Annotated in this window: 54 protein-coding genes and 1 riboswitch (1 of these 55 cut by a window edge); of the genes, 18 read left to right on the top strand and 36 right to left on the bottom strand. The window is 69.5% G+C overall.

All coding sequences use genetic code 11. From position 1 onward, the window contains the following. A protein-coding gene (locus tag V5F61_RS18620) for a LysR family transcriptional regulator (protein WP_393990104.1) crosses the window boundary here: on the bottom strand, window positions 1-783 show its 5' portion. Its footprint begins 162 nt before the window's first position; the window shows 783 of its 945 coding nt (coding positions 1-783); its start codon is at window positions 781-783; its stop codon lies beyond the left edge, outside the window. A 132-nt stretch (window positions 784-915) separates the two neighbouring features. Between V5F61_RS18620 and V5F61_RS18615 the strand changes: the two genes are divergently transcribed. Then, a complete protein-coding gene (locus V5F61_RS18615) occupies window positions 916-1794 on the top strand; it encodes an NAD(P)-dependent oxidoreductase (protein ID WP_393990105.1) in 879 nt (292 codons plus the stop codon). 113 nt (window positions 1795-1907) lie between these two features. After that, window positions 1908-2906: an aldo/keto reductase gene (locus tag V5F61_RS18610; protein ID WP_393990106.1), complete on the top strand. Its 999-nt coding sequence runs from the start codon at window positions 1908-1910 to the stop codon at window positions 2904-2906. Window positions 2907-3263: 357 nt separating this feature from the next. Here the strand turns inward: V5F61_RS18610 and V5F61_RS18605 are convergent, their stop codons facing one another. Together V5F61_RS18605 and thiC are read right to left on the bottom strand one after the other, a co-directional pair. Beyond that, on the bottom strand, window positions 3264-5330 hold the full coding sequence (locus V5F61_RS18605; protein WP_393990107.1) for an FUSC family protein: 2067 nt from the start codon (window positions 5328-5330) through the stop codon (window positions 3264-3266). Between the two features lie 174 nt (window positions 5331-5504). After that, window positions 5505-7376, bottom strand: coding sequence for a phosphomethylpyrimidine synthase ThiC (thiC, locus tag V5F61_RS18600; protein ID WP_393990108.1), 1872 nt, complete (start codon window positions 7374-7376; stop codon window positions 5505-5507). A gap of 86 nt (window positions 7377-7462) precedes the next feature. Continuing rightward, a riboswitch (TPP riboswitch) is annotated at window positions 7463-7571 on the bottom strand. A 145-nt stretch (window positions 7572-7716) separates the two neighbouring features. Here thiC and rfbC point away from each other — a divergent pair. Beyond that, the gene (gene rfbC, locus V5F61_RS18595; RefSeq protein ID WP_393990109.1) at window positions 7717-8277 is read left to right on the top strand and encodes a dTDP-4-dehydrorhamnose 3,5-epimerase; all 561 of its coding nucleotides are present in this window, start codon (window positions 7717-7719) and stop codon (window positions 8275-8277) included. A gap of 54 nt (window positions 8278-8331) precedes the next feature. Here the strand turns inward: rfbC and V5F61_RS18590 are convergent, their stop codons facing one another. Together V5F61_RS18590 and V5F61_RS18585 are read right to left on the bottom strand one after the other, a co-directional pair. Then, window positions 8332-8679, bottom strand: a complete 348-nt coding sequence (locus tag V5F61_RS18590) for an AzlD domain-containing protein (protein ID WP_393990110.1) — start codon at window positions 8677-8679, stop codon at window positions 8332-8334. Beyond that, entirely contained in the window at window positions 8676-9428 is a 753-nt protein-coding gene (locus V5F61_RS18585; RefSeq protein ID WP_394104064.1) for an AzlC family ABC transporter permease, read from the bottom strand. The genes V5F61_RS18590 and V5F61_RS18585 overlap by 4 nt, the downstream gene beginning before the upstream one ends. A 216-nt stretch (window positions 9429-9644) precedes the next feature. Between V5F61_RS18585 and pabB the strand changes: the two genes are divergently transcribed. Genes pabB through V5F61_RS18570 form a run of 3 tightly spaced genes read left to right on the top strand, consistent with a single transcriptional unit; the run spans window position 9645 to window position 12405 of the window. Continuing rightward, window positions 9645-11051, top strand: a complete 1407-nt coding sequence (pabB, locus tag V5F61_RS18580) for an aminodeoxychorismate synthase component I (protein WP_393990112.1) — start codon at window positions 9645-9647, stop codon at window positions 11049-11051. Next, window positions 11048-11839 carry an aminotransferase class IV gene (locus V5F61_RS18575; protein WP_393990113.1) on the top strand — a complete coding sequence of 264 codons (792 nt, stop codon included), beginning with the start codon at window positions 11048-11050 and terminating at the stop codon, window positions 11837-11839. The genes pabB and V5F61_RS18575 overlap by 4 nt, the downstream gene beginning before the upstream one ends. Then, on the top strand, window positions 11839-12405 hold the full coding sequence (locus V5F61_RS18570) for a GNAT family N-acetyltransferase (protein ID WP_393990114.1): 567 nt from the start codon (window positions 11839-11841) through the stop codon (window positions 12403-12405). Before V5F61_RS18575 ends, V5F61_RS18570 begins: the two co-directional genes overlap by 1 nt. Before the next feature lie 15 nt (window positions 12406-12420). Here the strand turns inward: V5F61_RS18570 and V5F61_RS18565 are convergent, their stop codons facing one another. The 4 genes from V5F61_RS18565 to V5F61_RS18550 form a co-directional block, all read right to left on the bottom strand. Beyond that, window positions 12421-12789: a hypothetical protein gene (locus V5F61_RS18565; protein WP_393990115.1), complete on the bottom strand. Its 369-nt coding sequence runs from the start codon at window positions 12787-12789 to the stop codon at window positions 12421-12423. A gap of 257 nt (window positions 12790-13046) precedes the next feature. Beyond that, window positions 13047-15494 carry an ATP-dependent Clp protease ATP-binding subunit ClpA gene (clpA, locus tag V5F61_RS18560; protein WP_393990116.1) on the bottom strand — a complete coding sequence of 816 codons (2448 nt, stop codon included), beginning with the start codon at window positions 15492-15494 and terminating at the stop codon, window positions 13047-13049. 201 nt (window positions 15495-15695) lie between these two features. Further along, entirely contained in the window at window positions 15696-16022 is a 327-nt protein-coding gene (gene clpS / locus V5F61_RS18555) for an ATP-dependent Clp protease adapter ClpS (protein ID WP_393990117.1), read from the bottom strand. A gap of 410 nt (window positions 16023-16432) precedes the next feature. After that, window positions 16433-16765 carry a phasin family protein gene (locus V5F61_RS18550; protein WP_393990118.1) on the bottom strand — a complete coding sequence of 111 codons (333 nt, stop codon included), beginning with the start codon at window positions 16763-16765 and terminating at the stop codon, window positions 16433-16435. Window positions 16766-17079: 314 nt separating this feature from the next. On the opposite strand from V5F61_RS18550, the gene V5F61_RS18545 reads away from it, so the two are divergent. Next, window positions 17080-18912 (top strand): serine hydrolase, encoded by a 1833-nt coding sequence (locus tag V5F61_RS18545; protein WP_393990119.1) that lies wholly within the window; start codon window positions 17080-17082, stop codon window positions 18910-18912. A 19-nt stretch (window positions 18913-18931) separates the two neighbouring features. Here V5F61_RS18545 and V5F61_RS18540 read toward each other — a convergent pair whose 3' ends face one another. Both V5F61_RS18540 and V5F61_RS18535 read right to left on the bottom strand, forming a co-directional pair. Continuing rightward, window positions 18932-19651: a DnaJ domain-containing protein gene (locus V5F61_RS18540; RefSeq protein WP_393990120.1), complete on the bottom strand. Its 720-nt coding sequence runs from the start codon at window positions 19649-19651 to the stop codon at window positions 18932-18934. A gap of 176 nt (window positions 19652-19827) precedes the next feature. Next, window positions 19828-20571, bottom strand: coding sequence for a vWA domain-containing protein (locus tag V5F61_RS18535; RefSeq protein ID WP_393990121.1), 744 nt, complete (start codon window positions 20569-20571; stop codon window positions 19828-19830). A 224-nt stretch (window positions 20572-20795) separates the two neighbouring features. Here V5F61_RS18535 and panC point away from each other — a divergent pair, with 224 nt between their 5' ends. Beyond that, window positions 20796-21644 carry a pantoate--beta-alanine ligase gene (gene panC / locus V5F61_RS18530; protein WP_393990122.1) on the top strand — a complete coding sequence of 283 codons (849 nt, stop codon included), beginning with the start codon at window positions 20796-20798 and terminating at the stop codon, window positions 21642-21644. 91 nt (window positions 21645-21735) lie between these two features. On the opposite strand, the gene V5F61_RS18525 is transcribed toward panC, so the two are convergent. The 4 genes from V5F61_RS18525 to V5F61_RS18510 all read right to left on the bottom strand — a co-directional run bounded on the left by V5F61_RS18525 (window position 21736) and on the right by V5F61_RS18510 (window position 26381). Next, complete coding sequence (locus tag V5F61_RS18525) at window positions 21736-22497, bottom strand: amino acid ABC transporter ATP-binding protein (RefSeq protein WP_393990153.1); 762 nt, start codon at window positions 22495-22497, stop codon at window positions 21736-21738. A gap of 29 nt (window positions 22498-22526) precedes the next feature. Continuing rightward, complete coding sequence (locus V5F61_RS18520) at window positions 22527-23939, bottom strand: amino acid ABC transporter permease (protein ID WP_393990123.1); 1413 nt, start codon at window positions 23937-23939, stop codon at window positions 22527-22529. A gap of 4 nt (window positions 23940-23943) precedes the next feature. Continuing rightward, window positions 23944-25239, bottom strand: coding sequence for an amino acid ABC transporter permease (locus tag V5F61_RS18515; RefSeq protein ID WP_393990124.1), 1296 nt, complete (start codon window positions 25237-25239; stop codon window positions 23944-23946). 131 nt (window positions 25240-25370) lie between these two features. Beyond that, a complete protein-coding gene (locus V5F61_RS18510; protein ID WP_393990125.1) occupies window positions 25371-26381 on the bottom strand; it encodes an amino acid ABC transporter substrate-binding protein in 1011 nt (336 codons plus the stop codon). 151 nt (window positions 26382-26532) lie between these two features. Between V5F61_RS18510 and metC the strand changes: the two genes are divergently transcribed. Continuing rightward, a complete protein-coding gene (gene metC / locus V5F61_RS18505; RefSeq protein ID WP_393990126.1) occupies window positions 26533-27726 on the top strand; it encodes a cystathionine beta-lyase in 1194 nt (397 codons plus the stop codon). A gap of 199 nt (window positions 27727-27925) precedes the next feature. Then, window positions 27926-28849 (top strand): bestrophin family protein, encoded by a 924-nt coding sequence (locus tag V5F61_RS18500; protein WP_393990127.1) that lies wholly within the window; start codon window positions 27926-27928, stop codon window positions 28847-28849. 181 nt (window positions 28850-29030) lie between these two features. Here V5F61_RS18500 and V5F61_RS18495 read toward each other — a convergent pair whose 3' ends face one another. From V5F61_RS18495 to V5F61_RS18470, 6 genes are all read right to left on the bottom strand, one after another. Next, on the bottom strand, window positions 29031-29360 hold the full coding sequence (locus tag V5F61_RS18495; protein WP_393990128.1) for a lipid-A-disaccharide synthase N-terminal domain-containing protein: 330 nt from the start codon (window positions 29358-29360) through the stop codon (window positions 29031-29033). Between the two features lies 1 nt (window position 29361). Continuing rightward, window positions 29362-30111 (bottom strand): glycosyltransferase, encoded by a 750-nt coding sequence (locus tag V5F61_RS18490; RefSeq protein ID WP_393990154.1) that lies wholly within the window; start codon window positions 30109-30111, stop codon window positions 29362-29364. Continuing rightward, window positions 30105-31037 carry a phosphatase PAP2 family protein gene (locus tag V5F61_RS18485; protein WP_393990129.1) on the bottom strand — a complete coding sequence of 311 codons (933 nt, stop codon included), beginning with the start codon at window positions 31035-31037 and terminating at the stop codon, window positions 30105-30107. Before V5F61_RS18485 ends, V5F61_RS18490 begins: the two co-directional genes overlap by 7 nt. Next, the gene (locus tag V5F61_RS18480) at window positions 31034-32767 is read right to left on the bottom strand and encodes an ArnT family glycosyltransferase (RefSeq protein WP_393990130.1); all 1734 of its coding nucleotides are present in this window, start codon (window positions 32765-32767) and stop codon (window positions 31034-31036) included. The genes V5F61_RS18485 and V5F61_RS18480 overlap by 4 nt, the downstream gene beginning before the upstream one ends. 240 nt (window positions 32768-33007) lie before the next feature. Then, on the bottom strand, window positions 33008-33169 hold the full coding sequence (gene hemP, locus V5F61_RS18475) for a hemin uptake protein HemP (protein ID WP_393990155.1): 162 nt from the start codon (window positions 33167-33169) through the stop codon (window positions 33008-33010). Between the two features lie 373 nt (window positions 33170-33542). Continuing rightward, window positions 33543-34352 carry a histidine phosphatase family protein gene (locus V5F61_RS18470; protein WP_393990131.1) on the bottom strand — a complete coding sequence of 270 codons (810 nt, stop codon included), beginning with the start codon at window positions 34350-34352 and terminating at the stop codon, window positions 33543-33545. A gap of 223 nt (window positions 34353-34575) precedes the next feature. On the opposite strand from V5F61_RS18470, the gene V5F61_RS18465 reads away from it, so the two are divergent. Then, on the top strand, window positions 34576-34908 hold the full coding sequence (locus V5F61_RS18465) for a hypothetical protein (protein ID WP_393990132.1): 333 nt from the start codon (window positions 34576-34578) through the stop codon (window positions 34906-34908). 154 nt (window positions 34909-35062) lie between these two features. Here the strand turns inward: V5F61_RS18465 and rpsI are convergent, their stop codons facing one another. From rpsI to V5F61_RS18445, 4 genes are all read right to left on the bottom strand, one after another. Continuing rightward, window positions 35063-35545, bottom strand: a complete 483-nt coding sequence (rpsI, locus tag V5F61_RS18460) for a 30S ribosomal protein S9 (RefSeq protein WP_393990133.1) — start codon at window positions 35543-35545, stop codon at window positions 35063-35065. 1 nt (window position 35546) lies between these two features. After that, window positions 35547-36008, bottom strand: a complete 462-nt coding sequence (rplM, locus tag V5F61_RS18455) for a 50S ribosomal protein L13 (protein ID WP_393990134.1) — start codon at window positions 36006-36008, stop codon at window positions 35547-35549. A gap of 238 nt (window positions 36009-36246) precedes the next feature. Beyond that, window positions 36247-36825: an NAD(P)H-dependent oxidoreductase gene (locus tag V5F61_RS18450; protein ID WP_393990135.1), complete on the bottom strand. Its 579-nt coding sequence runs from the start codon at window positions 36823-36825 to the stop codon at window positions 36247-36249. A 67-nt stretch (window positions 36826-36892) separates the two neighbouring features. After that, complete coding sequence (locus V5F61_RS18445; RefSeq protein ID WP_393990136.1) at window positions 36893-37342, bottom strand: PaaI family thioesterase; 450 nt, start codon at window positions 37340-37342, stop codon at window positions 36893-36895. Between the two features lie 133 nt (window positions 37343-37475). Between V5F61_RS18445 and V5F61_RS18440 the strand changes: the two genes are divergently transcribed. Continuing rightward, window positions 37476-38300, top strand: coding sequence for an enoyl-CoA hydratase (locus V5F61_RS18440; RefSeq protein WP_393990156.1), 825 nt, complete (start codon window positions 37476-37478; stop codon window positions 38298-38300). A 118-nt stretch (window positions 38301-38418) separates the two neighbouring features. Continuing rightward, window positions 38419-39852 carry a hypothetical protein gene (locus V5F61_RS18435; RefSeq protein WP_393990137.1) on the top strand — a complete coding sequence of 478 codons (1434 nt, stop codon included), beginning with the start codon at window positions 38419-38421 and terminating at the stop codon, window positions 39850-39852. Window positions 39853-39873: 21 nt separating this feature from the next. On the opposite strand, the gene V5F61_RS18430 is transcribed toward V5F61_RS18435, so the two are convergent. Further along, entirely contained in the window at window positions 39874-40092 is a 219-nt protein-coding gene (locus V5F61_RS18430) for a DUF2842 domain-containing protein (RefSeq protein ID WP_393990138.1), read from the bottom strand. A 111-nt stretch (window positions 40093-40203) separates the two neighbouring features. On the opposite strand from V5F61_RS18430, the gene V5F61_RS18425 reads away from it, so the two are divergent. Then, window positions 40204-41295 (top strand): COX15/CtaA family protein, encoded by a 1092-nt coding sequence (locus V5F61_RS18425; protein ID WP_393990139.1) that lies wholly within the window; start codon window positions 40204-40206, stop codon window positions 41293-41295. 187 nt (window positions 41296-41482) lie between these two features. On the opposite strand, the gene V5F61_RS18420 is transcribed toward V5F61_RS18425, so the two are convergent. Next, a complete protein-coding gene (locus tag V5F61_RS18420) occupies window positions 41483-42181 on the bottom strand; it encodes an LrgB family protein (RefSeq protein ID WP_393990140.1) in 699 nt (232 codons plus the stop codon). Continuing rightward, window positions 42168-42602, bottom strand: a complete 435-nt coding sequence (locus V5F61_RS18415) for a CidA/LrgA family protein (protein WP_393990157.1) — start codon at window positions 42600-42602, stop codon at window positions 42168-42170. Before V5F61_RS18415 ends, V5F61_RS18420 begins: the two co-directional genes overlap by 14 nt. A 108-nt stretch (window positions 42603-42710) precedes the next feature. Here V5F61_RS18415 and V5F61_RS18410 point away from each other — a divergent pair, with 108 nt between their 5' ends. Next, window positions 42711-43634, top strand: coding sequence for a LysR family transcriptional regulator (locus V5F61_RS18410; protein WP_393990141.1), 924 nt, complete (start codon window positions 42711-42713; stop codon window positions 43632-43634). A gap of 134 nt (window positions 43635-43768) precedes the next feature. Here the strand turns inward: V5F61_RS18410 and greA are convergent, their stop codons facing one another. Then, window positions 43769-44242, bottom strand: a complete 474-nt coding sequence (gene greA, locus V5F61_RS18405; protein ID WP_393990142.1) for a transcription elongation factor GreA — start codon at window positions 44240-44242, stop codon at window positions 43769-43771. Window positions 44243-44499: 257 nt separating this feature from the next. Then, a complete protein-coding gene (carB, locus tag V5F61_RS18400; RefSeq protein ID WP_393990143.1) occupies window positions 44500-47865 on the bottom strand; it encodes a carbamoyl-phosphate synthase large subunit in 3366 nt (1121 codons plus the stop codon). Window positions 47866-48147: 282 nt separating this feature from the next. Here carB and V5F61_RS18395 point away from each other — a divergent pair, with 282 nt between their 5' ends. Continuing rightward, window positions 48148-48582: a GtrA family protein gene (locus tag V5F61_RS18395; RefSeq protein ID WP_393990144.1), complete on the top strand. Its 435-nt coding sequence runs from the start codon at window positions 48148-48150 to the stop codon at window positions 48580-48582. A gap of 19 nt (window positions 48583-48601) precedes the next feature. On the opposite strand, the gene V5F61_RS18390 is transcribed toward V5F61_RS18395, so the two are convergent. Beyond that, window positions 48602-48958 (bottom strand): c-type cytochrome, encoded by a 357-nt coding sequence (locus V5F61_RS18390; RefSeq protein WP_393990145.1) that lies wholly within the window; start codon window positions 48956-48958, stop codon window positions 48602-48604. Between the two features lie 219 nt (window positions 48959-49177). Then, window positions 49178-49915 carry a hypothetical protein gene (locus V5F61_RS18385; RefSeq protein ID WP_393990146.1) on the bottom strand — a complete coding sequence of 246 codons (738 nt, stop codon included), beginning with the start codon at window positions 49913-49915 and terminating at the stop codon, window positions 49178-49180. A 236-nt stretch (window positions 49916-50151) separates the two neighbouring features. Here V5F61_RS18385 and V5F61_RS18380 point away from each other — a divergent pair, with 236 nt between their 5' ends. Next, on the top strand, window positions 50152-51621 hold the full coding sequence (locus V5F61_RS18380) for an MFS transporter (protein WP_393990147.1): 1470 nt from the start codon (window positions 50152-50154) through the stop codon (window positions 51619-51621). A gap of 22 nt (window positions 51622-51643) precedes the next feature. Here V5F61_RS18380 and V5F61_RS18375 read toward each other — a convergent pair whose 3' ends face one another. After that, on the bottom strand, window positions 51644-52210 hold the full coding sequence (locus V5F61_RS18375; RefSeq protein ID WP_393990148.1) for a DUF2478 domain-containing protein: 567 nt from the start codon (window positions 52208-52210) through the stop codon (window positions 51644-51646). Between the two features lie 231 nt (window positions 52211-52441). Here V5F61_RS18375 and V5F61_RS18370 point away from each other — a divergent pair, with 231 nt between their 5' ends. Beyond that, window positions 52442-52843: a DUF930 domain-containing protein gene (locus V5F61_RS18370; RefSeq protein ID WP_393990149.1), complete on the top strand. Its 402-nt coding sequence runs from the start codon at window positions 52442-52444 to the stop codon at window positions 52841-52843. Between the two features lie 153 nt (window positions 52844-52996). Here the strand turns inward: V5F61_RS18370 and V5F61_RS18365 are convergent, their stop codons facing one another. From V5F61_RS18365 to V5F61_RS18355, 3 genes are all read right to left on the bottom strand, one after another. After that, on the bottom strand, window positions 52997-53626 hold the full coding sequence (locus V5F61_RS18365; RefSeq protein WP_393990150.1) for a trimeric intracellular cation channel family protein: 630 nt from the start codon (window positions 53624-53626) through the stop codon (window positions 52997-52999). Window positions 53627-53769: 143 nt separating this feature from the next. Continuing rightward, a complete protein-coding gene (locus V5F61_RS18360) occupies window positions 53770-54537 on the bottom strand; it encodes a SapC family protein (protein ID WP_393990151.1) in 768 nt (255 codons plus the stop codon). A 41-nt stretch (window positions 54538-54578) separates the two neighbouring features. Further along, entirely contained in the window at window positions 54579-55130 is a 552-nt protein-coding gene (locus tag V5F61_RS18355; RefSeq protein ID WP_393990152.1) for an invasion associated locus B family protein, read from the bottom strand. Window positions 55131-55177 lie beyond the last annotated feature (47 nt).

Genomic DNA, 55177 nt, shown 5'->3' with positions numbered 1-55177 from the left:
CGGCTCCGCCAGCTCCACCACCGCCAGCGCCGAGGCCCGCGCCCGCGCGATGGCCTCGGGCACCAGCGCCACCCCCAGCCCCCGCGCCACCAGGGCCAGCAGGGTGTCGAGATCGCTCACCTCGAAGGCGAGGCGGCGCTCCACCCCCGCCTGGGCAAAGCCGCGATCCACCACGCCCCGCGTGCCCCAGCCGGGCTCGAAGTCCACGAACGGCTCCTCGGCCAGATCGCCAAGGCCCACCCGTGCGCGGCGGGTCAGCCGGTGGCCCTTGGGGCACACCAGCACCAGCGCCTCGCAGGCGATGAGGGTGGTGGCGATATCCGCCGGCGCATGGCACAGGGGCAGCACGGCAAGGTCGAGCGTGCCCGCCCGCACCTTCTCCAGCAGCTCCCCGGTGCCGCCCTGGCACAGCCGCACCTCGATGGCGGGAAAGGCCGCATGGAAGCGCGCCAGCAGCGCCGGCAGGTCGAGGAAGGCCGGCAGGCTCTGCACCGTGCCGATGGAAAGCGCGCCCCGCTCCAGCCCCGCCACGGCGGCCACCGCTTCCCGCGCCTCCCGCGCGGCGGCAAGCACATGGCGCGCCTTGTCCAGGAACACCCGGCCGGCGGCGGTGAGGCGCACCTGGCGGGTGGTGCGCACGAAGAGCTGGGCGCCCAGCTCCTCCTCCAGCGCCCGCACGGAGCTGGATAGCGCCGACTGGACGATGTTCGCGCGCCGCGCGGCGCGGGTGAAGTGCCCCTCCTCCGCCACCGCGACGAAATGCTGAAGCTGCCGCAGTTCCATGGCCGCCCCTCGCTCCAACTCATCTTCAATTGAGATCAATCTGATCTCGATATTCCATTTGAAAGATTAATGGCACGCGCCCATGGTGCGCAAGCTTTCGGACGGGCCAGGCGCCCGAGGAGGACGAAAACCATGCAGATCGGCTTCATCGGTTTGGGCCAAATGGGTTCCGGCATGGCCGGAAACCTCGTGAAGGCCGGACACGCCGTCACCGTCTACAACCGCACCCAGGCCAAGGCCGATGCCCTGGTGGCGGCGGGTGCCGCCCGCGCGGCCGAGGTGGCCGATGCCTGCCGGGGCGAGGCGGTGGTGACCATGCTCGCCAATGACGCGGCGGTGGAAGAGGTGGTGTTCGCCCCCGGAGGGCTCATCGCCACATTGCCGAAGGGCGCCCTCCACGTTTCCGCCAGCACCATCTCCGTCGCGCTGTCGGAGCGGCTCGCCGCCGCGCATGCGGAAGCCGGGCAGCTCTATGTGTCGGCGCCCGTGTTCGGCCGGCCCGAGGTGGCGGCGGCCGGCAACCTGTTCGTGGTGGCCGCCGGCGCGCCCGAGGCGATCGCCGCAGCCCGGCCTCTGTTCGAGGCGGTCGGCCAGCGCACCTTCGAGCTTTCCGAGATCCCCTCCCGCGCCAATCTCGTGAAGCTCTCCGGCAATTTCCTCATCGCCTGCGTCATCGAATCCCTGGGCGAGGCCATGGCGCTGGTGGGCAAGGGCGGTATCGACAAGGGCGCGTATCTGGAGCTTCTCACCTCCACCTTGTTCGGCGCGCCCGTCTACAAGACCTATGGCCGCCTGCTGGCGGAGCCCGGCGACCACCCGGTGGGCTTCGCCGCCCCGCTGGGCCTGAAGGACATCAAGCTCGCGCTCGCGGCCGGTGAGGCGCTGGAGGTGCCGCTGCCGCTCGCGAGCCTGCTGCGCGACCGCTTCCTCACCCTCCTCGCCAACGGCGGCGCCGACCAGGACTGGTCCGCCATCGGCCGCCTCGCCGCCCGCGATTCCGGACAAGCCTGAGCCCCCACCCGCCAGAACGTTTCACGGAAACGCCCTGGCGCTCTTGAGTTCACGCATTTTCCTCACGCGAAGCGGTATCCGCTTCGCTCGAAAATGCTCTTGGAGACATCCCCATGGAACAGATCGAAATCGGCTCTTCGGGCATCAAGACCTCGCGCATCGGCCTGGGCACCTGGGCCATCGGCGGCTGGATGTGGGGCGGCTCCGATGAAAAGGACGCCATCGCCACCATCCGCGCCGCGGTGGAGCGCGGCATCACGCTCATCGACACCGCCCCTGTCTACGGCTTCGGCCACTCGGAGGAGATCGTGGGCAAGGCGCTGGCCGGGGGCCTGCGCGAGAAGGTGCAGATCGCCACCAAGGTCGGCCTCGCCTGGAAGGACGGCAAGGTGTTCCGCGACAGCCGCCCGGCCCGTCTTCGCCAGGAGATCGAGGATTCGCTGCGGCGCCTGAAGACCGACGCCATCGACCTCTACCAGGTGCACTGGCCCGATCTCGAAACCCCGTTCGAGGAGACCGCGCGCACCCTGGATGAGCTGAAGCGCGAGGGGAAGATCCGCGCCATCGGCGTCTCCAACTATTCCCCCGCGCAGATGGACGCCTTCCGCGCCGCCGCCCCGCTCGATGCGGTGCAGCCGCCCTACAATTTGTTCGAGCGGGAGATCGAGGCGGACGTGCTGCCCTATGCGGCGCGCACCGGCCTCACCGTGCTGAGCTACGGCGCCCTGTGCCGGGGCCTGCTCTCCGGCCGCATGACCCCCGCCACCACCTTCGAGGGCGACGACCTGCGCAAGGTGGACCCGAAGTTCACCGCCCCGCGCTTCCCGCAATATCTCAAGGCGGTGGAGGAGCTCCGAGCCCTCGCCCAGGCGCGCTACGGCAAGCCGGTGCTGGCGCTGGCCGTGCGCTGGGTGCTGGACCAGGGGCCGACCATCGCGCTGTGGGGCGCACGCCATCCCGGCCAGCTCGACCCGGTCTCGCAGGTAGACGGCTTCCACATCGACGCCGAAACGAAGGCGGAGATCGACGCCATCCTCGCGCGGACGGTGAGCGACCCCGTCTCCCCCGCCTTCATGGCCCCACCCGCCAAGCGGCCCGTTGAGGCCGCCTGATCCGGCCGGAGGCCAGGAGCGCCGCCGACGGCGTCCACCCGCCCAGCCTCGGGCGGGTGGCGCGCGGCGGCCGCAGCGTTCATCGGCGAGGCGCGAAGGGGCAAGCTCCGTCGGCGCGGGGGCAGGCCGGAGCACCGCAGGAGGCCGGCCGAGAGCATTTTCCGCACGCACCGGCCCGCAGAAATTTCTATAGTTTATTGATATTGCACGTTTTATTCACGCGAACCGGAAGCGGCTTCGCTTGAAAAAGCTCTAGCCGGCTGGCCCCGGCATTCCCCACCGCAATGGGCAGCTCGGCTGCGTGCGGACGAGTGCCGCCACCGAGCGAGCGGCAGGCTTGCATCCGCCATTCGCGTCTCAACTGCCGCCGGCTTCGTGAAATCGCCGCGCGCTTCCGCCGGAATCGCCTTGCTTCCGGGCAGGCGCCGGGGTGCCGCCCGGCGCCTGCGGGAAGCCGCCGGGCTCCTGCAGGCGCGCCATGTGGGCGAGTTCATCCATGATGCCGCCGGCGAGGGCGGAAAGCTCCGGCGCGGCCGGCATCGGCGGCGGCGCCATGGCGTCCCGCTCATCCGGCGTCGCGGCGATATCGCGCGCGAGCGCCCGCAATGCCGCAGCGTCCTCGGGCGTCGCCTCCCGACCGGCCCGCGCGGAATGGGCGGTGATGCGGTCGCAGATCCGCTCCGCCCCGGCGACGAGGGGAAACCAGGCGCCGGCCTCGGTGCAGGCGGGCGGCGGCTCCATCATGGCGATGCGCAGGGTCGCGCGCATGTCCGCAAGGCGCCCGTAGATGCGGCGGCGGTGCTCCGAGAGGCCCAGGGACGCGCCCGAAGCGGACACCCCGCAGGCAGCCAGGAGATATTCGCCCAGCATGCCCTTCACCTCATGGAAGCGCGCCGCAAGGTGCCCGTAGCGCGAGCGCGGCCACAGGAAATAGCCGAACACCAGCACGATGGCGCCGCCAATGAAGGTGTCGGCGATGCGCTGGACCGCATAGTCCATGTTGCGCGGGCCGGGCTGGATGATGTCCACCAGCAGTAGCACCAGCGGCGCCAGCACCACCGCCTGCAGCACGTAGGAGCGGCGCATGGCCCAGGGCAGCACCGCCGACAGCGCGGCGATGACGAGGACCACCGGTTGCCCCTTGGGCAGGAGAACGAGCGCCGCCGCGCCCAGCCCCGCGCCGGCGATGGTGCCCACGCAGCGCAGCACCGCCCGCGCGAACACCGAGCCGAGATCGGGCTTCATGACGAGGCTGACGGTGAGGGGAATCCAGAACCAGTGGCTCTGCCGGTCCACCCAGTGGGCCGCATAGGCAAGGCCCATGCACAGGCCGAGCGCGAGGGCCGCGCGCAAATTCTCCCATCCGGGCGCGAGGCGATCGAGGCGCAGGCGCAGCCCTCCGCCCGCCTGCAGCGCCACCTGCTCCGGCGCTTCCGCCCCTGGCGCGGCACGCAGGGCGGCGGCACTGGTGCGCACGGCGGCGGTGAGCGGGTCGCGCATGCCGTCCGGCGAAGCGCCCTCTGGCAGGTCGCCGCGAGCTTCCGCCTTGGCGAGCGCGTCGAGCCGCGCCGCCGCAGCCTGCAACGCCCCGACATCTTCCGACGACAGCAGCGCCGCGAACAGGCCGTCACAGGCCTGCACGAGAGCCGCGAGATCATCCGCCTCGCCGTGGTGGCCACCGCTGGAGGCGCGGGCTTCCAGCATCAGGCCGGCAAGGGCGCAGAGCGCATCCGTCACCTTCCGCCGTGCGGCCTCCAGAGGCGCGACGGGCCCTTGGGCGCCCGATTCCTGCACGCCAAGTTCTTTTGCGCGTGCCTCCGCGAGGCCTGCCAGCGCCGAGGCGAGAGCCGTCTTCGCCTGCCGCTGCGGCCGGCGAGGAAACAGCAGCGCCTCCACCGCCAGCACCGCCATGTAGAAGACCATGCCGGCCATGTAGAGCACGCTCAACCACCAATAGGGCCCGATGCCGGGCACGCCGATGGCGATGGAGGCGAGCAGCAGCGCCTGCATGGTGCCGATGGACCAGATGGCGCCATAGCCGCTGAGCAGCCCGCCCGCGAAGCCCGCCACCGCCATGGCCGCCACCGTGGCACCCCAGGGCAGCCCCGCGAGATATCCGGCCAGGTAGCCGAGGCAGCCGATGAGGCCCGAAAGCACAAGGCGGCGGAACACGACGCGATAGGTGCCTTCCGGCTCTCCCGCCGCCATCATCAGCGTGCCCATGGAGATCCACATGCCCGTGACGACGGCGTCGCAGGCATAGCCCACGGAAAAGGGCACGCCGATGCAGAAGGCTGCGCGGATGGCCCGGCCCCAGGGCCAGGGCGCGGGCTTCAGCCGCGCCAGCTCCCGCACCCAGGCATTGGGATGGGAAAAGCCGCCCTCCGGCGCGCTCGCCCGCGCCGCCGCTTGATCCACGCTCATTCCTGCTCCCCGCATGGACGGCGGGCACGCGCCTCGGCCCAGGCCCACCGGAGTGCCACCGAGGTTATATGAAACCATGAGTTCTGTCGTGGCGTTGCGGAAGGTGCGGCACAACGAAAAAGGGCCCCGGCCGGAACGTGCCGGCCGGGGCCCTCATGCTTCGGCGTGGAAGGATTACTCCGCTGCGCTCACATAGAGCTTGCCGCCCTCGGCCAGAAACTCCTGCGACTTCTGCCGCATGCCCTCGGCCGCGGCCTCAGCGGTGAGGGTGCCGTCCGCCCCCTCCATGAGCTTGGCCTCGGCGCGCAGTTCCTGGGTGATCTTCATGGAGCAGAACTTCGGCCCGCACATGGAGCAGAAGTGCGCCACCTTGTGCGCATCCTTGGGCAAGGTCTCGTCGTGGAACTTCTGCGCGGTGTCGGGGTCGAGGCCCAGGTGGAACTGGTCCTGCCAGCGGAAGTCGAAGCGCGCCCGGCTCACCGCATTGTCGCGGATCTGCGCGGCCGGGTGGCCCTTCGCAAGGTCGGCGGCGTGGGCGGCGATCTTGTAGGTGATGACGCCGGTCTTCACGTCGTCGCGGTCCGGCAGGCCCAGATGCTCCTTGGGCGTGACGTAGCAGAGCATGGCGCAGCCGAACCAGCCGATCATGGCCGCGCCGATGCCGGAGGTGATGTGATCGTAGCCGGGCGCGATATCGGTGGTCAGCGGGCCCAAGGTGTAGAACGGCGCCTCGCCGCAGGCCTTGAGCTGCTTGTCCATGTTGGCCTTGATCTTGTGCATGGGCACGTGGCCCGGCCCCTCGATCATGACCTGGCAGCCCTTCTGCCACGCGATATTGGCGAGCTCCCCCAGGGTCTCCAGCTCGGCGAACTGGGCGGCGTCGTTGGCATCGGCGATGGAGCCGGGGCGCAGGCCGTCGCCCAGCGAGAAGGAGACGTCATACGCGCGCATGATGTCGCAGATCTCGTCGAACCGCTCATAGAGGAACGATTCGCGATGCCCCGCGAGGCACCAGCGCGCCATGATGGAGCCGCCGCGGCTGACGATGCCGGTGGTGCGCCGCGCGGTGAGCGGCACATAGGCCAGCCGCACGCCGGCATGGATGGTGAAATAGTCGATGCCCTGCTCGGCCTGTTCGATGAGCGTGTCCTTGAACACCTCCCAGTCGAGCTTGAGCGGGTCGCCGCCCACCTTCTCCAGCGCCTGGTAGATCGGGACGGTGCCGATGGGCACCGGCGAGTTGCGCACGATCCAGGAGCGGATGTTGTGGATGTTGCGGCCGGTGGAAAGGTCCATCACCGTGTCGGCGCCCCAGCGGATGGCCCACACCATCTTCTCCACCTCGTCGGCGGCGGAGGAGGTGACGGCCGAATTGCCGATGTTGGCGTTGATCTTCACCAGGAAGTTGCGGCCGATGACCATCGGCTCCAATTCGGTGTGGTTGATGTTCGCGGGGATGATGGCGCGGCCCCTGGCGATTTCCGCGCGCACGAACTCGGGCGTGATGAAGGGCGGGATCTCGGCGCCGAAGCTCTCGCCGTCGGCGAGCGCCTCGGCGGCGCGCTCCAACGCCTCGGCGCGGCCGAGGTTCTCGCGAGCGGCCGCGAACACCATCTCCTCAGTGATGATGCCGGCGCGGGCGAACTCGTACTGGGTCGCCATCTGGCCGGGGGCAGCGCGGCGGATGGTGCGCTCGGCGGGGCAGGCCGCCACCAGCCGGTCTCCGGCGAAACCGTTGTCCTCCGGCTTCACCTCGCGCGGGACGACCGCCTCGAAGCCGCGCCCGGCCACCCATGCCTCGCGCTGGCCACGGATGCCGGCGTCGAGGTCCACGGCGGGCGCGCATTCCGTGTAGAGGCCCGAGGAATCATAGACATGCACCGGCGGCTCGGCCGGATCGGACAGCACGATCTCCCGCACCGGCACGCTCATGCCGGCCTGGCCGGGGACCTCGATATAACGCTTGCGGGAGCCCACGATGGGGCCGGTGGTGACGGTCTTGGGACCGCCCGTGCTCATCTTGCTGGGATCGACGGCTGTGTTCATGGCGCATCCTCTCTGGCACACGAGCGATCCGGACTCGCCTGGGGCAGATTGGGTGCGGCTTTCGCCTGACCGCGACCACGCATGCGCTTGCCGCAGGTTCCCGTCCCTCCGCCGGTATGAGCCGGATCAGGTTCAAGGGTCAGGGCGGCGCGCCCACTCTCAGCCCCCGCTCTCAGGGCCCCCCTCGGAACGATGCGACTGTCCGCGTCCCGCGCCCCTTTGTCAATCCGCGCCCTGCGGCAGGCGGGCGCCGGTGCCCAGCCGACACGCGCCGGCCGTTGGGCTATACAGGCGCCACGAGTCGGTCGACCCGTTCCGCGCTCATCTTCAGGACCCTCCCATGGACGTGCAGACTTTCGATGTGCCCGACGTGAAGCTGGTGACGCCGAAGCGCTTCGGCGACAGCCGCGGCTTCTTCACCGAGACCTGGAGCGACCGGGTGTTCCGTGCCGAAGTGGCCGACATGGGCTTCGTGCAGGACAACCACTCCCTCTCGGCGCCCCGGGGCACCCTGCGCGGCCTGCACTACCAGAAGCCGCCCACCGCCCAGGGCAAGCTGGTGCGCGTGGTGCGCGGCGCCATCTTCGACGTGGCCGTGGATGTCCGCCATGGCTCGCCCACCTTCGGCCGCCACGTGGCGGTGACGCTGGATGCCGCCATCGGCGCCCAGCTCTGGGTGCCGCCGGGCTTCCTCCATGGCTTCTGCACGCTGGAGGACAATTGCGAGGTGGTCTACAAGGTGACCGAATACTACAGCCCCGCCGATGATGGCGGCGTCGCCTTCGATGACCCCGACATCGGCATCGCCTGGCCGGTGGCCGCGGCGGAGCTGGTGCTCTCCGACAAGGACCGCAAGCACCCGCGCCTCAAGGACCTGCCGGCCTATTTCAGCTATCGCTGAGCGCCCGCCGGGGCGCGGGCGGCTTTGCCGTTTGCGCCCCGCGGTTCAGGGGCTTCAGTTGGCGAACAGGAGGATGCCGGCGCCGAGCAGCAGCTCGCCCACCAGCACCCCGGCGAACACCGAGCGCCGCAGCAGCGCGAAGCCTGCGACGCCCCCGGCCACCGCCCCGAGCCGTACCAGCAGCGGCACCGCCAGGAGCGGCCCGGCAGGCACGAACAGCAGCCGCGCGATCACCGCCGCCAGCAGCGCCGTCGCCACCGCCTTCACCCAGTGAAACACCTCGCTGCCCGCCTCCACCCGCCGGCCGGCGAGCACCGCGAGCGAGCGCCAGACCTCCGTGGGCAGGAAGCCCACCAGCACGACGATGAGCACCGCCGCACCTTCCGTCAGCGCCGCGCTCATGCCCGCCTCCGAAGCCTGCGCCCGGCCACGTACGCGAGCGTGCCGCCGCCCACCCCCGCGATCAGCAGGTCCAGCCCGCCGTCGAGCCCGGAGACGAAGGGCATGATGACGAAGCCGGCGCCGAGCGCCAGCCACTCCGTGCGCGTGGCGGCATTGCGCACCATGAGCACCGAGAAGGACAGGGGTGTGAGGAACAAAAGCATGCCCGCGAGGGGCCCTGAGAGGCTGCCGGCCATGAGATAGCCCACCACCGTGCCGGCCATGCTCACGCCCACCAGCGTGTTCGCGAGGCCGAGGGTGAAGGGCACCCGCGCCTCGCCCGGCAGGTGGGGCAGCAGGCGCAGCCCCTCCACCCACAGCGTCATCGCCACATAGTGGGCACACAGCAGCTCGATCAGCGTACTGCGGCGCGGGCCGCGCATGTAGGGGGCCACCGAGACCACCATGGGCAGGAGCCGCATGGAGGAGAGCGTGACCGCGAAAGCAAGGGCCGGCAGCGCCGAGCCGGCGGCGAGGCCACCCACCAGGATCACCTGCGCCGGCAGTGCCCACACCAGCAGCGTGGAAAGCACGCCCGCCCCGAGCGGAAAGGCGAGCCCGTGCAGCAGCGCGCCGAAGCCGGTGTAGCTCGCGAACAGCACCAGCGCCGGCACGGAGATGCCATGGCGCGCGCCCTGGAGCGCCCAGCCCAGGGTGGAGCGGACAGGCGGCGCGGGCGCGGTGAGGTCGGGCGGGGTCCTCTGGGACATGGGCAGGCCGGGGCAGGAGTCTTCCGGGGTGTTCGTAAGGTCGCCATACCATTTGCGCGGGGAATGCGACAGGCCCCTGTCTCACCACGCCCGGCGCAGGCGCCTTTCCCGCGCGGGCGGTGTAATGTAGGCAGAACTTCCGGCGCGCGAAAGGATTGCGGCGGCGCCGCCGCAACGTCATCCTCCCTGCGCCTGCTCCGAATCGGTCGCCTGCCCGTGCTTCGCATCGACATTCCGTATCGCGACCCGTTCGCCGCCTTCCACGCCTTCGCCGACGCGCCCTTCTGCGCCTTCCTGGACAGCGCCGCCGCCGGCGATCCCCGCGCGCGTTTCTCCTATATCTGCGCCGACCCGTTCCGCGTCATCACCGCCGACGGGGCGGGCACCAGGGTGGACGGGCGGGCGGTGACGGGAACCCCGTTCCAGGTGCTCGCGCAGGCGCTGGCGGCCCATAAGGATGCGCCGGCCCCGCGCGCGGAAGATGGCGCCATGCCCTTCACGGGCGGCGCGGTAGGCTTCCTGGGCTACGACCTCGGCCGCCACCTGGAACGCCTGCCCGTCCCGCGCGCCGGGCAGCCGCCGGTGCCGGAAATGGCCATGGGCCTTTACGATGTCGTGCTCGCCTTCGACCATGCCGAGAAGCGCGCCTGCCTCTTCTCCTCCGGCCTGCCGGAGGCCGACCCGGCGGCCCGCCGGCGGCGCGCCGAGGCGCGGGCAGCGGCGGCGCTCGAGCGCCTCGCGTCCGCCCCCGCCACCGCGCCGGCACCGGACTGGAGCGTAACCGGCCGCTTCGCGCCCGACCAGCCGCGCGCGGCCGTGGAAGCCTCGGTGGCGCGGGTGATCGAGTACATCCGCGCCGGGGACATCTTCCAGGCCAACCTGACCCAGCAGATGCGCGCGCCCCTGCCGGCGGGGCTCACGGACCTTCAGCTCTACGCGCGCCTCAGGGCCGTGAGCCCGACGCCGTTCGCGGCGTTCCTGCGCTGCGGCCCGGAGCTGGCGGTGCTCAGCGCCTCGCCCGAGCGCTTCCTCAGCCTCGATGCCGAAGGACGCGTCGAGACCCGCCCCATCAAGGGCACCCGCCGCCGCGCCGCCGACCCGGCCGCCGATGCCGCTTTGGCCGCCGAGCTCGTCGCCTCGGTGAAGGACCGGGCGGAGAACCTCATGATCGTGGACCTCATGCGCAACGATCTCAGCCGCGTGAGCCGGGTGGGCAGCGTGAAGGTGCCGGTGTTGTGCGGGCTCGAAACCTTCGCGAACGTCCACCACCTCGTCTCGGTGGTGGAGAGCCGGCTGCGGGAGGGGCTCGGCCCGGTGGATCTGCTCACCGCCTGCTTCCCCGGCGGCTCCATCACCGGCGCGCCCAAGATCCGCGCCATGGAGATCATCCACGAGCTGGAGCCCTTCCCGCGCGGCGTCTATTGCGGCTCGGTGGCCTGGATCGGCTTCGACGGCGCCATGGATTCCTCCATCGTCATCCGCACCATCACCCGCGCCGGCGACACGCTGCTGACCCATGCGGGCGGCGGCATCGTGGCCGATTCAGACCCGGCCGACGAATACGAGGAAAGCCTCGTGAAGCTCGCGCCCATGCTGCGCGCCCTTTCCGGAGAAGGCCGGTGAAGCTCTTCCTCAACGGCGCCCTGATGGAGACCGAGGCGGCCCATATCGCCCCCGGCGACCGCGGCTTCACCCTGGGCGACGGCCTGTTCGAAACCCTGCGGGTGCGCGGCGGCCTCCTGCGGCGCCTGCCCGCCCATCTCGCCCGCCTCACCCGCGGCGCCGCGGTGCTGGGCCTGCCCCTGCCGGCGCTGGATTTCGGCGCGGCGCTGGAACAGGTACGGGCCGCCAATGCCCTCGACAACGGCGTGCTGCGCCTCACGGTCACCCGCGGCAGCGGCCCGCGCGGCGTGCTGCCGCCGGCGGAGCCCCACCCCACGGTGCTCATCACCGCCGCCCCCATGGCGCCGCCCCCGCCGCCGGCGCGGCTCATCATCGCCGGCGTGACCCGGCGCAACGAGCGCTCGCCGCTGGCCCAGGTGAAGTCCCTCAACTATCTCGACAACATCCTCGCCCGCCAGGAGGCGGCGCGGGCCGGCGCCGACGACGCGCTGCTGCTCAACACCAGGGAGCGCCTCGCCGAAAGCACCATCGCCAACCTGTTCGCGGTGATCGACGGGCGGCTCGTCACCCCGCCCTTGTCGGAGGGCGCCCTGCCCGGCGTGATGCGGGCCGCGGTGAAGGCCCAGGGGGCGGAGGAGCGGCCGCTGACGCCGGACGACCTCGCCGAGGCGGAAGAGATCTTCCTCACCTCCAGCCTCGGCATCCGCCCGGTGGCGCGCCTGGCCGAGCGGGAGTTCAGCATTTTTCCGGTAGCCGAGCGCCTCGCGGCCCATCTCGGCGAGGCGTGATGACCATTCCCACCTTGCGTACGGAACGGCTGCTGCTGCGCCCCTGGCGCGCGGAAGACCGCGACGCCCTGTGGGCCATGCAGTCCGACCCGGCGGTGATGGAATTTCTGATGCCGGTGCCCGACCGCGCCGCCTCGGATGCGGTGGCGGACCGCATCGCCCGCCATTTCGCCGACCATGGCTTCGGCCTGTGGGTAGTGGAAGTGCCGGGGGTGACGCCGTTCGCCGGCTATTGCGGCCTCGTGCATGTGCCCTATGTCGCCTATTTCACCCCGGCGGTGGAGATCGGCTGGCGCTTCCTGCGCGCGTCCTGGGGCCACGGCTATGCCACCGAGGCGGCCCGCGCGTGCCTGCGACATGGCTTCGAGGGGCTCGGGCTCGACGAGATCATCGCCCTCACCGTGCCCGCCAACCGCCGCTCGCGCGCGGTGATGGAGCGGCTCGGCATGATCCATGATCCGAGCGACGATTTCGACATGCCCACCGTGCCCGAAGGCCACCGGCTGCGGCATCACGTGCTGTACCGCCTGCCGCGAAGCGCCCTGCGGCCGGACGCCGACACCTGAGCCGCGCCGCCGCCGTCAGGGCCGCAGCCCGGTGCCCCCGCCGAGGGGAATGCGCACGGCCTTGCGCCCGCGCTGCTCCTTGATGTCGGCGATGTCGTCCAGCATCACCCTGAGCCGGTCGAGTGCCCGCACCTCCTCTGCCGAGAGCGGCACGACCGGGTGGAAATGGGTGACAAGCACCGCCAGCGCATCATTGATGCGGCCGATCTGGGTGCCGTAGCTGCCCACGTTGTCCAGCACCTGCTCCTCCACCTCCGGCGCCTTCGAGGCGCCGAGGTTGATGTTGACGAAGCCGAGCTGGCTGCCCACCGCTGTCAGGTTGGAGGTGAGAAGGCGGAAGAATTGGGTCACGTCACCGGACAACGGCAGCTTGAACGTCGCCATCTGTACCCCCCGACATCTGAGCGTCTTCCGCTCGCATCGGCTCGCGGTAATCGCTCGAGGTTATTGAGACGACGCATTTTCTTCACGCGAACCGGCATCCGCTTCGCTTGAAAATGTTCGAAGCCCCCGAGTGTCTCAGATGCCCCGGCGAACGCAACCTGGGAGCGACTCCCCCGATCCGCGCGCCGCCGGGACCAAAGAAAAAGGGCGGCCGAAGCCGCCCCAATCCATCATGCCGTATCGATCCGCCGGGCTGCTCAGGCCTTCACCAGCGGCTGCTTGGGGCCCGACTTCGGCCCTGTCCTGGGGCCAGACTTCGGGCCGGCCTTGGTTCCGGCCTTGCCGGCCTTGGCCGCGGCCGCGGGCTTGCGGCGAGCGGCGCGCTTGGGCGCGGCCTCGGCGATCTTCTCCGGCTTGGGCGTGACCGGCCCTTCCGGGAACTGGAAGCCGAGCTTGGAATCCCGGCCTTCGCCTTCCACCACCACGCGCACATGGCCGCCGTGCTTCAGCGCGCCGAACAGGACCATGTCGGCGAGCGGGGTCTTGATGTGCTCCTGGATGACGCGCGCCATGGGGCGGGCACCCATCTGCTCGTCGTAGCCGCGCTCCACCAGCCACCGGCTCGCCGCGTCGGAGAGCTCGATGGTGACGTTGCGATCCGCGAGCTGGGCCTCCAGCTGCAGCACGAACTTCTCCACCACCTGGCCGATGATCTCCGTGGAGAGGTGGGCGAAGGGGATCACCGCATCGAGCCGGTTGCGGAACTCCGGCGCGAAGGTGCGGTTGATGGCCTCCGAATCGTCCCCCTCCCGCTTGGTGCGGGTGAAGCCATAGGCCGGCTTCGACAGGTCCGCCGCGCCCGCGTTCGTGGTCATGATGAGGATCACGTTGCGGAAGTCGATCTGCTTGCCGTTGTGGTCGGTCAGCTTCCCGTGGTCCATCACCTGCAGGAGGATGTTGAAGAGGTCCGGGTGGGCCTTCTCGATCTCGTCCAGCAGCAGCACGCAGTGCGGGCTCTGGTCCACGCCATCGGTCAGCAGGCCGCCCTGATCGAAGCCCACGTAGCCGGGAGGCGCGCCGATGAGGCGGCTGACCGTGTGGCGCTCCATGTACTCCGACATGTCGAAGCGCAGCAGCGGCACGCCCAGCGTGGAGGCGAGCTGCTTGGCCACTTCCGTCTTGCCGACGCCGGTGGGGCCGGAGAACAGATAGTTGCCGATGGGCTTCTCCGGCTCGCGCAGGCCGGCGCGGGCGAGCTTGATGGAGGCGGAAAGCGCCTCGATCGCCTTGTCCTGGCCATAGACCACGCGCTTGAGGGTGGCCTCAAGGTTGGCGAGCACCTCGGCATCGTCCTTGGAGACGGACTTGGGCGGAATGCGCGCCATGGTCGCGATGGTGGCCTCGATCTCCTTGAGGCCGATGGTCTTCTTGCGCTTGGCCTCGGGCACCAGCATCTGCGCCGCGCCGCTCTCGTCGATCACGTCGATGGCCTTGTCGGGCAGCTTGCGATCATGGATATAGCGGGCGGAAAGCTCCACCGCGGCCTTGATGGCCTCGTTGGTGTAGCGCAGCTTGTGATAATCCTCGAAGCAGGGCTTCAGCCCCTTCAGGATCTCGATGGCGTCGGCCACGGAGGGCTCGGCCACGTCGATCTTCTGGAAGCGGCGCACCAGGGCGCGGTCCTTCTCGAAATACTGGCGGTATTCCTTGTAGGTGGTCGAGCCCATGCAGCGCAGGCTGCCCGAGGCGAGCGCCGGCTTCAGCAGGTTGGAGGCGTCCATGGCCCCGCCCGAGGTCGCGCCGGCGCCGATGACCGTGTGGATCTCGTCGATGAACATGATCGCGTTGGGGTAGGCCTCGATCTCCTTGACCACCTGCTTGAGGCGCTCCTCGAAATCGCCGCGATAGCGGGTGCCGGCCAGCAGCGCGCCCATGTCGAGGGCGAACACGGTGGCGGTGGCGAGCACCTCCGGAACCGTGCCCTCATTGATACGCTTGGCGAGGCCCTCGGCGATGGCGGTCTTGCCGACGCCGGGATCGCCCACGAACAGCGGGTTGTTCTTCTGCCGGCGGCAGAGCACCTGGATGGTGCGCTGGATCTCCGCATCGCGGCCGATGAGCGGGTCGATCTTACCTTCGTGCGCCTTCTTGTTGAGGTTCACGCAATAGGCTTCGAGCGCGTCGGTCTTCTTCTGCTTGTCGTCGCCGGGCTTGGTCTCGGTCTCCTCCTCGGCGCCGCGCACGGGCCGGCTCTCGGACATGCCGGAGCGCTTGGCGATGCCGTGGGAGATGTAGTTGACCGCATCATACCGCGTCATGTCCTGCTCCTGCAGGAAATAGGCGGCATGGCTCTCGCGTTCGGCGAAGATGGCGACCAGCACGTTGGCGCCGGTCACTTCCTCCCGGCCTGAGGACTGCACGTGAATGACCGCGCGCTGGATGACGCGCTGGAAGCCGGCGGTGGGCTTGGAATCGTCCGAGCCCGACTGCACCAAATTCTCAAGTTCGGAATCAACATACTCGACAAGGCTGCGCCGCAGCTTGTCCATGTCGACGTTGCACGCCCGCATGACAGCGGCGGCGTCCTGGTCGTCGACGAGGGAGAGCAGCAAATGCTCCAGCGTGGCGTATTCGTGATGACGTTCGTTGGCGAGGGCCAGAGCGCGATGAAGCGACTGCTCGAGGCTGCGTGAAAATGTAGGCATCGACACCTCTTCCGCGCATCACCCGTCGATCTGCGGAAGGGCCGCAGACCTCGAAGGCATGTGCACCATTCACACAAACTTCGTACTGGATCCCCCGGTGCGCAAGTCCCCCCATGCGCCGCAACCATCACCGATTTGAAATCCGCCCGGTTAACCTCCCGCCCCAGCTTGATTTTCCCAAGCCCGTGCTTTCGCCGGACGCTATTTTTTTTCCATCACGCATTGGAGGGGGTGCTGGTGCTTGCGGGCGAAATCCATCACCTGCGTCACCTTCGTCTCGGCCACCTCGTAGGTGAACACCCCGCACTCGCCCACCCCGTGGTGGTGAACGTGCAGCATGATGCGGTTGGCCTCGTCGGTGTTCTTGTTGAAGAACCGCTGGAGCACGTGCACCACGAATTCCATGGGGGTGTAGTCGTCGTTCAGCAGCAGCACCCGGTAGAGGCTCGGCCGCTTGGTCTGCGGCCGCGTGCGACTGATGACCGCTGTGCCGCTGCCGTCGCGTCGGGTGGGGTCCGGATCCGTCATGAATGCCGGCGGTGGTGAAGCAAATCGTTCCTGCATCGTGTCCGTCGCGATCATATCCGTCGCGCCTTGTTTCACCGCGCCCTGGTGTTGCAGCGCCGGACGTTGCCGCGCCCCGTCGCGCCCCGAAAAAGGGGCTGTCCGCCGACGCGGGCTCGTCCGCTGCGCTGGCCCAGGCAGGCCAGCCTCGGCGCAAATCCGTGCGATCATAGAAAACCGGCCGGTTCAACGCCAGTCCGCCGGCACCCTCGGGCACGTGAACGCGCGCACGCGTGCCGCCGCCCCTTCGGGACGCCGGCGTCCCGAAGGGTATGTCGTCACGAAAAAGGCCCGACGCAAGGTCGGGCCTTTCGGACTTTCGTCCCTCAACGTCATGGGCAGATGGAACGTCGGGGCTGGAGGCCCGGACAGCCTCAGCGAGCAACCTTGCCGAAGGCGCTCTCGAACGGCTTGTAGGTCTCCTTGGCCAGCTCGGTGTACAGCTCGCCGAGCTTGGTGGCCTGGGCCACGGCGCCTTCGTAGGCGGACTTCAGGTAGGACTGCTGAATCTCGATGGCCTGATCGAGGCTCTTGGCGCCGAGCAGCTTCTCAAGCGCAGCGGTGCCCTGCTCGAAAGAGGTCTTGGTGTAGTCCGCCACTTCGACAGCGATCGCCTGGGCGCTCTTGGAGAGCAGGCTGAAGCTCTTGAGGGCGTTCTCGATGTTGTCCTTGCTGAGCTGCTGAAGCTCTTCCGTGCTCTGCACCATGGGAGTCCTCATTCCTCTAGCCGGCGGAGGCGCCGGATCTGCCATTTCCGGATGGGCGGGTTATTTGTCCCGCCCGATGAAATAATATGCAGCGCAACATGGGTGTCAAGGAAATTTGTGCACTGCACAACGGAGCCCCACGGCCATTCCCTCGCCGGATTCACGCCTTGGTAACCCCGACTTCTTAGGCTTCCTGCACGGTCGCATTTCCCCGCCGCCTTCGCCGCGAGACCGCCTTGCTGAAGGCAGAGACGCATGGCGTCGGCGCGGGGGTCCTGGCCAGCGCGACGACCGTTCAGACGGGGCACATGTTCATGCGTACAGCTTCCGCGAGCCTTTCGCTCCTGACCAAAGCCCTTGCCGTGGCAGTTCTTGCGGGGTTCGCCTTCTCGTCCACCGCGGCCGATGCAAGGCCGCGCAAGCACACGCAGGCGGAAAGCAGCAAGAATTCCGGCAAGTCGAAGAAGTCCTCCGCCCAGCGCCGCAACGCCAGCGCCACGCGCGTGACGCAGGACGACACCGGCCGCTGGCACTATGGCTCCTCTGCCATCGTGATGGACGCCAATACCGGCCGCGTGCTCTACGAGGACGATGCAGACGCCCTGCGACATCCTGCCTCGGTCACCAAGGTCATGACCCTCTACCTGCTGTTTGAGCAGCTCGAGGCCGGGCGCCTGAAGCTGAGCAGCGATCTTCCCGTCTCCGCCAAGGCAGCCTCGCAGTCCCCCACCAAGCTCGGCCTGCGCGCGGGCTCCACCCTGGAGGTGGAGGATGCCATCAAGGGCATCGTCACCCGCTCCGCCAATGACGCGGCGGTGGTGATCGCCGAGGCCCTCGGCGGCACCGAGAGCGACTTCGCGGAGCTGATGACCCAGAAGGCCCGCGCGCTCGGCATGACGCGCACCACCTTCCGCAACGCCTCCGGCCTGCCCAATCCGGGGCAGGTGACCACCGCCCGTGATCTCTCCATCCTCGGGCGCGCCATCCAGGACCGCTTCCCCAAGGAATATCGCTACTTCGCCACCCGCACCTTCTATTATCGCGGCGAGGCCATCGGCAATCACAACCGGCTCGTGGGCGCGGTGGAGGGCGTGGACGGCATCAAGACCGGCTACACCCAGGCCTCCGGCTTCAACCTGCTCACGTCCATGAAGCGCGATGATCGCTACCTCGTGGCCGTGGTGCTGGGCGGGCGCAGCGCCGGCTCGCGCGATGCGCGCATGCGCTCGCTGCTGGCCGACAATTATCCGCGCGCCTATGCCGGCGCCCGCACCGCGCCGAAGGTCACCGAGAACGGCGGCCTGTTCGCTTCCGCCGCGCCCGCGCCCCAGCCGGCCGAGCGCGAGCCCGCCCATGACGTCGCGCCGCTGCCAAAGCCGCAATATGCGATGATAGCGCCGGAACCTGCCACCACTGCCTCCATTCCCTCCCCCTCCGTAAAGAGCGGATCGGTGGAACCTATTCGCCCGGTGGCGGTGAAGACCGTGGCCATCCAGCGTCCGGTGGCGGCTTCCGCGGCGGCGCCTGCGGCCTCCGCGGCGGCCTCGGCCACCGCGGCGGCACGCGGCTTCAGCAATCCGGCCGGCGTGCTCGGCTACATGGAGCCCACCACCAGCGCCGCAGCAGCCGCCATTCCGGCCAACCCCGGCCGGGCCCGCCAGCAGGCGGCGCCGAAGCCCGAAGCGATCGCCGCCGCCTCGGCAGAGAAGGACAACAGCCGCTACGTGCCCCCCGCCCGCCCGACGTCTCTGGCCGAGCGCGCCGCCGCCGTCGCCGGCCAGGACACGCCGGCACGCCAGGAGGCGCCCTCCAGGCGCGTTGCCGCCGAGCAGCCGGTGCGCACCGCGTCCATTGCCCCGGTCGCCCTGCCTGAGCGCGCCGAGAAGCAGCCCAGCTCCTCGCGCAGTGGCTGGGGCATCCAGATCGGCGCCTTCGGCGCGGAGAGCGAGGCACGCGCCAAGCTCGACAGCGCCCAGAACAAGGCCCGCTCCGTGCTTGGCAATGCCGACCCGTACACCGAGAAGACCGTGAAGGGCTCGACCGCCCTCTACCGCGCCCGCTTCGCCGGCCTCGACGAGAAGAGCGCCAAGGCGGCCTGCCGTTTACTTCAGCGTAACGCGTTCCCCTGCATGACTATCAAGAACTGAGCACGTGCAGGAGAGTAGTTCAGCCATGTTTGCGCAGAATCAGATCCTTGGCTTGATTGATCTGCGCCGCCAGGTAGCCGGAACCGCCGGCGTCGGGGTGGAGCTTCTTCATCAAGGCCCGGTGGGCCGCGCGCACCTGCGTGGCGTCCGCGCCAGGCTGAAGCCCAAGGACCTGGTAGGCCTCCTCTTCGGTCATCGCCCGGCCGCCCGCAGCCGGGCCGCCGGGGCTCCCCCCTGCCGCATCGCCCTCAGCGTGTTCACGCCAGACGGGCGCCCGGCGGTCGAGATAAGCTTCGAGTAGGCTCAGAGACTGCGGGTCGCACATCGCCCGCAGCGCCAGGAGGGTCGGCACGTCGAGATCATCGAGGGCCGCGCCCGCGTGCGCCCCCGCGATCACCTGCCCCGAAAGAGCGCCGCTGGCGTGGTCCAGCTCCATCTCGAACAGGGCGGAGCGCACTTTCGAGGCCCGCGGCGCCGCCCGCTTCCTGAACAATCCGCCCAGCCAGCCGCCGACCCCGCCGGGGTCGAGCCGGCCGAGCAGGGCGAAGCCCACCACCGCCAGCGGCACCGCGGCGCCGATGCGCCCGAGCAGCAGCGCCCCCACCGCCCCGAGCATTGCCGCATAGGCAAGCCCGCGCATCAGCGCTTCGGCGAGAACCTTCGGGTCGGACCTCGTCCACACCTTGAGGCCGTAGAGGCCGATAGCCAGCAGCAGCGCGCCGGCGATGAGAGTGATCACACCTCGCTCCTCGTCACAGCCCAGCCGCCGGACACGGCCGGGCGCGATCCTCTTCGCCCGCAGGCGCCAGCCGGGGGCGAAGCGCCTGCACAGGCGAAGGCGACGCAATCCAGCACGCCGGCGCCGCCACCCCGGAGCATTAGCAGGCCCTGCCCGCGTGCGCGACGGGCTGCGCCTCAGCGCCCGCCCAGGGCCAGCAGGAGCTGGCGGGCACCGGCATCCCGGCGGGCCTCCAGCGCCGGACGCCAGCCGGCCGCATAGGCCGCCACCGCGGCCAGCAAAGCGCGCAGCTCGCCAGCAGAGCGCGCGTCGAAGCGGCAATAAGCGCCGCCGGTGATCCGCGCCAGGGCACGGAACGTGCGCTCCACCTCCGGATTCGCGCCCTCCTGGAACATGAACAGACGCACCCCGCGCAGCGCGAGCTGCCCCGCCGCCGCATGCAGGGCGTCCACATCCTCTTCCAGCGCGTCGCCCACGAACACGGCGGCGCGCAGGCCGCTGCGCTCCGCCTCCCGCTCCAGGTGGCCGAGCACGCGGTGGATCTGCGTGAGCCCGCCCTCGCACGAAATGCGCCCCATGAGCCGACGCAAGGTCTGCGCATCCCCCACGAAGGGCGAGGCGCGGCACTCCCCCATGCCGCGATAATAGACGATCTGCATCTCCAGCCCGCCATGAGCCGCCGCGGCGGCGAACATGTCGGCCTGGATCTCACATGCCAGCGACCAAGTGGGCTGGCGCGAGGCGGTGGCATCGAGCGCGAACGCGAGCCGCCCGCGCCCCTCCCCCGCCCGCGGTGGCGCCACGGTCCGCGCCGCCTGGAGAAAACTGGCGATATCGGCATCGCTGGACGGCCGCGCGGGAGGGGTGGTGCCGCTCGCGGACGCGAGGTCGCCTTTGATCTGGTCTTCGGAACGCGCCATGGGCCGCTTCAGGTTCGGGAACGTCGTCCGCCGTCGCTTGCAGGCGGCGGCGTTTTCTAAAGATAGGGTCGCTGGCGCGCGGGCCAAGGGGAAGCGCAAGGGCGAAGCGCAAGCGGGAAGCGCGAAAGGGGCCGGGGCGTCCCCTCCCCTTCCCGTCCGCGCTTCCCTCCTGCGGCCGCAGGTTCTAGGGTCCGCCCCGCGCGGAACCTGGGAGTCGCGGGAAAATGGCCAGCAAGCCTGTGGTGGTGGAAACGGTTCAGGAGCTGAGGGCGCTCACCGGCGCCTTCCGGGCGGAGGGCGCGCGCATCGCGCTGGTGCCCACCATGGGGGCGCTGCATTCGGGGCACATGGCCCTGGTGCGCCGCGCCCGCGAGGTGGCGCAGAAGGTGGTGGTCTCCATTTTCGTGAACCCCACCCAGTTCGGTCCCACCGAGGATTTCTCGCGCTATCCGCGGACCTTCGAGGCCGATCTGGAGAAGCTCGCCGCCGAGGGCGCCGACGCGGTCTACGCCCCCACGGCGGCGGAGATGTATCCGGAGGGCTTCGCCACCCGTATCACCATGACCGGTCCCGCGGAAGGGCTGGAGAGCGATTTCCGCCCGCAGTTCTTCGCCGGCGTCGCCACCGTGGTGGGCAAGCTCTTCATCCGCTGCGCGCCGGATTTCGCCGTCTTCGGCGAGAAGGACTACCAGCAGCTCAAGGTGGTGACCCGCCTCTCGCGGGACCTCGACCTCGGGGTCGAGATCGTGCCGGTCGCCACCACACGGGAGGCGGACGGCCTCGCCCTCTCCTCGCGCAACGCCTATCTCTCCCCCGAGGAGCGGTCCGTCGCCCCGGTGATCCATGCCGCGCTGAAGCACGCCGCGCTGAACATCCGCGGCGGCGCGGCGCCCGACGCAGCGGCGGCCAAGGCGGTGGAGACCATCTCCGCCAAGGGGCTGAAAGTGGATTATGTGGTGGCGCGCCACGCCGAGACGCTGGCACCGCTGACAGGCGCGCAGGGCGAGCCGGTCCGCCTGCTTGCCGCGGCGTGGCTCGGCAAGACCCGCCTCATCGACAACCTCCCCGCCTGACCCGGCCGAGGGGACACCGGCTCCGCGACGCGGAGCCGGCTTTTTCTGCGACAGCTGCCCTGCCTTGACGGCCCGGCGGCGATGCCCGCGCTCAGTGCAGGATCTGGCTGAGGAACAGCTTCGTCCGCTCGTGCTGCGGGTTGGCGAAGAAGGCGTTGGGCTCGTTCATCTCGACGATCTGGCCGGCATCCATGAAGATGACCCGGTTCGCCACCTGCCGGGCGAAGCCCATCTCGTGGGTCACGCACAGCATGGTCATGCCGTCCTGGGCAAGCTGCACCATGGTGTCGAGCACTTCCTTCACCATCTCCGGATCGAGCGCCGAGGTCGGCTCGTCGAACAGCATGATGCGCGGGCGCATGCACAGGGCGCGGGCGATGGCGACGCGCTGCTGCTGGCCGCCGGAAAGCTGGCCCGGATACTTGTGGGCCTGATGGGGGATCTTCACCTTCTCCAGGAAGTGCATGGCCACTTCCTCCGCCTCCTTCTTCGGCATCTTGCGCACCCACATGGGGGCGAGCGTGCAATTCTCCAGAATGGTGAGGTGCGGGAAAAGGTTGAAGTGCTGGAAGCACATGCCCACCTCGCGCCGCACTTCGTCGATGCGCTTCAGGTCGTCGGTCAGCTCGATGCCGTCGACGATGATGCGCCCCTTCTGGTGCTCCTCCAGCCGGTTGATGCAGCGGATGAGGGTGGACTTGCCGGAGCCGGACGGGCCGCAGATGACGAGCCGCTCGCCCCGCTCGACGGTGAGGTTCACGTCCCTGAGCACGTGGAACTCGCCGTACCATTTGTTCACGCCGACCATCTCGACGGCGAGCTTGGGGGCGCCCGCCTCGGTCGCGGCGATCATGGGATCGGTGGTCATGACCTTCAATCCTTTCAGTGGCGATGCGCGCGGTCGAGGCGCTTCTCCAGCGCCATCGAGTACCGGGACATGCCGAAGCAGAAGACAAAATAGATGATGCCGGCGAAGCCGAAGCCCGTGAACAGGGTGGTCGGCGTCGCCCAGTTGGGATCAGTGAAGGCCGCCCGCATGGCGCCGAGCAGATCGAAGATGGAGACGATCAGCACCAGCGTCGTGTCCTTGAACAGGCCGATGAAGTTGTTGACGATGCCGGGGATCACCAGTTTCAGCGCCTGCGGCAGCACCACGAGGCGCATCATGTGGCCGCCCGGCAGGCCGAGCGCCATGGCGCCCTCGTACTGCCCCTTGGGGATGGCCTGCAGGCCGCCGCGCACCACCTCCGCCATGTAGGCCGAGGCGAACAGGGCGACGCCCACCAGCGCCCGCAGCAGGCCGTCGATGGTGAGCTGCCCCGGCAGGAACAGGGGCAGCATGTAGGTGGCGAAGAACAGCACGGTGATGACCGGCACGCCGCGCCAGAACTCGATGAAGAGGATGGAGCAGATCTTCACCAGCGGCAGCTTGGAGCGCCGCCCCAGCGCCAGGACGATGCCGAACGGCAGCGACACGGTGATGCCGGACACCGCGATGACCAGCGTCACCAGCAGGCCGCCCCACAGGCGCGTTTCCACCGGCACGAGGCCGACGTTGAGGTCCACCGCCAGCAGCACCACGCCCAGCAGGGCGAGCAGGCCGAGCGTGGTCCGCGCGGCGCCGCGCCCCGTGCCCGGCCCGGCGACGAACCGCGCCACCCCCGCCGCGATGGCCGCCAGCAGCAGGCTCGACAGGATGAAATCCGCCCAGAAGGCGAGGGAGAGGCCGGCGACCATCGCATCGGCGGGGAACAGTCCGTCGAAGCCCAGGTAGCCAAGCAGGAAATGGCGCAGCGCGAAATTGCCGCCGGTGAGCAGCACGAACGCCACCACCGGGTAGACGCCGAAGAACAGGATGGCATTGAGCCGCTTGTAGGGCACCTTCTGGAACAGGAGCGGCAGCAGCAGCACCGCGCCGAGAGCGTAGACGACATTCACCCGCCAGCGCTCGTCCGCCGGGTAGAAGCCGTAGACGAGCTGGTTGATTTTGGCCCAGATGAAGGGCCAGCAGGCACCGACGGAATGGCCCACGTCCGCCGGCAGGCAGGCGTTGCGATTGGCGCCCGTCCACACGGCATCGACGAGGAAGAACTGCACCAGCGGCGGGATCACCGCATAGACCAGCCACAGGCCGAACAAGGTGAGCAGCACCTGCGGCACCGAGCCGAACAGGTGCGCGCGGACCCAGCGCAGGATGCCGCGGTCGGAAGCCGGCGGCGGCTCCGGCTCGCGGAAGGCGGTGGAGACGAAGGCGTGCGGGGAGAGGGCCTCACCGGCCGAGGTTTGAGTGGTCATGGCCTCACCGCTCCACCAGCGCCACGCGCTTGTTGTACCAGCCCATGATGAGCGAGGTGACGATCGAGATGACCAGGTAGACCGCCATGGTCATGGCGATGATCTCGATGGCCTGCCCGGTCTGGTTCAGCGTGGTTCCGGCGAACACGGCGAACAGGTCCGGATAGCCCACCGCCACGCCCAGCGAGGAGTTCTTGGTGAGGTTGAGGTATTGGCTCGTGAGCGGCGGCACGATCACGCGCATGGCCTGGGGGATCACCACCAGGCGCAGGGTCGGCCCCTGCCGCAGCCCAAGCGAATGGGCCGCCTCGGTCTGCCCCTTGGAGACCGCAAGGATGCCGGAGCGCACGATCTCGGCGATGAAGCCGGCGGTGTAGGTGGACAGCGCCAGCAGCAGCGCCACGAACTCGGGGATGACGCTGAGCCCGCCCACGAAGTTGAAGCCGCGCAGCTGCGGCTCCTCCAGGTGCAGGGGGAAGCCCGTGGCCGCCGCCGCCAGCGCCGGCAGCACGACGATGAGGCCGAGCGAGGTCCAGAACACGGGGAACTGCCGCCCGCTGGCTTCGCGCCGCTTGCGCGCCCAGCGCGCGACGAGGAAGCTCGCCGCCAGCGCGACCACGAAGGCGGCGAGGATGAGGCCCGACCCCTCGCCGAAGATGGGCCGCGGCAGGATCAGGCCGCGATTGTTGACGTACACGTCCGGCGCCCCGATGGCCTCGGCGAGGCCCGAGACCGGCGCCGCCAGCCCGCCGAGCCCGATGGCCGACAGGCCGGAGGCGAGCACCGAAAGGATCGGCTGCAGGCCGAGGCCCCAGCTCTGCCGGGGGCTGGGCAGGGCCGCCAGCACGGCAAGATACCAGAACATGATCTGGAACAGGGGCGGCAGGTTGCGCGTGACCTCTACATAAGCGGAGGCGAGCGCCTTGATGACCACGTTGCTGGACAGGCGGGCGATGCCCACCAGGAAGCCGATGACGGTGGCGAGGATGACGCCGAGGAAAGCCACCAGCAGCGTGTTGAGCAGGCCCACCAGGAAGGCCCGCCCATAGGTCATGTTCTCATTGTAGGGGATGAGCGCCTGGCTGATGGCGAAGCCCGCGCGGTCATCCAGGAAGCCGAAACCGGAGGCGATGCCGAGTCGGGAAAGGTTGGCCTCGGCATTGGCATAGAAGGACCAGACCAGCCACACGAGGGCGAGCCCGAGCGCAATCTGGATCACCGAGCTTCTCAGCTTCGGGTCCGTCCACGACCAGCGGCGCCCGCGCACGGCACCGGGGTCGGAAAGGCGAGCATCCGACATGAAACCCCTCGGAAGTGTGGAAGCCTCGTGGGCCTCCTTGTATTTTTGGTTTGGACGGAACGGGCCATGGCCCGTCCCGCGCGTCGTCGAGCTGGCGTCCCGCCGCTGCGCCCCGCAACGGCGCTGCGTGGTCAGCGCACCGGCATGCCGTATTGGACGCCGCCCTTGTTCCACAGGTTGTTCAGCCCACGCTCCAGGCCGAGGGGGGTCGCGGGGCCGAGGTTGCGGTCGTAGATCTCACCGTAATTGCCGGTGGCCTTCACGATCCGCACCACCCAGTCGGCAGTGAGGCCGATGCCCTCGCCGTACTTGCCGTCGGTGCCGAGCAGGCGCTTCACCTCGGGGTTGGGCGAGTTCAGCATCTCGTCCACGTTCTTCTGGTTCACGCCCAGCTCCTCGGCGTCGAGCAGCGCGAAGTAGGTCCACTTCACGAGGTCGAACCACTGGTCGTCGCCGTGGCGCACGAGCGGGCCGAGGGGCTCCTTGGAGATGGTCTCGGGCAGCACCACATGGTCAGCCGGGTTGGTGAGCTTGAGGCGCACCGCGGCAAGCTGCGAGCGATCGGAGGTGAACACGTCGCAGCGGCCGGACTCATAGGCCTTCACGGTCTCGTCAAGGGTGCCGAAGGCGATCACCTCGCGATACTTCAGGCTGTTGGCGCGGAACCAGTCGGAGACGTTGAGCTCATTGGAGGTGCCGGTCTGCACGCAGATGGAGGCGCCGTCGAGTTCCTTGGCGCCCTTCAGGCCCAGGGACTTGCGCACCAGGAAGCCCTGGCCGTCATAATAGGTGACGCCGGCGAAATTGAAGCCCAGCGTGGTGTCGCGCGACATGGTCCAGGTGGTGTTGCGCGAGAGCACGTCGATGGCGCCCGAGGTGAGCGCCGTGAAGCGATCCTTGGCCGAAAGGGGCGTGAACCTCACCTTGGCGGGATCATTGAAGATCGCAGCCGCGACAGCGCGGCAGAAATCCACGTCGAAGCCGCTCCACTCGTTCTTGTCGTTGGGCGAGGAGAAGCCCGGCAGGCCCTGGGACACGCCGCAGTTGAGCGCGCCCCGCGTCTTCACGTCGTCGAGGGTGCCGGCGTGGACGGCGCCGACCAGGGACAGGAAGCCGGCGGCTGCGATGAGGAAGCGTTTCACGGAAGGTTCCTTCTTTCGGATGACGTCCTCGCGGGCCCCGTGAAGTCTCGACGCAGCGCCCCGGGCCGTCTATCCCGCACATCTCAGACCGATGTTGCGGTACGGTCAATAGAGACTCAGAGGTTATGCGGCGGCGGAAATGGAGGCCGGCATGGCAACGACGAAAGACGACATCGAAAACACGGGCATGGCCGCCGCGACCCAGGTGGTGCACCTCGGGCGCGACCCGCGAAGGTTCGACGGCTTCGTGAACACCCCGGTGGTACGCGGTTCCACCGTCCTCTCTCCCACCTACGATGACCTCGTCCACCATCGCGGCCGCTACAGCTACGGTCGGCGCGGCAATCCCACCACCGAGGGACTGGAGACGGCGCTGAAGGTGCTTGAAGGGGGCGATGGCGTGGTGCTCACGCCCTCGGGCCTCTCCGCCGTGTCCATCGCGCTGCTCTCGGTGCTCGGCGCCGGCGACCACCTGCTGATGGTGGACACCGCCTATCGCCCCACACGCACCGTCTGCGACAGCGTGCTGGCGCGCATGGGGGTGGAGACCACCTATTACGATCCGCTGGCGGGTGCCGACATCGCGGGGCTCATCCGCGAGAACACCCGCGCCATCTTCCTCGAATCGCCGGGCTCCCAGAGCTTCGAGATGCAGGACGTGCCGGCCATCGCCGCGGTGGCGCGGGCGCGGGGCATCACCACCCTCATTGACAATACCTGGGCCACGCCCCTCTTCTTCCGGCCCCATGCGGTGGGGGTGGACATCTCCATCCAGGCCGGCACCAAATACATCGGCGGCCACGCGGACCTGAATCTCGGCACCATCTCCGCCATCGGCCCCGCCTGGAAGAAGGTCCTCGCCACCCACGGCAACATGGGCATCACCATCTCCCCGGACGACGCGGCCCTCGGCGCGCGCGGACTGCGGACGCTGGCGGTGCGCCTCGCCCAGCACCAGCGCTCGGGCATCGAGATGGCGCAATGGCTGCAGGACCGCCCCGAGGTCTCGCGCGTGCTGCACCCGGCGCTGCCGTCGGATCCCGGCCACGCCATCTGGAAACGTGACTTCTCCGGCGCCACCGGCCTGTTCAGCCTGATCCTGAAGGAGGTGCCCGAACCGGCGGTCGCCGCCTTCTTCAATGCCCTGAAGCTGTTCGGCATGGGCTATTCCTGGGGCGGCTACGAGAGCCTCGCCATCCCCTTCGACTGCCGCGACTACCGCACGGCCACCGACTGGGACGTGGAGGGGCCGGCGGTGCGCCTGCACATCGGCCTCGAGGACACCGCCGACCTGAAGGCGGACCTTGACCAGGCCTTCGCGGCCCTCGCTGCGGCCGCCGGCTGAGCATCCCCGCGGCGGTCCCGGCCGCGATCGTCCGGAGCCGGCGGGGCCCGCTCCCGCCGGTGTCGGCCTTCAGCACCGCCGGCCGCGAACCGCAGCACGCCTTCGCATGCGGGGCGCGCATCAGACCGAGCGGCGCGCGCCATCCCCCGCCCCGCCCGGCCTCAGGGGCAAAAACGGCGCAAGAACACGGAAACCTCCCATGATCGTCCGCGAGCGTCCGGGCCTCATCCGCCTGTTCCTCATCCTGAAGGGCTCGGTGCTCCAGCGCATCTTTCCCCAGGTGATGGTGGTGATGGCCCTCTCCGCGCTGGTGGTGCTTCTGCACGGGCGCCAGCCGGGCATGGTCCCCTCCTTCTCGGGGGCTCCGTTCGCGCTGCTGGGCATCGCGCTGTCGGTGTTCCTCGGCTTTTCCAACAACGCCTGCTACGACCGCTGGTGGGAGGCCCGCAAGGCGTGGGGCGTCCTCATCGCCGCCACCCGCGATCTTGCCCGCCGCACCCTGCTGCTGGAACGGCGTGGCGACGAAGGCCGCGCCGCGCGCCGGCGGCTGGTGGCGCTCGCCATCGCCTTCGCCCACGTGCTGGTGGCTCACCTGCGCCCCGGCGCGGCGGGCACGGACATCGCGCGCACCCTGCCGGCCGACCTCGCGGCCGCACACGCCGCCAGCCGCAACCCGCCCGCCCTGCTGCTCAGCACCATGGGCGAGACGCTCGCCGACCTGCGCGAAGCCGGCCGCATCAGCGACATCGAATACCGCGCGCTCGACGACATCCTCACCCGCATGGCGGACATGCTCACCGCCTGCGAGCGCATCAAGGGCACGCCGGTGCCGTTCGGCTACCTGCTGCTGCTGCACCGCACGGCCTATCTGTTCTGCTTCCTGCTGCCGTTCGGCTTCGCCGACGTGCTGGGCTGGGCGACGCCTTTGGCCACCGCCCTCGTGGCCTACACCTTCTTCGGCCTGGACGCGCTGGGCAACGAGCTGGAAGAGCCCTTCGGCACCCTGCCCAACGACCTGCCCATCGCCGCTTTGGCCGCCTCCATCGAGATCAGCCTGCGGGAGGCCATGGGCGAGGCGGGACTACCCCCGGCGCCGGAGCCGGTGGACCACATCCTGCTTTGACGGCATCGTCCCTTGGGCGGGCCGGAGGCGGCCCACGCCCACACACGGCTGGCGAAATGGCAGCAAGGCCGGCTCACTGGCCTTCGACATCGACCACGCCCTGGCGGGATCACCCCACCAGAAATACAAACGGCCGGAGGGCATCGCCCGCCGGCCGCATCCTAACGGCGGCTGCCCGCCTTCAGGTCACCGCCCGGTTGGCGCGGCGCTCGCGCAGGGCGAACTGAAGGTTCCGGATGTAGATGAAGGTGGAAAGCGCCTGCCCGGCGATGAACACCGGGTCACGCCGGTAGAGCGCATAGACCAGCAGCAGCGTGCCGCCGCCGAGGGAGAAGGTCCAGAAGGCGAACGGGATGACCGAGCGCTGCGCCTTCTCCGAGGCGATCCACTGCACCACGAAGCGCATGGTGAACATGATCTGCGCCACGAGGCCGAGCACCGTCCACCAGTCGAACTGGTCGATGAAGACCTCATGGAGATATTGGCCGACCGAGCCGAGATAATAGAGCATCTCAGCCGCGCTCCACCACCTGCGGCACCCGGTGGCGCTTGACCAGCCACCACACGCCGAGAAGATCCCCGATGCCGACCCACAGGCGGTTCCAGAAGCCGTACTTGGAAACGCCGTGCCAGCGCTCGCGGTCCACCACCTTCACCGTGAGGATCTCGTAGCCCTCGCGCTTCACCAGGGCGGACATGAAGCGATGCAGGCCGTCGAACACCGGCAGGCGCAGGTGCACGTCGCGCCGCACCACCTTCAGGCCGCAGCCGGTGTCGCGGTTGCCGTCGTTGAGGAGGCTGCGCCGCACCGCATTGGCGAGGCGGGACTGGAAGCGCTTGAAGCGGGTGTCCTTGCGGCCCTGCCGCTCGCCCTGCACCATGCCCACCTTCTCGCCGCCGGCATCCAGCACGCGCACCATCTCGGGCAGGTAGGCGGGGTTGTTCTGACCGTCGCCGTCGAGCAGCAGCAGCAGCGCGCCGCGGGCGGCGCGGGCGCCGGTGTCCACCCCGGCGGACTTCCCGCACGATTTCGCATGCACGAGGATGCGCAGGTAGGGCCGGCTGGCCGCGGCCTTGCGCAGCTCGGCGAGGGTGGTGTCGGTGGAGCCGTCGTCCACGAAGATCAGCTCGAACGGCTCGAAGGAGAGAGCCGCGTCGATCTCGTCGATAAGGGGGGCGATGTTCTCCGCCTCGTCCCGAACGGCGATGACCACCGAGAGGCGGGGAACGAGGGCGGCGGGGGCATCAGCGGAGGTCACGATCTCGCCTCTTCAAGGGGAACGGGGGAACGGCCGCTCCACGGCAGCAGCCGCCCGAGCCTGCGCGCGGACGGCCCTGCCATGGGCGCGATGGCGCCGCGCGCGTCAACCCGGAACACCAGGCGGCGCGCGGCGAACACCTTCGCCATCCACAGGACGAACGCGGTCGCCACGCAGGCCCCCGCGATCACATCGCTCGGATAATGGGCCCCGAGCACGACGCGCGTCGCCGCCACCAGCACGGCCAGCGCCAGCAGCGGCCAGCGCGCGCGGGGGAACAGCAATGCGAAAGCCACGGCTGTGGCGAACACCGTGGTGGAATGGCCGGAGGGAAAGGAGGCGTAGCTCGCCTTCCAGGAAAGCCAGTCGAAGGTGAGCTGCGGCTCCGCGCCCGGCAGGCGCAGCGCCACATGGGGCCGGGCCCGGCCGATGAGGCGCTTCACCACCGTCACCAGCAGGCCTGCGCCCGCCACCGAGAGAAACAGGAAGCCGAGCCGCGCCAGCAGCGCACTCGCCACCCGCCGGCCCATGTCGTCGAACGCCGCAGCGAGTTGCCGGCGCAGCACCAGCACCGCCACCAGCGCGAGGCCGAGAGGCCACAGCACCACGCTGCCGAGGCCGAGGTCCGTCAGCCGCTCGGTGAGGATCACCACGCCCGCCGGCAGGCGCGGCCGGATGCCGGGCGTCAGCGGATCCACGAGCAGCATGGCCGCCGCCACCACGCCGAACGCGAGCGCTGCGAAGGCGGCGATCTCGAACCAGCCGGCCCGTACCACCTTCGGCAGCGGCCGCCGCACCGGGCGGCGCCGGAGGTCCGCCAGGGCCCCGAGACCGTCGGCAAGCGCATCCCGCGCGCCCTCCACGAAGCCGCGCAACAGCGCGCGGGCGCCCCCGACAGGCGTCGCGCCGGGGCCCACATCAAGGCTCACCGCGCCGGCTCCTGCGTGCGGAAGACGGTGATGCTTACCGGCCGCCCGCCGTTGTAAGCGAAGCCGTCCACGGTGGCGATGGCGCCGTACTTGAGATCAAGTTCAGCCGCCCGCTTCTCGAACAGGGGCCGCATCTTGCTGTCGATGAAGGCGAGCGCGCAGCCGCCCTTCTTCAGCAGCTCGGCCGCCTCAGTGGGGGGAATGTAATTGATTTTGGTGCCGACCAGGAACACGAGGCTCGGCTCCTGGTAGGGCACGGACGCGATGTTCTCCGCCGGGCAGCCGGTTTCGGCGGCAATGGCGGCGAGGCGCTCGGAGATCCACACCGCGCGCATCTGCGGCAGCAGCACCTGATAGACCGCGAAATAGAGCACCAGCGCCGCCGCCACCATGGTGAGGAAGGCGCCTTCCGCCCCCACGCGCCCCATGGCGCGCGCCGCCACCACCGCCAGGGCCACCGCCACCAGCAGCAGCGGCCACGCCAGCAGGCCGAGCCCGCTGCCGAGCCACACATAGGCCCCGCCCAGCCCGAACGCGAGCAGCCCCGCCATGACCGGCCACAGCCACACGAGCCCACCAAGGCGGCTGCCCGCCTTCGCGAGGGTTCCGCGCTCCATGGCCATCGCGGCCAGGATGGCGAGGGCCGGATAGAGCGGCAGCACATAATGGGGCAGCTTGGTCGCCGCGATCTCGAAGGCGACCCAGGCCGGCACCACCCAGGCGATGAGGAAGCCCACAGCCGGCTCACGCCGCGCGCGCCACGCGAAGGGCACCGCCATGGCCGCCAGCACCACGCTGGGCCAGAAGGTGCCCCACACCGCAAGGAGGTAGGTGCCCGGCGGCCCCCAATGGCCCTCCTGCCCCTCCGTCACCTTGCCGAGCATATCGACACCCACCGCGAGCTGGTAGAAGGCGCCGTTGGTGACGTAATAGATGGCCACGAACCAGGGCAGCACCAGCAGCAGGCACCATAGCAGCCCCGGCAGCGGCTTCAGCGCCTTCAGGAAGCGCCCCGAGCGCCCGGCGATGACGAGCGCCGCCACGGCGAGGCCCACGAACAGGGGCGCCATGGGCCCCTTCACCAGGATGCCGCCGGCCATGGCGGTCCAGAAGATGGCGGCGAGCTTGAAGTCGCTGATGCGCTCGCCCGCCAGCTTCAGCCAGGCGCGCGCCAGGGCGCCGAAGCACGCGACAATGGTGAGAAGCAGAACCGCATCCGTCTTGGCGAGGCGCGCCTCCACCCCGAGCAGCACGCAGCTCGCCATCAGCAGCCCGGCGACGAGTGCGCCGCGCCGCGAGAGGAACACCAGCGCGGTCCAGTAGGTGAGCAGCACCGCGCCCACGGCGGCGATGAGCGAGGGCAGGCGATAGAAAGCGATGGAGGTGCGTGCGGAAGGGCCCACCACCGCCTCGCCCAGCTTCACGGAGGCGGCCTGGAGCCAGTGGATGCCCACCGGCTTCTTGTAGCGCACCTGCACGTGGAAGCGGATGTCCACGTAATTGCCGCTCTCCAGCATCTGCTTGGTGGCCTGCGCGAAGCGGGCCTCATCGCGGTCGATGGGGGAGAGGGAGAAGAAGCCCGGCAGGAAGGCGGCGAGCGCCACGATCACAAGCAGGAGCGACGCCCGTGCGTGGCTCTGCGCCGCGCGGTCGAGCACGCGCGTCAGGCGGCGCGGGAGGTCGAGGTCGAACGCCCGGCCCTTGAGGGGGGCGGGCTCTGAGATGGCCATGCTCTGGTCGGTTCCGCTCGAATTGGGCGCGGACAATAGCAGAACCGCCCCCACCGGAAAGGCCCGGCGGAAAGAAGCCAAAGCCCCCTCCCCCGCGCGGGCGGACCTCTGGCAAAGGAAAAGGGCGAAGGAAAGGCGCGAATTGCCACGCTGCCGCTGCCGTATCGGCATGCGGCTCCATCGCATCCCGGCCGCCGGCGACAGCACCTTCCCCAGGGGATGGCTGTCGCAAGCGCCGGCTTATTTGGTGAGGATCAGCTTGTTCTGGGCCGTAAGGCGGAGCTGATAGGTCTGATCGCCATGAGCGATGGTGATGAGGCGCCCGACGGCGAACAGGTCGCGGCTGTCGAGCTGCGCATCCACCATGGGGATGGCCCGCGCGCCGCCGCCGGACCGCCCCATCCAGCCCTCCACCGCCGAATGATCCCCTGACCAGGCGGCCTGCAGATAATCTTGCTTGGTCATTTTGAACCGCTCCAAATTGCGCACCGGGACATGCAAGTATTCATTTCAGGCAGGCCTCTTTAGAAAGATTCAATATTTATCTTTCCGGCCGTCATCTTTGAATAATACATGCAGTTGTTCGGATCAACTCGCAATATGGCATTCGCGTGTCGCCAACCCGCACCACAGGGCGGCGCGGAGCAAAATACCGTTTCCGGCCGAGCCCCCGTTGGCCGGCGATTCGCACACGGCAAAAACAGAGGCTCCCGCGCGCCGCCCGAACGGGCAACGGCGGGAGCCAAAGAAGCCGGAAATGACAGGCGGCGCGCCTTCAGAGCTTGCAGCCGCTCTCCGCGGTGAGGCCGTTGGGCTGGCCCCATTCGTTCTGCGGTACGCCCGAAAAAGGTGCCGGATAGACCTGTCTGACGGACTTGAAGGACGACGCCTGCCGCGTCGTCGGGTCGAAATCGACGATCCAGAAATAATCGTAGGTCTCTCCCGGCCAGTCGGCCAGGGCCTCCGCGAAGCGGGAGAGGCCGAACAGGTCGTAGAGGGTCGATGGTGCCTCGGGGCGGCCGTCATCCTTGGCGACCGCGGCCTGCAAGGCGGCGGGGCTTTCGCCCGCCTCCTTCGCTGCCGCCTTGTCCTTCTGCGCCCCCGATTTCTTGCCGTGGCCGGAAACCGTCTTGGCGATGTGGTCGTGCTCCCAGGTCACCACCACCGTGGCGCCATCCCAACGGGGATCGGTGAGCAGGTCGCGCGCGAGCTGCTGCGTCTGGGCATTGAGGAGCTCATCCCCCAGCACGCCCGAGGCGCCGGGAATGGCCGGGTAGATGGTGACCGGCTGCCCCCAGGAGCGCGCCGAGGGGGCAATGGTTTCCAGCGTATGCAGGGTGATCGCGAAGAAGGCCTTCGGCACCTCGCCGGGGCGGAACAGGCTCGTCGCCGCCTCCTTGCCGAGATATTGCGCGGCCAGCGCCTGCGCCCGCTCCTGCCCCACCGCGCACAGGCGGTAGGCGTCGTGCTTCTCACCGTGGCGCAGCAGGATGATACGACCCGGCAGCGCCATCGCCTGCGTCGCCCCCAGCGCTACCGCCGCCGCGCACGCGCCCGCCGCGATCCAGCCCTTCCAGCCCGTCATTCCCGCCTCCCGCGATATGCTCCAAGCCCGCGAGCCAAGCACATTCCCCGCCGCATCGCCATACCGTGCAGGCGCGGCATATCCCTGCGTCAGGACTGCGTCCGGAAGGCCTTCCACGCGCGATGCCGGCGCGGAAAAGCCGGCGGCGGGCCACGGGGCCTTCACACCCTCGCGCGAACATGCTTCAAGGCGGGGACGAAAGCTCGGGTTCGGGAGGTGAGCCATGCTCACAATCAGGTTGGGGGCCGGCGCGCAGGCCATGATGCTGCTGGCGGGGCTCGGCACCCTCGCCACGGCGGCGCTGGCGCAGAACGCGTCCCGCCCGCACGTGGTCATCACGCCCAACGTGATCCAGCTGCCGGTGATTCCCCAGGGCAACTATCTCGACCCCGGCCCCGGCCCTGCCATCCGCCCCGACGTGAAGATCGGCAGGGGCGAGAACAACGACTACGTGTTCCCGCCCGATCTCTCCGGCGGCTACGGCTCCGGCCCGCCCGGGGATCCCACCAACAACGGCTCCTGGAGCCCGCTGGCGGGCGATACGCCGAGCTTCTGATTCCCGGCCGCCGGGACGATTGAAAAAAGGGCCGCACGCAGCGCGTGGCGGCCCTTTTTGCTGTCCGCAGACATGAGGCAGGGGACGCACGGCGCAAAAAGAAAGGCGGCGGGAAACCCCGCCGCCTTCCAAAAAGACCAGATCGAAGCGCGGATCAGCGCTTGGAGAACTGGAACGAACGACGCGCCTTGGCCCGGCCGTACTTCTTGCGCTCGACCACGCGGCTGTCGCGGGTGAGGAAGCCGCCCTTCTTGAGGGGGGTGCGCAGTTCCGGCTCGTAATAGGTGAGCGCCTTGGACAGGCCGTGGCGCACCGCGCCGGCCTGGCCGGAGAGGCCGCCGCCGGTGACCGTGCACACCACGTCATACTGGCCTTCACGCGCCGCAGCCTGGAACGGCTGGTTGATCATGAGGCGCAGCACCGGACGGGCGAAATACACCTCGATGTCGCGGTCGTTGACGGTGATCTTGCCGGTGCCGGGGCGGATCCAGACGCGGGCGACCGCGTCCTTGCGCTTGCCGGTGGCATAGGCGCGGCCGTACTTGTCCAGCTTCTGGACATGAACCGGGGCGGAAGCCTCCTCGGTGGCGATGTTGGCGCCGCCGAGATCTTCGAGGGACTGGAGAACCTCGGCCATGTCAGTTCCTCACGTTCTTGCGGTTGAGGGCGGCCACGTCGAGGGCGACGGGCTGCTGGGCCTCGTGGGGGTGAGCCGGGCCCTTGTAGACACGGAGGTTGCCGAGGATCTTGCGGCCGAGCGGGCCGCGGGCGAGCATGCGCTCCACCGCCTTCTCGATGACGCGCTCCGGGAAGCGGCCCTCGAGGATGAACTTGGCGGTGCGCTCCTTGATGCCACCCGGGAAGCCGGTGTGGTGGTAGTAGACCTTCTGGTCCTTCTTGCGCCCGGTGAACACCGCCTTCTCCGCGTTCACGACGATGACATTGTCACCGCAGTCCACGTGGGGGGTGTAGATGGGCAGGTGCTTGCCCTTCAGGCGCATGGCGATGATGGTGGCGAGGCGGCCCACGACGAGGCCGCTCGCGTCGATCACCACCCACTTCTTCTCGATATCGGCGGGCTTGGCCGAATACGTCTTCATGGGGATCGGTTCCGAATAAGAAAGCCGGACGTGACGACCGTGAGGCCGCGCGCTGTCCGGCGATGCAGGGCTTCTAAAGGAGGCCCGCGCATCCGTCAATGCGCACAGGTTCTGAAAAGACTTTAAAAATCATACGGTTACAAAATAGGTATTTTAACACCTCTGAAATTCGGACGCTTTTGCCATGGCTTGCGGCCGCGTGCGGCATCGGCGCACCCGCCCACCGCCGCAGCGCCCCTCAGCGTGCCGCGCGGCCGAGGGCCTCCATCCGCCGCAACCAATCCTTTCGCCGCTCCTCCCCCGCTGCCTCCACCCCACCGAGCACAGTGGCGCGCACGGGCCGGAAGCCCACAAAGGCGAAGATGTTCCGCGTCACCGCCGAGAGGCCGGCGCCGAGATACCAGATGCGGAAGACCAGGGCCGGCATGCCCATGGTCACCACCACCCGCGCGGAACGGCCCTTCAGCAGCATCTTGGTGCCCCCCGGCACGTAACGGAAGGCGAAGCCGGGGCGCAGAAGCTGCTCCAGAAACCCCTTCAGCACCGCCGGCGCGCCGCCGAGCCACAGGGGAAAGAACAGCACCACGTGCCCGGCCTCCATCAGCGCCCCGCGGGCCTCGGCAAGGACGGCCGGAGACGGCGCTTCCAGGAAGTCCTTCTGGGTGCGCAGGAGCGGCACGTCGAGGTGCGCCACTTCCAGCAGCGTCACCCGGTGGCCGGCGGCGCGCGCGCCCGCCGCATAGGCCTCGGCCAGCGCATGGCACAGGTGGCCCCCGGCCGGATCGGGGTGCCCCTGCAGGATCAGGATGCCGGTCATCTTCGCCTCCCGCCTTTCCCGGTGATTCTGCCTCCGGCGGACCGCGCCGTCCTTGCGCCCGATCAGCTCAGCCCGGGCCGGGGATGGAATAGGTGGCGACGCAATGGGCGACGAGGTCGTCGCTGCCCGCGCCCCGGATGCCCACATCCCCCACCGCAAGGCGCTTGCCGAGCTTGATGAGCCGCGCGTCCGCATGGATGGCTCCCGGCGCCGGCTTGCGCAGGAAATTGATGGACAGATTGGTGGTGACCGCCAGCGCCACCGGCCCGATCTGCGCCAGCAGCGCCACGTAGACCGCGATATCCGCGAGCGCCATGAGCGCCGGGCCGGAAACGGTGCCGCCGGGCCGCAGGTGCTCGTCGGCGGCGTCGAGGCGGATGGTGGCAGTGCGCCGGCCGATCGCCGTGATGTGATGGGGCTTGCCGGGCCCGAACGCCTGCGGGAACGCGCCGTGCAGGAACTCCTCCAGCGCCGCGATGGTCATGACCGTCGCCGGCGCGCCGCCGTGGATCGTCATCAGTTTCCTCCCATGCCGGGTTGCCCGGTTGTCGTTCTGCGGGCGGCTCGCGCGCACCCGTCCTTGTGCATAGAATGCCCACCCACAAGATCAAGCATTCCGCTTTCCGGGAGGATCGCCCATGTCCACGCCGATGCCCGCGCCCGCAGCCACTGCCGGCGGCCCCGACAGCGCCATCGTGAGAACCGAGGTGGCCGACGGCGTCGCCACCCTCACCCTCGCCCGGCCGCAGTCCCGCAACAGCCTGTCCGAGGCGATGATGGCGGCCCTCTCCTCGTCCCTGGCGGCCATCGCCGCCGACCCGGCGGTGCGCGCGGTGGTGCTGGCGGCGGAAGGCCCGGTGTTCTCCGCCGGACACGACCTCAAGGAGATCCAGGCCCGCCGCGGCGATCCCGACCGCGGCCGCACCTATTTCGAGCAGATGTTGAAGCGCTGCTCCGCGCTCATGACCGACATCGTGCTCTTGCCCCAGCCCGTCATCGCCGCGGTGGAGGGCATGGCGACCGCCGCCGGCTGCCAGCTGGTGGCGAGCTGCGACCTCGCCGTGGCCGGCGCGGAGGCGCGTTTCTGCACGCCGGGCGTCAACATCGGCCTGTTCTGCCACACGCCCATGGTGGCGCTCTCGCGCAACGTCTCGCGTAAGCACGCCATGGAGATGCTGCTTCTCGGCGATTGGGTGGAGGCCGGGGACGCCCTGCGCATGGGGCTGCTGAACCGGGTGGTGGCGAAAGGCGCAGCGCTGGCGGAAGCCACTGCCCTCGCGCGGCGAATCGCCGGGAAATCCCAGGTGCCGGTGAAGCTCGGCAAGGCCGCCTTCTACGCGCAGATCGAGATGGGCCTGGAGGAGGCCTATGCCTACGCCTCACGCGTGATGACCCAGAACATGCTGGCGCGTGACGCGAACGAGGGAATTTCCGCCGTGCTCGAGAAGCGCGAGCCGCACTGGGAGAACCTCTGAGCGCCGCCCCGGTGGGCACCGCACAACGGGGCCTTAACCATCTCTCAACCATAACCGGGCTTTGCTGTCTCATCGAAGCCGGCGCATCTTGCGCTGGCCAAAGCGGGACCAGCAGCGCATGGCCGCGAATGTCGCCGAGATCGGGATCAGCGCCGCCCTAGCGGCGCCGGCGCGGGCGCGCCGCCTCGGCGGCTTCAACGCGGTCGCGCTGGCGCTCGCCGCCATGGCCCTCGCCAGCGCCCTGCCCCTGCGCTTCACCGCCACCGCCGATATTGCCTTCGACACCGCCACCCAGCCGCCGGCCGCCACCGTGCGCGGCATCGCCCAGGTGCTGGGCTCGCGTGAGCTCGCCCGCGATGCGCTGGGGCGGCTCAATCCCTCCGAGGTGGCGCGCCTCGCCTCCGAAGGCCTGTTCCCCGCCGCCGCCGGCCCGGACCTGCCGGCCCTGACGGAACAGGCCGCCCGTCGGGTGGCGCAGGATGTCTCCATCGCCCCCGTCAATGGCGGGCGGGGGTTCGACATCGCCGTTTCCGCCCCGTCGCCGGCCCTGGCCGCACGGCTCGCGGACGCCTATGTCGCAGCCGCGCTCGACCTGGAAGCCCGGCCGCCGGCCGCGGCGCTGCCCGGCCTCAGCCGCGGCGCGCCGGCTGCGGCGCCGGCCGTGCCCGACATGCCGGGGCCGCTGCCCTTCACCCTGCTCGTCGCGGCCACCGCCACCTTCCTCCTGGGCCGGCGCCGCCAGCGCCGCGAGCCGCTGCCGCAGGGCCTCCTCGACCGCTCGGCGCTGCCGCGCCAGCTCGACACGCCCCACCGCATCACCTGGCTCGACGGCCCCGCGACGCGGGGGCTGGAGCTGGACGCGGCGGTCGAGAAGCTCATGCCCCACGCCACCACCTGGCCCGAAGGCCCGGCGCAGGCGCGCGGACGGCTGGTCTACGTCACCTCCGACAGCCTGCCCGATGCCGCCAGCCGCTGCGCGCGCGCCCTCGCCCGCCGCCTTGGCGACGACGCCGGCGTGGTGCTGGTGGTGCTGGACCGCGCCACGGACAGCGCCGACCTCATCGACCTCGGCTGCGAGGCGGGCGACCCCGGCGTGCGCGAACTGCTGCTCGGCCGTGCCGGCTTCGGGGAAGCGCTTCACCGCGATCCCCACTCGCGCGCCCATGTCATCCCCCCCGGCCACCTGCCGCCGGGCTGGACATCGGTCACCGGCTCGGAAGTCGAGGCCGCGGCCGGCGAGACGGCGCGCCTCTCCACCCTGCTCGACGCCCTGCGCCAGACCTACGATTACGTGGTGGTGGCCAACCCGCCACTTGCGGCCGACGAGGCCCTCTGCAGCTGCGGCCCGCTGATGGTGTGCCTCACCGCAGACACCGCGCCGGCCACGGCGGCGGTGGAGAGCTTCGACGCCCTCGCGGCCATGCGCTTCCCCCGCATCGTCATGCTGCGCTTCGCCACCGGTGACGCGGCGGAGGAGCCGGAGCCCGAGGAGATCCTGCCCCCGGACATCACCGCCACGATGGACGAGCCGGCCCGCAGGTGGGCGGCCTGAGACGGAAAGGCGCCGCGCGACTCAGGCCCGGGGCCGATCGGGCCGCTCCATCCACCAGATGAGCGCGCCGGCGGGGATCACCCACAGCGAGCCGAGCAGCACGTAGCACACGGCCTGCGCCGCCCAGTGCAGCTCGGTCACCCGCCCCTGCGCGAGCGCCATGGCCCCGAGCGCCCACACCACCACCAGGACCAGCAGCAGCACCGTGCCGATGAGCTTGCGGATGCGCTGGGGCAACATGGATCCCTCTCTCCCTCTCGCGGTCGCCTTGTGGCGCCGATGAGGAGCCCTCTATAACGGATCGGCCGCGAGAGCCACGACAGAATGGCCGGCTGGGATGGAGGAAGCGCCATGGCTGAGGCCACGGGGAACATCGCGCCCGCCCTCGCGCGGGACGAAGGCCTGCGAGATGCGCCGGCCGGCGCGCCACGGGCAGTGCGGCTGTGGCTCTGGACCATCGCTTTGCTCATCATGGCCATGGTGGTGGTGGGCGGGGCCACGCGCCTCACCGAATCCGGCCTCTCCATCACCGAATGGAAGCCCGTGACCGGCATCCTCCCGCCCCTCTCGCCGGCGGCCTGGGCGGCCGAGTTCGACCGCTACAAGGCCATTCCCCAATACGAGATCCTCAACAAGGGCATGGGGATCGAGGGCTTCAAGCGCATCTACTGGTGGGAGTGGGCGCACCGGCTGCTGGGCCGGCTCACGGGCGCCGCCTTCCTGCTGCCGCTGCTCTGGTTCGCGGCCACCGGGGCGGTCCGGGGACGGGTGCTGGCCCTGTGCCTGGGGCTGTTCGCGCTCGGCGGGCTGCAGGGGGCCGTAGGCTGGTGGATGGTGGCCTCCGGGCTCAGCGCGCGCACGTCCGTCAGCCAGTACCGGCTGGCGGCGCACCTCACCCTCGCCTGCCTCATCCTGTGCGCCACGGTGGCCCTGGCGCGGGCCCTCGCCCCGGTCCCTCCCGGCCCGGCCGTCCCGAGGCGGCTGCGCGCGAGCGCGGCGGGGCTCGTCGGCCTCGTGCTGGCGCAGATCTTCGCGGGCGGGCTGGTGGCGGGGCTCGACGCCGGCCTGGCCTTCAACACATGGCCGCTCATGGACGGGCATCTCATTCCCCCGCCGGAGCAGCTCCTGGCGGCGCGGCCGTGGTGGCGCAATGGGTTCGAGAACGGGCTCACGGTCCAGTTCGACCACCGCATGATCGCCTATGCCCTGTGGGCGGCGAGCCTGCTCCACACCGCTGACGCGCGCGGCACGCCGGCGGCACGCGGCGCCCTCGTCCTGTTCCTGCTGGTGAGCCTCCAGGCGATGCTGGGCATCGCCACCCTGCTTTCCGCCGTCGCGCTGCCGCTGGCACTGGCCCACCAGCTCGGCGCCACCGTGGTGCTGGTGGCGGCCAGCGTCCACGCGAGCGACCTGGCGCGGACGGCCCACACCAAAGGCCCGTGAACCCGACTTATGGAACTGGAGTCAAGCCCACGCGGCATTTTAGCGAAACCCGACGGGCGCCGGTCCAAGACGGGAGCCGATGGCGTGAGGGCGAGCATCGTGCGCCGGCGCGCACGGTAGGCGCCCTCAATTCCCGCATGTCGCGCTTTCTTCGCGCGAACCGAAATCCACGGCTCTCGAAGATGCTTCAGCGCAGCAGGTAGGCCACGGCCGGCGCCATCATCACGTTGAACAGGCCCGCCAGCACCATCACGAGGCCGGCGATGGAACCTTCCTCGCCGCCGATCTGGTGCGCCTTGGCGACGCCCGCGCCGTGGGCCCCCATGCCGAACAGGGCGCCCCGCGCCAGCGAGGAGCGCAGCGGCATCACCTTCAGCAGCACCTCCCCCAAAGCCGCACCGCAGACGCCGGTGAGAATCACGAACACCGCCGTGAGGTCCGGCAGGCCGCCGATGTCGTCGGAGACCGCCATGGCGAAGGGGGTCGAGGTGGAACGCGGCATCAGCGAGAGCTGCATCGTGGACGACAGCCCGAGCCAGGAGGCCATGAAGAAGGCCGCCACCATGGCGATGGACGAACCCACCAGCACGCCCAGCAGCAGCACCGGCCAGTGCCGGCGGATGACGGCCCGCTGCTCGTAGATGGGAATGGCGAAGGCCACCGTCGCCGGGCCCAGCATCAGCACCAGCCAGTGGGTGGAGCGAATGTACTCCGCATAGCCCGCGTGCAGGCTGACCGCGACCACGCCCACCAGGATGGGCGTGAGCAGCAGCGGCGAGGTCCACCAGAAGCGCCAGCGCCGGGCGATGAAGCGCGACACCAGATAGGCACCGATGGTCACCGCGGACCAGAAAAGGGTCGCCTCCAGGGCGTCAAGCGCCGGCATGGGTCCCCTCCCGCCGCGCGCGCCAGCGGTAGCACAGGTCCACCGTGAGTGCGGTGCCGCCCATGACGAGCACCGTGCCCACCAGGATCACGGCCACGATCTTGAGGCCGAGGAGGCCCACGAATTCGTGGTGGTCGAGCACAGCCATCACGGCCGGCACGAAGAACAGGAGCATCTCGGCGATGAGCCAATAGGCTCCACGCCGCACGGCGATGGGGCGGATCCAGCCGCTGGCGAGCAGGGCCAGCACCACCGCCATCCCGACGATGCCGCCGGGAAGGGGCAGGTGGGCGAAGCGCACCAATGCCTCGCCGAGCACCCAGAACAGCGCCAGCACGGCAATCTGCATCAGGCCCGAGCGATGCAGGGTGGAGCGGAATAGAATGGCGCTGCGCCGGAACGCGCGCTTGGGAACAGGCATTTTGGCAAACATGGGGGCACCTCCAGTGCCGTCACCATGAAGATAGTGCCGACCTCGCTATAATGAAAATGAATTGACTGAATTCATTTCATTCCATAGAGGAATTAAATGGAACTGCGGACCCTGAGAGCCTTTGTGGAAGTGGTGCGCCAGGGCGGCTTCTCCCAGGCCGCGAAGGTGGTGTTCGCCACCCAGCCCACCATCTCCAAGGCCGTGAAGCAGCTCGAGGACGAGCTGGGCGTGCCCCTGCTCGACCGCATCGGCCACAAGAGCGTGCTTACCGCTGCCGGGGAGATCGTCTACCGCCGGGCGCTCGCCATGCTGGCCGAGCGCGACGACCTCATCGCCGAGCTCGCAGACCTGCGCGGGCTGCGAACCGGCACGCTGCGGCTCGGCCTACCACCACTCGGCGCCAGCACGCTGTTCGCGCCCCTGTTTGCGATCTACCGCGCGCGCTATCCCGGCATCGACATCCGCCTCACCGAGCAGGGCTCCAAGCGGCTGGAAGAGATCGTGCTCGCGGGCGAGGTGGAACTGGCCGCCTCGCTGCTGCCCATGGCGGAGGATTTCGATTTCCAGCCCGTGCGGTGCGAGCCGCTGATGGTGGTGATGCACAAGGACCACCCGCTGGCGGGGAAGAAGGCGGTGGGCATCGGCGCGCTTTCCGCCTCGCCCTTCATCCTGTTCGAGCAGGGATTCGCACTCAACAAGGTGCTGCTGGAGGCGTGCGAGCGGAACGGCTTCGCCCCCACCGTGGCGGCCCGCAGCGGGCAGATCGACTTCATCGTGGAGCTGGTGGCCGCGCGGCTTGGCGTCGCCTTCCTGCCCATGACCATCGCCGCGCTCCGGCGCACCTCCGCGGTGTCGCTGGTGCTGCTGGAGGAGCCCGGCACCCAGTGGCACATGGCGCTGGTGTGGCGGCGCGGCGCCTACCTCTCCCGCGCCGCGCGGGCCTGGGTGGACCTTACGCGGGAGGTCTACGGCGCGACGGCAGAGGCAGACGCCTCACCAGCGCCTGCACCGGCCAAATAGCGCCTTTTGCCATAAGCCTCTTGCATGAGCTTCGCTCAAGTGCACCTGGCCAAGCCGGCAGGCGTTTGAGCGAAGCTCAGCTGGTCCCGGTCCAAAGCCGGGGCCAGCTGCATCACGGGGAAGGCGCCGGCCCGTCAGGACCAGCGCACCTCGACGATCTCGAACGAGCGGGCGCCCTTGGGGGTCACCACCTCCACGGAAGAGCCTTTCTTCTTGCCGATGAGGGCCCGCGCCATGGGGGACGAAATGGAGATGCGGCCTGCCTTGGCATCGGCCTCGCTGTCGCCAACGATCTGCCAGACCCGCTCTTCATCGGTGTCCTCGTCCACCAGGGTGACGGTGGCGCCGAACTTCACCACGTCTCCCGAAAGCTTGGTCACGTCGATCACCTCGGCGCGGGAGATCTTGTCCTCCAGCTCCGCGATGCGGCCTTCGTTGAGAGACTGCAGCTCCTTGGCGGCGTGATACTCGGCGTTCTCGGAGAGGTCGCCGTGGGCGCGGGCCTCGGCGATGGCGGCGATGATGCGCGGGCGCTCCACCTGCTGGCGCTGCTTCAACTCCTGCTCGAGGGCGGCATGGCCCCCGACGGTCATGGGAATCTTCTCCATGGGTCCTTTCAAGACCTCCTGAAACTGGTCTGCGCGACACGCCGCCCCGCGGCCCGTCGCCTCTCAAAAAACTCCGTGCCCGCGCAACGCGGAAACCAGCGGCACGGCAGCGACGGCATGGAACCCGGTCTCCCGCCGGGCCCGGGCCGGAACCGCCCGGCTGGCGCCACGCGACCCGAGACCAGACACGGGAGACAAAATGACCACCCCGCGCGGACGCCGGAACGCCCGCGCTGCTCAACCTGCCCGTGAGTCCCTCAGGCGACGGAGCTCCTGCTCCGCGCCAGCGGGTTGTGGTCGGCGTGGAAATAGTCCTGGAGCGGGCGCACCTTCAGGTCGCCCCCCACATAGGCCTTGATCCCCTCCGCCGCCGCGACGGCACCCGACAGCGTGGTGTAATACGGCACTTTCTGCAAGAGGGCCGCGCGGCGGAGGGAGCGGCTGTCCGCAAGAGCCTGCGCCCCCTCGGTGGTGTTGAACACCAGCTGCACCTCGCCGTTCTTGATCGCGTCCACGATATGGGGACGCCCCTCCAGGACCTTGTTGATCTTGGTGGCGGCAATGCCGTGCTCCTCCAGGAAGCGCTGGGTGCCGGAGGTGGCGATCACCTTGAAACCCAGGTCCTGGAGCATCTGCACCGACGGCAGGATACGCGCCTTGTCCTGCTCGCGCAGGGAGATGAACACGGTGCCGGATTTCGGCACCTTGGTGCCACCGCCAAGCTGGCTCTTGGCGAAGGCGACGCCGAAGTCGGTGTCGAGGCCCATCACCTCGCCGGTGGAGCGCATCTCCGGGCCGAGCACGGTGTCCACGCCGGGGAAGCGGGCGAAGGGGAACACCGCCTCCTTGATGGCGATGTGGTCGAACTTCGGCTTCCTGAGATCGAAGGCCTCGATCTTCTCCCCCGCCATCACGCGCGCCGCGAGCTTGGCGATGGGCAGGCCGATGACCTTGGCCACGAACGGCACCGTGCGGGAGGCGCGCGGGTTCACCTCGAGGACGTAGATGTCGTCGCCCTTGATGGCGTACTGCACGTTCATGAGGCCGCCGACGCCCAGCGCCAGGGCCATGGCCGCGGTCTGCTTCTCCAGTTCGTCGAGGATCTTCGGGCTCAGCGAATAGGGCGGCAGCGAGCAGGCGCTGTCGCCGGAATGGATTCCCGCCTCCTCGATGTGCTCCATGATGCCGGCAATGAATACGTCCTTGCCGTCGCAGAGCGCGTCCACGTCCACCTCGATGGCGTCGGACAGGTAGCGGTCGAACAGGAGCGGGTTCTTGCCCAGCACCGTGTTGATCTGGCCGGTCTTGTCGTTGGGATAGCGGGCCTTGATCTCCTGCGGCACGAGACCCGGCAGGGTCTCCAGCAGGTAGTCGCCGAGCTGGCTCTCCTCGCGGATGATCTGCATGGCCCGGCCGCCCAGAACATAGGAGGGGCGCACCACCATGGGATAGCCGAGATCGGAGGCCACCAGCCGCGCCTGCTCCACCGAATAGGCGATGCCGTTGGCCGGCTGGCGGATGGCGAGGCGCTCCAGCAGGTGCTTGAAGCGGTCGCGGTCCTCGGCCAGGTCGATGGCGTCCGGGGAAGTGCCCAGGATCGGCACATTGGCATCGGCGAGCGCCTTGGCCAGCTTCAGCGGGGTCTGCCCGCCGAACTGCACGATGACGCCCCGCACCTTGCCGTTGGTGCGCTCCCGCTCGATCAGCTCCAGCACATCCTCAGCCGTCAGCGGCTCGAAATAGAGGCGGTCGGAGGTGTCGTAGTCGGTCGAAACCGTCTCTGGGTTGCAGTTGACCATGATGGCCTCGTAGCCGACGTCCTTGAGGGCGAAGGCCGCGTGGCAGCAGCAATAGTCGAACTCGATGCCCTGGCCGATGCGGTTCGGGCCGCCGCCGAGGATGATGACCTTCTCCCGGTCGGAGGGCCGCGCCTCGTCGGCGAGCGCGCCAGCGAAGGGGGTCTCGTAGGTCGAGTACATGTAGGCGGTGGGCGAGGCGAACTCGGCGGCGCAGGTGTCGATGCGCTTGTAGACCGGGTGCACGTCGAGCGCGCGGCGCTGGGCCCGCACGTCCGCCTCCGCGCGGCCGGTGAGGGTCGCGAGGCGCGAGTCGGAGAAGCCCATGGCCTTCAGCCGACGGAAGGCGCCGGGGGTTGCAGGCAGGCCGAGGCGGCGGATCTTCTCTTCCGCCTCCACGATGCCGCGGATCTCGGCCAGGAACCAGCGGTCGATCTTGCAGGCGGCGTGGATCTGCTCGTCGGACATGCCGAGCCGCATGGCCTGCGCCACGAACAGCAGGCGATCGGGCGTGGGGGTGCCGAGGGCGGCGCGGATGGCGTTCTTGTCGTCGCCCTGGCCCAGGCCCTCGATCTCAATGTCGTCGAGGCCGCTGAGGCCGGTTTCCAGCGAGCGCAGAGCCTTCTGCAGGGATTCCTGGAAGGTGCGGCCGATGGCCATGGCCTCGCCCACCGACTTCATGGCGGTGGTGAGCACCGGGTCGGCGCCGGGGAACTTCTCGAAGGCGAAGCGCGGCACCTTCGTCACCACATAGTCGATGGTGGGCTCGAAGGAGGCCGGGGTCGCGCCGCCGGTGATGTCGTTCTCGATCTCGTCCAGCGTGTAGCCCACCGCGAGCCGGGCGGCCACCTTGGCGATGGGGAAGCCGGTGGCCTTCGACGCCAGCGCCGAGGAGCGCGACACGCGCGGGTTCATCTCGATGACGATCAGGCGACCGTCCTCGGGGTTCACCGCGAACTGCACGTTGGAGCCGCCGGTCTCGACGCCGATCTCGCGCAGCACCGCAAGCGATGCGTCGCGCATGATCTGGTATTCCTTGTCGGTCAGCGTCAGCGCCGGGGCGACGGTGATGGAATCACCAGTGTGCACGCCCATCGGGTCGATATTCTCGATGGAGCAGACGATGATGCAGTTGTCCGCCTTGTCGCGGACGACCTCCATCTCATACTCCTTCCAGCCGAGCACGCTCTCTTCCACCAGCACCTCGTTGGTGGGGGAAGCGTCGATGCCGCGCTCGATGATCTCGATGAACTCGGCCTTGTTGTAGGCGATGCCGCCGCCGGTGCCGCCCATGGTGAAGGACGGGCGGATGATAGCGGGCAGGCCCACCACCTCCAGCGCCTCCAGCGCCTGGGAGAGGGTCTTGATCTGGCGGGACCGGGGCGTGGCGAGGCCGATCTTGGTCATGGCCTCGCGGAACAGCTCGCGGTCCTCGGCCTTGTCGATGGCCTCAGCGGTGGCGCCGATCATCTCGACGTCGAACTTTTCCAGCGTGCCCATCTTCTTGAGGGAGAGGGCGCAGTTGAGCGCGGTCTGGCCGCCCATGGTGGGCAGAAGGGCGAAGCCCTTGGAGCGGTCGCCACGCTCCTTCTCGATGATCTTGGCGACGATCTCAGCGGTGATCGGCTCGATATAAGTGGCGTCCGCCATGTCCGGATCGGTCATGATGGTCGCCGGGTTCGAGTTGACCAGGACGACTCGGTATCCCTCCTCCTTCAGCGCCTTCACCGCCTGGGTGCCGGAATAATCGAACTCGCACGCCTGGCCGATGACGATCGGGCCGGCGCCGACGATGAGGATGGTTTCGAGATCGGTGCGTTTCGGCATGTCTTCCTGGCGCTCTGGATCACGCGGGCCTCGGGCACACTCCCGCCCGCGACGCGGCGCGGGCCTGGAAATGTGCTCTAGGCGCAAAAAAAGGGCCGCGGGTCACGCGCCCCTGGATCAGTCCATCACGCGAGCACGAGGCGCACGGCGGCGATGGATGCGGTTCAAGCCGGCGTGACGCGCGAAAAATCGCACGTGCCGGCTCCATGGGGCTTCCTTAGACCATAATTTCGGGCGACGGAAGACGCCTTTCCCATTCCTGCCCTGCGGGAGCATCACGCCTTGCACGCAAATCTCGCAGCCCTGCTGCGACGCTACCGGCCTCTGATCGCGCAGATCGCGTCCTTCGCCTGGGTCGGCGTCCTCGCCACCGGCGCGCATTTCGCCACCCTGGCCCTGGTCGTGGAGCAGGGCATCGCCGGGCCGGTGGTGGCCTCCACCTTCGGCGCCGTGGTGGGGGCAGTGGTTTCCTACGTGCTCAACCGCGCCTTCACCTTCGAATCGACCCGCAGCCACGCCGGTGCGGTGCCGCGCTTCATGGTGGTGGCGCTCGTCTCCTTCATCCTCAACGGAGCGCTGATGGACCTGCTGGTGCACAGGCTCGGGGTCTTCTACCTCCTCGCCCAGGTCATCACCACGGCCATCACCATGCTGTGGACGTTCTCGGGATATCGCGTGTGGGCCTTTGCCCACCGCGCGGGCGCCAGGCGCGCCTGACGCCCGCGCGGCGCGCCGCTCACTTCAGCGTCGCGAGATAATCTATGACCGCCTTGACGTCCTCGGGCTTCTTCAGGCCGATGAACGCCATCTTGTTGCCCGGAACAGCCTCCTTGGGATTGGAGAGGTACTTCGTGAGCGTGGCCTCGTCCCACGTGAGGTTGGCGTTCTTCATGGCCGGGCTGTAATTGAAGCCTTCGACAGTGCCCGACTGACGGCCATAGACGCCGAACAGGCTCGGCCCGACGAGATTCTTGCCGGCTTCCACCCGGTGGCAGGCCTTGCACTGGTTGAAGGCAGGCGGAGCATCGGCGGCCTGGGCGGCGGTCGCGAGCAGAAGCGCCGCGGCAGCGGCACCCATCAACATCCTGGACATTCGGCTCTCCAATGGCGGGAACCGCACGGCGCCCTTCAGCCGGCGCGCATGCGGTCCGGGTCAGTTCGTTTGGCCCGAACGCCCAACAGTCCCCCCATCGACCGCCCAGCCCAGCCGGACGCTAGCCACGAGGCTGGAACGTGTCCAGGCTGGCGGACGCGGCGGAAAGTCTCCGCCACCCGCGCATCTTGACGCTGCCCCAAGGTCAGGCTGGCCGCCTCAGCGGTAGTTGATCCAGAACACGCCCACGGTGGGGTTGGCCGCCCGCACGCCCGCATCGCTGGAGGACAGCCGACGCGGCCCGGAGATCCTGCCCTGGGCCGCGCTGCTCACAGTGGCCGGAAGCGCGAGTTGCACGCCCAGCCGACAGCCGCTGCCCAGGTTGGCGAGCTTCCCGCCCTGCCAGTCGGCCACCACCCCGCCGGCCTGGCCGCCGAAGCCCTGGATGCGGAACGGCCCGCCGTTCGCCTTCTCGAGGTCGGCGATGCCGGCGCCGATGCCGATGCCGTTCACGGTCCAGGCGCTCTCCTCCGTGAAGGAGATGCGGCGCGGCCCCGCGAGCGCGCCGGGGTCCTTGAAGGAGATTTCCATGGCGAGGGCGGGATCGTTCGGCAGCACCACCACACCGGGGGAAGTGCTGCCGTCCGGCGAGGTGACGGTACCGGTGATCACGTTGGCCTGGCCGAAATCGGCCGCGAGGTTGATGGCGGTGCTGTTGGGCGCGAACGGCCCCGCGCACTGGAACTGGCGCGGGCCGGCGGTGGGCTTGGGGATGGCGACCACCGTCTCGGAATAGTCGCCGAAGCCGTCGGTCTGCTTGACCACGCCGGTGCCCCAGCTGTCCGGCGAGCCCTGGCAGGCGGCCAGAAGTGCGGCCAGCGCCAGCGGCGCGGCGGCGGGCGCCCATGCGGGCAGGCGCGGGAACAAGCGCTGGAGGGTGTGGCGACGCAGGAACATGGCGGCCTCTCGCATACCGGATGTGGCGGGCGGCGCAGCACGGCCCCGGCACACGCCGGTCCCGTCCTGCGGGCTTGGGTCGCGGCGCCCGGCGGGGCCTCCCGCCCCGCACGCAGATGCGCCTGCGCACTCCACCCATATCCCGGCGCAGCCATGGCCGCCAGGGGCCGCTGCCGTCACAACGGTTTCACGGTAAAGAGGTTTCCATCGGCGCCGCAGATTTGGGGGCGAACACCATGAACGAGATGCGCGCGGACACGGCGGCCACGGCGGCGCGGTCGGTTCAGGATTATATCGACGAAGCCCCCCTCTGGCCCGATGGCACGCCGGTGAGCGCCGCCCCGATGACCGGCATGCAATGGCGCATCTGGTGGCTCGCGGCGGCCGGCAAGTTCTTCGAGGGCCTCGTGGTGTTCATGACCGGCGTCGCCATGCCGCTGATGTCGCGGGAGTTCGGCATGAACGCCTTCGAGCACGGCCTGGTGGGGGCAGCGAGCCTCGCCGGCATCCTCGTCGGCGCGCTGTTCCTGGGCGGGCTCGCCGACCAGTTCGGCCGCAAGATGATGTTCATCGTGGAGATGGTGCTGTTCATCATCTTCCTGGCCCTGCTCTCGGCCAGCCCGAGTTTCTACTGGACGGTGGCCTTCCTGTTCGGCATGGGCGTGGCCCTCGGCTGCGACTACCCCACCGCCCACTTGGTGATATCGGAGAGCATTCCCACCCGCGCCCGCGGGCGGCTGGTGCTCGGCGCCTTCGGCTTCCAGGCGGTAGGCGCGCTCACCGGCACACTGGTGGGCTACCTCGTGCTCTCCAACCTCTCGGACGTGACCGGCTGGCGCCTCATGTACGCGGTCGCCATCCTGCCGGCTCTGGCGGTGGTGGTCGGCCGCTTCTTCGTCACCGAGAGCCCCTCCTGGCTGATGGTGCACGGCCGCCACGCCGATGCCGAGCGCGAGGCCCACAAGCTGCTCCGGCGCAAGCCTCAGTATCCCAAGCACATCAAGCTCGCCGTCCGGCACAAGCCCCACGCCAAGGAGGAGCGCCACCCCACCGCGCTGTTCAGCGCGCGCAACCGCCGCGCCACCATCCTCGCCTCCGTGCCGTGGTTCCTGCAGGATCTCGGCACCTACGGCATCGGCATCTTCACCCCCACCATCCTGGCCGCCGCTATGGGCGTCGCCGCCACCCACGCCCAGGATCTCACCGACATCATCGCCAATGACGAACTGGCGGCCGAGGGCGCGGCCGCCATCGACCTGCTGCTTATCGTCGGCATCGGCGCCGCCGTGCTGCTGGCCGACCGGGTGGGGCGCATCCCCCTGCAGATCATCGGCTTCGTGGGCTGCGCGGCGGGGCTGCTCATCGCCGCCTTCTCCACCTACTACACCGACGGGCCGCGGCTTCTGCTCGTCTTCGGCGGCTTCATGCTGTTCAACTTCATGACCAACCTCGGCCCCAACGCGCAGACCTACCTGCTGGCCGGCGAGGTGTTCCCCACCCACATCCGGGGCATGGGGGCGGGCTTCGCGGCAGCGTTCGCGAAGCTCGGGGCGGTCACCACCGCCTTCCTGTTCCCCATTCTGCTGGCGGAGATCGGCACCGCGACGCTGCTCTACATCCTGGCGGGCACGTCGGTGCTGGGCGCGGTGCTCACCTACGCCTTCCGCATCGAGACCACCGGCCGCAGCCTCGACGACATCGGATAAGATGCCCCGCTGCGAGGCGTCCCTACTGTGGCGGGACCGCCGGCACGCCGCCCCACCAGGCGTCCACCTCCGCCAGATCGGCGGGCGCGAGGCGCGCCATGTCACCGGAGAAGCCCCCCCACTCCGCCGCCACGGTGGGGGACACGGAAGTGAGGATGAAGAACTCGGCCGCCACCGCGGCATGGAAGGCGGCGGTGAGGCCCCGCCCCTCCGCCTCCTGGCGGCCGAACTTGGACAGGACGACCACAGTGCCCGCGCCTTCTCCTCCCGCCCCGCCCGTCTGGGCGAGCCGCGCGGCAATGGCGCTCTCCACCCCCGCGCAAGCGGCGGCCAAGCCCTCCGGGTCCAGGCTGCAGCCGCTGGAGCCGGGGCCGAGATCCTGGTGCAGCCGGTTGGTGGCGCCGGTCACGAGGTCAAGCAGCATCACGTCCTGGTGCGCGATGCCGGGCACCATGTCCTCCACCACGCCGATCACGTGGGCGCCCCGCGCCTTCAGCCGGCACGCCGCCTCCACCAGCAGCGCCTGGATCACCTCGCGGTCGGCGCCCTGCACGGCGAGGATCATGGGTCGGTTCGGTGCGTCGGGCATGGCGAGCTTCCGAGCGGGCGGCGGGGCCGCCCGTCGCGCTGTGTAGTCGGGATACATATCGCACGATCGCCGGCCGGGGCCAATATTCGCCGGTAAGCCGCGGCGCGCCGGCTCCTCATCCTCGCCACAGATTCGACTTAAGTCGACCGCGAACAGCCCGTGCGACGCGCAGGCGAACTCAACCGGGGCGGATCGACACCTTCTGCCGCCCCTTCGAGCGAAAGGCACCCCTTGGCCCCCCGTCATCGCCCTGCCGCCGCCGCGGCCGCCGCCCTCCTTCTGTGCGCCAGCGCCGTCCAGGCTTCCCCGCCGAAGCGCGACGAGATGATCCGCCACCTGGACCCCGCCGCCCGCGTGGAGCAGCGCTGCAACGCACGGGCCATGGGCGTGATCAGCCGCGAACACCACGACATGCGGCCCGACGAACTGGTGGCCTATGCGTTCGCCGACACGAAGGTGGGAAGCGACTCCATCACTGCGCCCGGCGCGGCGGTGCGCAGCGCGGGCCGCTGGTATCACCTCTCTTACCGATGCCACACCAGCGCCGACGGTCTGGACATCAAGGACTTCAGCTACGCTTTGGGCACAGAGGTGCCGAAGGCCGACTGGACCGCCCACTACCTGGTGCCGTGAGATCACGCCCCGCGTCCCACGCCCATACCAAAGGCTCGTGAATCTGGCGCATGCGTCATTCTCATGCGCGAGATTTCCTGCGCCTTTGGCCAAGTCCGCGCGGCCTTCGAGCAAAGCCGATCCGGCACCGGCCCAAGGCCGGAGCCCGGCGGCTCAGTGCAGGGTTTCGGTGTAGGCGAATTTCGGCATGCGCCAGCCAAAGCGCAGCGCCAGCAGCCGCAGCCCGAGGCCCAGCAGCATCACTCCGATCATCAGCGGATCGTGCGACACGCCGAGCCGCGCGCCCGCCACGTAGAGCCCGCCGGTGACAATGGAGACGGTGCCGTAGAGCTCGGCGCGGAACAGCAGCGGGACATCCGCGCACAGGACATCCCGCAACACGCCGCCGACGCAGCCGGTGATCATGCCGGAGGCGATGACGATCACCACGGGCATGCCGAGGCCCATGGCGATGTTGCAGCCGATGATGGTGAACACCACGAGGCCGACCGCGTCCAGGAACAGGAACAGGTGCCGCAGGTGGTGCATGTAGCGGGCGACGAGAATGGTGCCGAGCGCCGCGCCGCAGGTGATGAGCAGGTAGGAGGGGTGCTCGATCCAGGTGAGCGGATGGCGCCCCAGCAGCACGTCGCGAACCGATCCGCCACCGAGCGCGGTGACGGAGCCCAGCAGGCACACGCCCACCCAGTCCATCTCCCGCCGTCCCGCCGCCAGCGCCGCCGTCATCGCCTCCGCGACGATGGCGATGATGTAGAGCACCTTGAAGACCAGCGCCGTTTCCATCCCAGTCCCCTCCTGGCCCGTCCCCGCCGCCCTTCGCGAAACGAAGGACGGCGCTCGCGCATTCCGGGACGAATGGGAGGCGGGGTACCACATCGCCCGGAGAGCGACGAGAGGGCGGGCCCGTGCCTGCCCGCCGCCGGAACTCAGTTGAGGGGCGAGGCGGGCGGCTGGGGCACGGCGCGCTGGAGCAGGGAGAGCCAGTTGGCCTGCGACGCGAGGTGGAGGACGATGAGGTCCAGCCACGCATTGGCGTGGAATTTCGCCACCACCTCCGCCGGCAGGGCGCGGAAGGCCGCTTCGTCGATGAGGCGGAAGCCCTGGACCAGGTGCTCGGCACCGTCGGGCGCGTTGATGCGGACGGAGCGATCGGCCAGCAGGCCGTGCTCCATCACCGCGGCCGCGAACAGGCGGGTGCGCTCGTGCTCGACCGCATATGCATCGCAGAAAGCCATGGCCGCGCTGCCGGCGGGCGTGGCGGTGCCGTCGGGCGCGAACAGGCGCTCCGCGCCGTCACGGGCGGCATCGTCGCTCACGCGGGCGCTGGCGGTGTCGAGCCCCAGCATGGTGGTACCGCCGTTCTCCGGCGCCATGCCGATGAAGGGATAGCGGCGCACGTAGCCGGGCACATAGCAGCCGGCCTCCCAGGCGCCCTCGCCATCCACGAACAGGTTGCGCTCGGCGGTGAGGCCGGTGACCGCGAGCGGCATGGCGGCGTCGTTGGAGGAGAAGACGATGGGATAGTGCCGCTGGGCCTGTGCGAACTCGGTGGCCACCAGCGGAATGGCGGCGGCAGCCGCGGCGAAGCGGTAGTCCACCTCGGGCCGCAGGCCGAGCTGCCCGTGCTCGTTGAAGCGCAGGAGCGTGGGCGTGTGGTAGAAAAGCGGGTTCGGGGCGGCGGGGGTTTCGGCCATGGAAGTGCCCTTGCGGCTGCGGGGGTCCAAGAGTGGGGATCTCAGGACTTCACGCCCGCGTCAAGCGCGGGGGCGAAGCCCTTGAAGGAGACCGGCAGCGTGGTGGCGCGCCGGGCCCCGTTCTCGAACGTGAAGCTGCCGGGCCCGGCGGCGGCGCGCATCTGCTGGAGAGTGGCGGCGTCGAGGGTGGCTTCCGCGAAGCAGCTCTGCAGGCAGCGCTTGAACTCAAGGGTGATGGGCTTGGCCTTCTCATCCACCTGCAGCTTCACGCCGGCGGGCAGCCACACCCCCGGCGGCAACTGCACCACGACGCTGACGGGGGCCTTGGGATCGGCCCGGCCCACGGCGATGCTCGCCACCACTCCCTGGCCCTGGACCTGGAGGTTCTGGACGATCTCGCAGGTGCGCGCGCTCTCCTCCTGCGCCACGCAGCGCAGCATCCAGTCCTGGTAGGTGGCGGTGGTGGCCGCGGGCTGCGTGGGGGCCGCGGCGCCGGCGGCGGGCGGCGCAGCCGGCTTCTGCTGCGCCGACACCGGCGCCGCGGCGAGAAGGGCGAGGCCGGCGGCGGCCAGCGCGAAAACGGAACGCTTCATCTTTCACATATCCCCTGGGCGAAGCCCTGCGGCCGCGTTGATCGGCG

It is taken from the genome of Xanthobacter sediminis, assembly GCF_043195015.1.
Taxonomy (GTDB): Bacteria; Pseudomonadota; Alphaproteobacteria; order Rhizobiales; family Xanthobacteraceae; genus Xanthobacter.
The sequence above is the reverse complement of the archived record's forward strand: the minus strand, read 5'-3'. Positions and strand labels throughout refer to the sequence as shown.

Excerpts from the sequence above, each read along its gene's own strand:
- V5F61_RS18615 (WP_393990105.1), top strand. The coding sequence starts at position 916 with ATGCAGATCGGCTTCATCGGTTTGGGCCAAATGGGTTCCGGCATGGCC.
- V5F61_RS18610 (WP_393990106.1), top strand. The coding sequence starts at position 1,908 with ATGGAACAGATCGAAATCGGCTCTTCGGGCATCAAGACCTCGCGCATC.
- V5F61_RS18605 (WP_393990107.1), bottom strand. The coding sequence starts at position 5,330 with ATGAGCGTGGATCAAGCGGCGGCGCGGGCGAGCGCGCCGGAGGGCGGC.
- thiC (WP_393990108.1), bottom strand. The coding sequence starts at position 7,376 with ATGAACACAGCCGTCGATCCCAGCAAGATGAGCACGGGCGGTCCCAAG.
- rfbC (WP_393990109.1), top strand. The coding sequence starts at position 7,717 with ATGGACGTGCAGACTTTCGATGTGCCCGACGTGAAGCTGGTGACGCCG.
- V5F61_RS18590 (WP_393990110.1), bottom strand. The coding sequence starts at position 8,679 with ATGAGCGCGGCGCTGACGGAAGGTGCGGCGGTGCTCATCGTCGTGCTG.
- V5F61_RS18585 (WP_394104064.1), bottom strand. The coding sequence starts at position 9,428 with ATGTCCCAGAGGACCCCGCCCGACCTCACCGCGCCCGCGCCGCCTGTC.
- V5F61_RS18570 (WP_393990114.1), top strand. The coding sequence starts at position 11,839 with ATGACCATTCCCACCTTGCGTACGGAACGGCTGCTGCTGCGCCCCTGG.
- V5F61_RS18565 (WP_393990115.1), bottom strand. The coding sequence starts at position 12,789 with ATGGCGACGTTCAAGCTGCCGTTGTCCGGTGACGTGACCCAATTCTTC.
- clpA (WP_393990116.1), bottom strand. The coding sequence starts at position 15,494 with ATGCCTACATTTTCACGCAGCCTCGAGCAGTCGCTTCATCGCGCTCTG.
- clpS (WP_393990117.1), bottom strand. The coding sequence starts at position 16,022 with ATGACGGATCCGGACCCCACCCGACGCGACGGCAGCGGCACAGCGGTC.
- V5F61_RS18550 (WP_393990118.1), bottom strand. The coding sequence starts at position 16,765 with ATGGTGCAGAGCACGGAAGAGCTTCAGCAGCTCAGCAAGGACAACATC.
- V5F61_RS18545 (WP_393990119.1), top strand. The coding sequence starts at position 17,080 with ATGCGTACAGCTTCCGCGAGCCTTTCGCTCCTGACCAAAGCCCTTGCC.
- V5F61_RS18535 (WP_393990121.1), bottom strand. The coding sequence starts at position 20,571 with ATGGCGCGTTCCGAAGACCAGATCAAAGGCGACCTCGCGTCCGCGAGC.
- panC (WP_393990122.1), top strand. The coding sequence starts at position 20,796 with ATGGCCAGCAAGCCTGTGGTGGTGGAAACGGTTCAGGAGCTGAGGGCG.
- V5F61_RS18525 (WP_393990153.1), bottom strand. The coding sequence starts at position 22,497 with ATGATCGCCGCGACCGAGGCGGGCGCCCCCAAGCTCGCCGTCGAGATG.
- V5F61_RS18520 (WP_393990123.1), bottom strand. The coding sequence starts at position 23,939 with ATGACCACTCAAACCTCGGCCGGTGAGGCCCTCTCCCCGCACGCCTTC.
- V5F61_RS18515 (WP_393990124.1), bottom strand. The coding sequence starts at position 25,239 with ATGTCGGATGCTCGCCTTTCCGACCCCGGTGCCGTGCGCGGGCGCCGC.
- metC (WP_393990126.1), top strand. The coding sequence starts at position 26,533 with ATGGCAACGACGAAAGACGACATCGAAAACACGGGCATGGCCGCCGCG.
- V5F61_RS18500 (WP_393990127.1), top strand. The coding sequence starts at position 27,926 with ATGATCGTCCGCGAGCGTCCGGGCCTCATCCGCCTGTTCCTCATCCTG.
- V5F61_RS18495 (WP_393990128.1), bottom strand. The coding sequence starts at position 29,360 with ATGCTCTATTATCTCGGCTCGGTCGGCCAATATCTCCATGAGGTCTTC.
- V5F61_RS18480 (WP_393990130.1), bottom strand. The coding sequence starts at position 32,767 with ATGGCCATCTCAGAGCCCGCCCCCCTCAAGGGCCGGGCGTTCGACCTC.
- hemP (WP_393990155.1), bottom strand. The coding sequence starts at position 33,169 with ATGGGGCGGTCCGGCGGCGGCGCGCGGGCCATCCCCATGGTGGATGCG.
- V5F61_RS18470 (WP_393990131.1), bottom strand. The coding sequence starts at position 34,352 with ATGACGGGCTGGAAGGGCTGGATCGCGGCGGGCGCGTGCGCGGCGGCG.
- V5F61_RS18465 (WP_393990132.1), top strand. The coding sequence starts at position 34,576 with ATGCTCACAATCAGGTTGGGGGCCGGCGCGCAGGCCATGATGCTGCTG.
- rpsI (WP_393990133.1), bottom strand. The coding sequence starts at position 35,545 with ATGGCCGAGGTTCTCCAGTCCCTCGAAGATCTCGGCGGCGCCAACATC.
- rplM (WP_393990134.1), bottom strand. The coding sequence starts at position 36,008 with ATGAAGACGTATTCGGCCAAGCCCGCCGATATCGAGAAGAAGTGGGTG.
- V5F61_RS18450 (WP_393990135.1), bottom strand. The coding sequence starts at position 36,825 with ATGACCGGCATCCTGATCCTGCAGGGGCACCCCGATCCGGCCGGGGGC.
- V5F61_RS18445 (WP_393990136.1), bottom strand. The coding sequence starts at position 37,342 with ATGACGATCCACGGCGGCGCGCCGGCGACGGTCATGACCATCGCGGCG.
- V5F61_RS18440 (WP_393990156.1), top strand. The coding sequence starts at position 37,476 with ATGCCCGCGCCCGCAGCCACTGCCGGCGGCCCCGACAGCGCCATCGTG.
- V5F61_RS18435 (WP_393990137.1), top strand. The coding sequence starts at position 38,419 with ATGGCCGCGAATGTCGCCGAGATCGGGATCAGCGCCGCCCTAGCGGCG.
- V5F61_RS18430 (WP_393990138.1), bottom strand. The coding sequence starts at position 40,092 with ATGTTGCCCCAGCGCATCCGCAAGCTCATCGGCACGGTGCTGCTGCTG.
- V5F61_RS18425 (WP_393990139.1), top strand. The coding sequence starts at position 40,204 with ATGGCTGAGGCCACGGGGAACATCGCGCCCGCCCTCGCGCGGGACGAA.
- V5F61_RS18420 (WP_393990140.1), bottom strand. The coding sequence starts at position 42,181 with ATGCCGGCGCTTGACGCCCTGGAGGCGACCCTTTTCTGGTCCGCGGTG.
- V5F61_RS18415 (WP_393990157.1), bottom strand. The coding sequence starts at position 42,602 with ATGCCTGTTCCCAAGCGCGCGTTCCGGCGCAGCGCCATTCTATTCCGC.
- V5F61_RS18410 (WP_393990141.1), top strand. The coding sequence starts at position 42,711 with ATGGAACTGCGGACCCTGAGAGCCTTTGTGGAAGTGGTGCGCCAGGGC.
- greA (WP_393990142.1), bottom strand. The coding sequence starts at position 44,242 with ATGGAGAAGATTCCCATGACCGTCGGGGGCCATGCCGCCCTCGAGCAG.
- carB (WP_393990143.1), bottom strand. The coding sequence starts at position 47,865 with ATGCCGAAACGCACCGATCTCGAAACCATCCTCATCGTCGGCGCCGGC.
- V5F61_RS18390 (WP_393990145.1), bottom strand. The coding sequence starts at position 48,958 with ATGTCCAGGATGTTGATGGGTGCCGCTGCCGCGGCGCTTCTGCTCGCG.
- V5F61_RS18385 (WP_393990146.1), bottom strand. The coding sequence starts at position 49,915 with ATGTTCCTGCGTCGCCACACCCTCCAGCGCTTGTTCCCGCGCCTGCCC.
- V5F61_RS18380 (WP_393990147.1), top strand. The coding sequence starts at position 50,152 with ATGAACGAGATGCGCGCGGACACGGCGGCCACGGCGGCGCGGTCGGTT.
- V5F61_RS18375 (WP_393990148.1), bottom strand. The coding sequence starts at position 52,210 with ATGCCCGACGCACCGAACCGACCCATGATCCTCGCCGTGCAGGGCGCC.
- V5F61_RS18365 (WP_393990150.1), bottom strand. The coding sequence starts at position 53,626 with ATGGAAACGGCGCTGGTCTTCAAGGTGCTCTACATCATCGCCATCGTC.
- V5F61_RS18360 (WP_393990151.1), bottom strand. The coding sequence starts at position 54,537 with ATGGCCGAAACCCCCGCCGCCCCGAACCCGCTTTTCTACCACACGCCC.
- V5F61_RS18355 (WP_393990152.1), bottom strand. The coding sequence starts at position 55,130 with ATGAAGCGTTCCGTTTTCGCGCTGGCCGCCGCCGGCCTCGCCCTTCTC.